The organism is Parapusillimonas sp. JC17 (assembly GCF_052180245.1).
In the GTDB taxonomy this organism is placed as follows: domain Bacteria; phylum Pseudomonadota; class Gammaproteobacteria; order Burkholderiales; family Burkholderiaceae_B; genus Parapusillimonas.
In genome coordinates, this window is record NZ_CP197474.1 from 4,359,174 (window position 1) to 4,416,844 (window position 57,671).

General features: G+C 62.9%; 45 protein-coding genes (2 of these 45 cut by a window edge). 17 read left to right on the plus strand and 28 right to left on the minus strand.

Going from position 1 to position 57,671, the window contains the following annotated elements:
• From secB to ACSBPU_RS20920, 3 genes are all read left to right on the plus strand, one after another.
• A protein-coding gene (gene secB / locus ACSBPU_RS20910; RefSeq protein ID WP_180069052.1) for a protein-export chaperone SecB crosses the window boundary here: on the plus strand, window positions 1–438 show its 3' portion. The gene continues 81 nt to the left of window position 1, outside the view; 438 of the gene's 519 nt are visible here — the last part of the coding sequence; the start codon falls outside the window, past its left edge; its stop codon occupies window positions 436–438.
• 17 nt (window positions 439–455) lie between these two features.
• The gene (locus ACSBPU_RS20915; protein WP_442593871.1) at window positions 456–1,514 is read left to right on the plus strand and encodes an NAD(P)H-dependent glycerol-3-phosphate dehydrogenase; all 1,059 of its coding nucleotides are present in this window, start codon (window positions 456–458) and stop codon (window positions 1,512–1,514) included.
• Window positions 1,515–1,644: 130 nt separating this feature from the next.
• Window positions 1,645–2,640: a Bug family tripartite tricarboxylate transporter substrate binding protein gene (locus ACSBPU_RS20920; RefSeq protein WP_442593873.1), complete on the plus strand. Its 996-nt coding sequence runs from the start codon at window positions 1,645–1,647 to the stop codon at window positions 2,638–2,640.
• An 88-nt stretch (window positions 2,641–2,728) separates the two neighbouring features.
• Here ACSBPU_RS20920 and ACSBPU_RS20925 read toward each other — a convergent pair whose 3' ends face one another.
• Window positions 2,729–3,199 (minus strand): tRNA (cytidine(34)-2'-O)-methyltransferase, encoded by a 471-nt coding sequence (locus tag ACSBPU_RS20925; RefSeq protein WP_442593875.1) that lies wholly within the window; start codon window positions 3,197–3,199, stop codon window positions 2,729–2,731.
• 18 nt (window positions 3,200–3,217) lie between these two features.
• Window positions 3,218–3,988, minus strand: a complete 771-nt coding sequence (locus ACSBPU_RS20930; RefSeq protein ID WP_442593877.1) for a ComF family protein — start codon at window positions 3,986–3,988, stop codon at window positions 3,218–3,220.
• 112 nt (window positions 3,989–4,100) lie between these two features.
• Here ACSBPU_RS20930 and ACSBPU_RS20935 point away from each other — a divergent pair, with 112 nt between their 5' ends.
• A complete protein-coding gene (locus ACSBPU_RS20935; protein WP_442593879.1) occupies window positions 4,101–5,054 on the plus strand; it encodes a methyltransferase domain-containing protein in 954 nt (317 codons plus the stop codon).
• 102 nt (window positions 5,055–5,156) lie between these two features.
• On the opposite strand, the gene ACSBPU_RS20940 is transcribed toward ACSBPU_RS20935, so the two are convergent.
• The 5 genes from ACSBPU_RS20940 to rsmB form a co-directional block, all read right to left on the minus strand.
• Window positions 5,157–6,275, minus strand: a complete 1,119-nt coding sequence (locus tag ACSBPU_RS20940) for an NADH:flavin oxidoreductase/NADH oxidase (RefSeq protein WP_442593881.1) — start codon at window positions 6,273–6,275, stop codon at window positions 5,157–5,159.
• A complete protein-coding gene (locus tag ACSBPU_RS20945) occupies window positions 6,275–6,970 on the minus strand; it encodes a response regulator (RefSeq protein WP_180069038.1) in 696 nt (231 codons plus the stop codon). Before ACSBPU_RS20945 ends, ACSBPU_RS20940 begins: the two co-directional genes overlap by 1 nt.
• 10 nt (window positions 6,971–6,980) lie before the next feature.
• Window positions 6,981–9,329, minus strand: a complete 2,349-nt coding sequence (locus ACSBPU_RS20950; RefSeq protein WP_442598461.1) for an ATP-binding protein — start codon at window positions 9,327–9,329, stop codon at window positions 6,981–6,983.
• Window positions 9,329–9,910, minus strand: coding sequence for a DUF4390 domain-containing protein (locus ACSBPU_RS20955; protein ID WP_442593883.1), 582 nt, complete (start codon window positions 9,908–9,910; stop codon window positions 9,329–9,331). The genes ACSBPU_RS20950 and ACSBPU_RS20955 overlap by 1 nt, the downstream gene beginning before the upstream one ends.
• Window positions 9,911–9,990: 80 nt before the next feature.
• The gene (rsmB, locus tag ACSBPU_RS20960; protein ID WP_442593885.1) at window positions 9,991–11,355 is read right to left on the minus strand and encodes a 16S rRNA (cytosine(967)-C(5))-methyltransferase RsmB; all 1,365 of its coding nucleotides are present in this window, start codon (window positions 11,353–11,355) and stop codon (window positions 9,991–9,993) included.
• A 132-nt stretch (window positions 11,356–11,487) separates the two neighbouring features.
• Here rsmB and rimO point away from each other — a divergent pair, with 132 nt between their 5' ends.
• On the plus strand, window positions 11,488–12,804 hold the full coding sequence (gene rimO, locus ACSBPU_RS20965) for a 30S ribosomal protein S12 methylthiotransferase RimO (RefSeq protein WP_442593887.1): 1,317 nt from the start codon (window positions 11,488–11,490) through the stop codon (window positions 12,802–12,804).
• 47 nt (window positions 12,805–12,851) lie between these two features.
• Here the strand turns inward: rimO and fmt are convergent, their stop codons facing one another.
• Both fmt and def read right to left on the minus strand, forming a co-directional pair.
• Window positions 12,852–13,814: a methionyl-tRNA formyltransferase gene (gene fmt / locus ACSBPU_RS20970; protein ID WP_442593889.1), complete on the minus strand. Its 963-nt coding sequence runs from the start codon at window positions 13,812–13,814 to the stop codon at window positions 12,852–12,854.
• 64 nt (window positions 13,815–13,878) lie between these two features.
• Window positions 13,879–14,391, minus strand: a complete 513-nt coding sequence (gene def, locus ACSBPU_RS20975) for a peptide deformylase (protein WP_442593891.1) — start codon at window positions 14,389–14,391, stop codon at window positions 13,879–13,881.
• 109 nt (window positions 14,392–14,500) lie between these two features.
• On the opposite strand from def, the gene dprA reads away from it, so the two are divergent.
• From dprA to ACSBPU_RS20990, 3 genes are read left to right on the plus strand one after another with little or no spacing between them, the layout of a single operon-like run.
• A complete protein-coding gene (gene dprA / locus ACSBPU_RS20980; protein ID WP_442593893.1) occupies window positions 14,501–15,700 on the plus strand; it encodes a DNA-processing protein DprA in 1,200 nt (399 codons plus the stop codon).
• 19 nt (window positions 15,701–15,719) lie between these two features.
• A complete protein-coding gene (locus ACSBPU_RS20985) occupies window positions 15,720–16,631 on the plus strand; it encodes a hydroxymethylglutaryl-CoA lyase (RefSeq protein WP_442598463.1) in 912 nt (303 codons plus the stop codon).
• A complete protein-coding gene (locus ACSBPU_RS20990) occupies window positions 16,628–17,107 on the plus strand; it encodes a hypothetical protein (RefSeq protein ID WP_442593895.1) in 480 nt (159 codons plus the stop codon). The genes ACSBPU_RS20985 and ACSBPU_RS20990 overlap by 4 nt, the downstream gene beginning before the upstream one ends.
• A 53-nt stretch (window positions 17,108–17,160) precedes the next feature.
• On the opposite strand, the gene ACSBPU_RS20995 is transcribed toward ACSBPU_RS20990, so the two are convergent.
• The 8 genes from ACSBPU_RS20995 to ACSBPU_RS21030 all read right to left on the minus strand — a co-directional run bounded on the left by ACSBPU_RS20995 (window position 17,161) and on the right by ACSBPU_RS21030 (window position 26,814).
• A complete protein-coding gene (locus ACSBPU_RS20995) occupies window positions 17,161–18,177 on the minus strand; it encodes an amino acid ABC transporter substrate-binding protein (RefSeq protein ID WP_442593897.1) in 1,017 nt (338 codons plus the stop codon).
• Window positions 18,178–18,262: 85 nt separating this feature from the next.
• The gene (locus tag ACSBPU_RS21000) at window positions 18,263–19,537 is read right to left on the minus strand and encodes a phenylacetate--CoA ligase family protein (protein WP_442593899.1); all 1,275 of its coding nucleotides are present in this window, start codon (window positions 19,535–19,537) and stop codon (window positions 18,263–18,265) included.
• Between the two features lie 8 nt (window positions 19,538–19,545).
• On the minus strand, window positions 19,546–20,382 hold the full coding sequence (locus tag ACSBPU_RS21005; protein WP_442593901.1) for an ABC transporter ATP-binding protein: 837 nt from the start codon (window positions 20,380–20,382) through the stop codon (window positions 19,546–19,548).
• A 58-nt stretch (window positions 20,383–20,440) separates the two neighbouring features.
• The gene (locus ACSBPU_RS21010) at window positions 20,441–21,763 is read right to left on the minus strand and encodes an ABC transporter substrate-binding protein (RefSeq protein ID WP_180069014.1); all 1,323 of its coding nucleotides are present in this window, start codon (window positions 21,761–21,763) and stop codon (window positions 20,441–20,443) included.
• A gap of 162 nt (window positions 21,764–21,925) precedes the next feature.
• Complete coding sequence (locus tag ACSBPU_RS21015) at window positions 21,926–22,990, minus strand: branched-chain amino acid ABC transporter permease (protein WP_180069012.1); 1,065 nt, start codon at window positions 22,988–22,990, stop codon at window positions 21,926–21,928.
• A gap of 29 nt (window positions 22,991–23,019) precedes the next feature.
• The gene (locus ACSBPU_RS21020; RefSeq protein WP_442593903.1) at window positions 23,020–23,949 is read right to left on the minus strand and encodes a branched-chain amino acid ABC transporter permease; all 930 of its coding nucleotides are present in this window, start codon (window positions 23,947–23,949) and stop codon (window positions 23,020–23,022) included.
• Between the two features lie 15 nt (window positions 23,950–23,964).
• Window positions 23,965–24,867 (minus strand): ABC transporter ATP-binding protein, encoded by a 903-nt coding sequence (locus ACSBPU_RS21025; RefSeq protein ID WP_442593905.1) that lies wholly within the window; start codon window positions 24,865–24,867, stop codon window positions 23,965–23,967.
• A gap of 12 nt (window positions 24,868–24,879) precedes the next feature.
• Entirely contained in the window at window positions 24,880–26,814 is a 1,935-nt protein-coding gene (locus ACSBPU_RS21030) for an AMP-dependent synthetase/ligase (RefSeq protein ID WP_442598465.1), read from the minus strand.
• A gap of 181 nt (window positions 26,815–26,995) precedes the next feature.
• Here ACSBPU_RS21030 and ACSBPU_RS21035 point away from each other — a divergent pair, with 181 nt between their 5' ends.
• A complete protein-coding gene (locus ACSBPU_RS21035) occupies window positions 26,996–27,670 on the plus strand; it encodes a cyclic nucleotide-binding domain-containing protein (RefSeq protein ID WP_180069005.1) in 675 nt (224 codons plus the stop codon).
• 63 nt (window positions 27,671–27,733) lie between these two features.
• Here ACSBPU_RS21035 and ACSBPU_RS21040 read toward each other — a convergent pair whose 3' ends face one another.
• Entirely contained in the window at window positions 27,734–28,699 is a 966-nt protein-coding gene (locus ACSBPU_RS21040; RefSeq protein ID WP_442593908.1) for a Bug family tripartite tricarboxylate transporter substrate binding protein, read from the minus strand.
• A gap of 294 nt (window positions 28,700–28,993) precedes the next feature.
• Between ACSBPU_RS21040 and ACSBPU_RS21045 the strand changes: the two genes are divergently transcribed.
• On the plus strand, window positions 28,994–30,283 hold the full coding sequence (locus ACSBPU_RS21045) for a Glu/Leu/Phe/Val dehydrogenase (RefSeq protein ID WP_180069001.1): 1,290 nt from the start codon (window positions 28,994–28,996) through the stop codon (window positions 30,281–30,283).
• A gap of 99 nt (window positions 30,284–30,382) precedes the next feature.
• Here ACSBPU_RS21045 and treY read toward each other — a convergent pair whose 3' ends face one another.
• From treY to glgA, 8 genes are read right to left on the minus strand one after another with little or no spacing between them, the layout of a single operon-like run.
• The gene (gene treY, locus ACSBPU_RS21050; RefSeq protein ID WP_442593910.1) at window positions 30,383–33,049 is read right to left on the minus strand and encodes a malto-oligosyltrehalose synthase; all 2,667 of its coding nucleotides are present in this window, start codon (window positions 33,047–33,049) and stop codon (window positions 30,383–30,385) included.
• A gap of 16 nt (window positions 33,050–33,065) precedes the next feature.
• A complete protein-coding gene (gene malQ / locus ACSBPU_RS21055; RefSeq protein ID WP_442593912.1) occupies window positions 33,066–35,189 on the minus strand; it encodes a 4-alpha-glucanotransferase in 2,124 nt (707 codons plus the stop codon).
• Entirely contained in the window at window positions 35,186–37,033 is a 1,848-nt protein-coding gene (gene treZ / locus ACSBPU_RS21060) for a malto-oligosyltrehalose trehalohydrolase (RefSeq protein ID WP_442593914.1), read from the minus strand. Before treZ ends, malQ begins: the two co-directional genes overlap by 4 nt.
• Entirely contained in the window at window positions 37,026–39,140 is a 2,115-nt protein-coding gene (gene glgX, locus ACSBPU_RS21065) for a glycogen debranching protein GlgX (RefSeq protein WP_442593916.1), read from the minus strand. Before glgX ends, treZ begins: the two co-directional genes overlap by 8 nt.
• The gene (gene glgB / locus ACSBPU_RS21070) at window positions 39,137–41,092 is read right to left on the minus strand and encodes a 1,4-alpha-glucan branching protein GlgB (protein ID WP_442593918.1); all 1,956 of its coding nucleotides are present in this window, start codon (window positions 41,090–41,092) and stop codon (window positions 39,137–39,139) included. Before glgB ends, glgX begins: the two co-directional genes overlap by 4 nt.
• Window positions 41,089–44,460 (minus strand): maltose alpha-D-glucosyltransferase, encoded by a 3,372-nt coding sequence (treS, locus tag ACSBPU_RS21075; RefSeq protein WP_442593920.1) that lies wholly within the window; start codon window positions 44,458–44,460, stop codon window positions 41,089–41,091. Before treS ends, glgB begins: the two co-directional genes overlap by 4 nt.
• Entirely contained in the window at window positions 44,457–47,483 is a 3,027-nt protein-coding gene (locus ACSBPU_RS21080; RefSeq protein WP_442593922.1) for a maltotransferase domain-containing protein, read from the minus strand. The genes treS and ACSBPU_RS21080 overlap by 4 nt, the downstream gene beginning before the upstream one ends.
• A gap of 2 nt (window positions 47,484–47,485) precedes the next feature.
• Complete coding sequence (gene glgA, locus ACSBPU_RS21085; protein WP_442593924.1) at window positions 47,486–49,138, minus strand: glycogen synthase GlgA; 1,653 nt, start codon at window positions 49,136–49,138, stop codon at window positions 47,486–47,488.
• 217 nt (window positions 49,139–49,355) lie between these two features.
• Between glgA and ACSBPU_RS21090 the strand changes: the two genes are divergently transcribed.
• Window positions 49,356–49,568, plus strand: a complete 213-nt coding sequence (locus tag ACSBPU_RS21090; RefSeq protein WP_442593926.1) for a hypothetical protein — start codon at window positions 49,356–49,358, stop codon at window positions 49,566–49,568.
• A gap of 5 nt (window positions 49,569–49,573) precedes the next feature.
• Here ACSBPU_RS21090 and ACSBPU_RS21095 read toward each other — a convergent pair whose 3' ends face one another.
• Both ACSBPU_RS21095 and ACSBPU_RS21100 read right to left on the minus strand, forming a co-directional pair.
• On the minus strand, window positions 49,574–50,422 hold the full coding sequence (locus ACSBPU_RS21095; protein ID WP_442593928.1) for a glycosyltransferase family 2 protein: 849 nt from the start codon (window positions 50,420–50,422) through the stop codon (window positions 49,574–49,576).
• A gap of 55 nt (window positions 50,423–50,477) precedes the next feature.
• Window positions 50,478–51,827 (minus strand): sigma-54-dependent transcriptional regulator, encoded by a 1,350-nt coding sequence (locus tag ACSBPU_RS21100; protein ID WP_442593930.1) that lies wholly within the window; start codon window positions 51,825–51,827, stop codon window positions 50,478–50,480.
• A 211-nt stretch (window positions 51,828–52,038) separates the two neighbouring features.
• On the opposite strand from ACSBPU_RS21100, the gene ACSBPU_RS21105 reads away from it, so the two are divergent.
• The 6 genes from ACSBPU_RS21105 to ACSBPU_RS21130 all read left to right on the plus strand — a co-directional run.
• A complete protein-coding gene (locus ACSBPU_RS21105; protein WP_442593932.1) occupies window positions 52,039–53,013 on the plus strand; it encodes a sigma-54 interaction domain-containing protein in 975 nt (324 codons plus the stop codon).
• 233 nt (window positions 53,014–53,246) lie between these two features.
• Window positions 53,247–54,728 (plus strand): RNA polymerase factor sigma-54, encoded by a 1,482-nt coding sequence (locus ACSBPU_RS21110; RefSeq protein ID WP_442593934.1) that lies wholly within the window; start codon window positions 53,247–53,249, stop codon window positions 54,726–54,728.
• A 150-nt stretch (window positions 54,729–54,878) separates the two neighbouring features.
• Window positions 54,879–55,667, plus strand: a complete 789-nt coding sequence (locus ACSBPU_RS21115) for an ABC transporter ATP-binding protein (protein WP_442593936.1) — start codon at window positions 54,879–54,881, stop codon at window positions 55,665–55,667.
• Between the two features lie 103 nt (window positions 55,668–55,770).
• The gene (locus ACSBPU_RS21120; protein ID WP_442593938.1) at window positions 55,771–56,586 is read left to right on the plus strand and encodes a transporter substrate-binding domain-containing protein; all 816 of its coding nucleotides are present in this window, start codon (window positions 55,771–55,773) and stop codon (window positions 56,584–56,586) included.
• Between the two features lie 6 nt (window positions 56,587–56,592).
• Window positions 56,593–57,306, plus strand: coding sequence for an ABC transporter permease (locus ACSBPU_RS21125; protein ID WP_442593940.1), 714 nt, complete (start codon window positions 56,593–56,595; stop codon window positions 57,304–57,306).
• Window positions 57,306–57,671 carry the 5' portion of an ABC transporter permease gene (locus ACSBPU_RS21130; RefSeq protein WP_442593942.1) on the plus strand. It continues 309 nt past the right edge of the window, so only the first 366 of its 675 coding nucleotides appear in the window; the start codon lies at window positions 57,306–57,308; the stop codon falls past the right edge of the window. The genes ACSBPU_RS21125 and ACSBPU_RS21130 overlap by 1 nt, the downstream gene beginning before the upstream one ends.

Genomic DNA, 57,671 nt, shown 5'->3' on the forward strand with positions numbered 1-57,671 from the left:
TTGTCGGTCGAAATGCCCAACGCTCCCGAGATCTTCCTGGAGCAGGAAGGTCCCACCGTCGAGGTGTCGATCAACGTCGGCGGACAGCGACTGGCCGAGACCATCTTCGAAGCCACCGTCACGGCTACCGTGACCACGCGCATCCAGGACAAGGTCCTGTATCTCGTCGAGGCCACGCAGGCAGGCATCTTCGAAGCGGCCAACATTCCCGCCGAACAGCTCGACCCGCTGATCGGCATCGTCTGCCCCACCATGCTCTACCCCTACCTGCGCGCGAACGTGGCCGACGCCATCAATCGCACCTCGCTGCCGGCCCTGCATCTGGCCGAGGTCAACTTCCAGGCTCTGTACGAGCAGCGCATCGCCCAGCTCGCCGAAGAGCAGAACCAGCAGCAGGACTCCGGCATCATCCTCCCCCCCGGCGCAACACGCCAGTAAACGCCAAGAGCCGCCTCATGAGCGCCGTACCGCCCCCCGTCCGCGTTTCCGTCATTGGCGCTGGAAGCTGGGGCACCGCGCTCGCGGCGCTGGCCTGCAAACAGGCCGGCGCGGTACTCTGGGCCCGTGACCCGGCACTGGCCCTGGAGATCCAGCGAACACGGTGCAACGGCCGCTACCTGCCTGAAATCCGGCTGCCCGACACGCTCGAAGCCACGTCCGACTTCAAGCATGCCTTGATGCATGCCTGCTCCGACCCGGCGCGCGGGCTCATCGTGCTGGGCGTTCCGGTGGCGGGCCTGCGGGATACCTGCATCCGGCTCGCCGACGCGTTGCGTCACCTTCCTCATGCCGGCCTGAGCATCGTCTGGACCTGCAAAGGCTTCCAGCCCGAAACAGGCGAACTGCCGCATGAGATCGCACGCGCCGCCTTCAAGGCGCTGCCGGCCGTCGGGCTGGGTGTGCTCTCGGGCCCATCATTCGCGCACGAGGTCGCCAGAGGCCTGCCCGTGGCCCTGACCATCGCCACGCTCGAGCCACGCACGGCGCAGGCGGTCACCGCCGCCATGCATGGCAATAGCGCACGCATCTACAACAGCGAGGACATCGTCGGCGTGGAAGTCGGCGGCGCCCTCAAGAACATCATCGCGATAGCCTGCGGCATTGCCGACGGCCTGGAGCTCGGCACCAATGCACGCGCCGCCCTCATCACGCGCGGGCTGGCCGAAATGCAGCGGCTGGGCGTCGCGCTTGGCGGCCAGGCGGAAACCTTTTCCGGGCTCACCGGTCTGGGCGACTTGGTCCTGACGGCCACCGGCCCTCTGTCGCGCAATCGGCAAGTCGGGCTGGCCATCGGGCAGGGCCGCAGGCTGGATGAGGTCCTGGCCGGCGGCATGACTGCCGAGGGGGTGCGCTGCGCGCAGGCCGCCAGGGACCTCGGCCGGCGCCATGGCGTCGATTTGCCCATCACCGAGACCGTGTGCCAGGTATTATTCGAGGGGCTCGCACCGCAGGAGGCGGTCACCGGCCTGCTGTCCCGCGTTGCCCGATCCGAATCACCGCTCGCTCCGCGCTAGGCCCGGGGTCAGACCCTGCAAGGGGTCTGACCCCTCATCACGTACGAATGACCTGGGGTCGGACCCCATGCGGGGTCCGACCCCTCCCTTTTCACAGCGTAGTCTTCTTTTTCTGAAACAAGGATATCCCATGTCACGCTCTCCCTCCACGCGCCGCTTGCGGGCGTCCATCCTGGGCCTGGCCGCGGCAGGACTGTTCGCCCTGTCCGCCGCCGCCCAGGCCGCCTGGCCAGACCGCCCGATCCAGATGATCGTTCCTTTCCCTGCCGGATCCTCGCCCGACATCCTGGCGCGAGCAATCGCCGAGCCCTTGTCGGCCGATCTCGGCCAGGCAATCGTCGTCGACAACAAGCCCGGCGCGGGCGGAAACATCGGCACCCGCTTTGCCAGCAAGGCAAAACCGGACGGCTACACCATTCTGCTCACCATCAACGGCCCCATGGTGACGGCCCCCACGCTGTACAAGAAGACACTGGGCTACGACCCCTTGAAGGACCTTGCGCCCATCACGCTGGTCGGCACCAGCCCGAACGTGCTGGTGGTGCCCGCCAACTCGCCCGCCGCCAACGCTCAGGAATTCGTCGCCCTGGCGAAAAGCAAACCCGGCGAACTGAACTACGGCACCGTGGGTCCGGGCAGCTCCTCGCACTTGGCGATGGCCATGCTGGAGCATCAGGCCGGCATCAAGCTGCAGCAAATTCCCTATACGGGTTTCCCGCAGATCATCACCTCCATCCTCGCCGGCGACATCCAGGCGGGTTTCATGGTGCCCGGCATCGCAATGAGCCAGGTCAAGGCGGGCAAGGCGAAAGTCCTGGGCATCACCAGCCTGCAAGCCAGCGACGTGCTGCCCGGCCTGCCGACCATGGCCGAGCAAGGCTTCAAGGATTTCGAATCGATTTCCTGGGACGCCATCTTCGTTCCGGCCGGCACGCCTGACGACATCGTCCAGAAGCTCAATTCCGCCATCCGCAAAGTCATCGACCGCGATGAGGTCAAGGCAAAGATGGCGGCACTGTATTTCACGCCCGCGGCCTCCACGCCCGAAGAACTGACCACGCTGGTGGTCAATGAAAAGAAACGCTGGGATGAAGTCATCAACCGGCTGGGCCTGTCGTTGGATTGACCTTGTCGGGGGTCAGACCCCGAATGGGGTCTGACCCCAACATCCGTCGCCTCAAGGGGTCAGACCCCGTACGGGGTCTGACCCCAACTCAAACGCTGCCCTGGTAGCCCGCCTGCCGCCAGGCCTCATAAACCGTGACGGCGACCGCATTGGACAGGTTGAGGCTGCGCTGCGCGGGCATCATGGGTAGCCGCAAGCGCTGCCCATCGGGAAACAGCGCCAGTTGTTCCGCCGACAGACCGGCCGTTTCCCGCCCGAACACGAACACATCGGCGGGTCGCAATGGCACTGAACCGATAAGGCGTGAACCTTTGGTCGTCATCGCGAAACAGCGCATGGGATCCCCGCCGATGCGGTTCAAGGCGGTCTGCAAGTCGTCATGCACCTGGACGCGCGCCCATTCGTGATAATCCAGGCCCGCCCGCTTGAGCTTCTTGTCCTCGAGCTCGAACCCCAAAGGGCGAACCAGATGCAGGTCCGCCCCCGTATTCGCGGCCAACCGGATCACATTGCCGGTGTTCGGCGGAATCTCGGGCGATACCAGAACGATATGAAACATGAACCATCCGTCAAAGAATCAATAAGGCGTGCGCGCCACGACCAGCCCGCACACCGAGGCCGCGCCCGCCTCCTTCAGGGCAAGCGCGATGCTGTGCAGCGTGCTGCCCGTGGTGAGCACGTCGTCCACGATCGCGACATGCAGCCCCGAGACATCGCCCACGCAGCGAAACAGCGAGCGCGCATGCAGGCGGCGCTCACGCCGGTTCAGGCGGGTCTGGCTTTCGCCGTCGCGTGTCCTGACCACCCATTCGGGACGGTAGGCAAGCCGCAATCGGCCGGAAAGGGATCGCGCGATCTCGGCGGCGGGGTTGAAGCCCCGCCGCAATACGGCGGCTCGGCTGGACGGCACGCAAACCAGGATTGTAGCCTCGGGAAGGCATGGCTCGGCATACGCCACCGCATCGGCCAGCAGCCCCGCCAGAACGCCGGCGCACATGAATCGTCCCCGACTCTTGAAGTAATGAATGAGCAGATCGCCCGGTGCCGCGTAATCGAAGGCGGCGATCACGCGGTCGAAAGCAAAGCCGCCGTTCAGGCAGTCGGGACAATGCATGCGGCCATCCAGCCGAAGGTGGCAGACCGCGCAACGTGGGCTGCCGTCCGTCATGGACGCAAGAAGCAGGGCTCGACAGTCGTCGCAGAGCTGGCCTGCCTTCGATGTGTCCTGGCATAGATCACATAAGCCGGACGCCATAGCGGGCAGTTGGCGCCACAGCATGCGGGGCATGCGCCGGAGAAGCGTGCCGCGCGCCGCAGCCGATTCGCGCAGGAAGTTCAGATACGCCATAATGATATCTACCGTTGCGGCCACCAGGCCTGTTCACGCCGACAGGCTCCATGCCTTTGGCCCCGCATCTGAGCACGAATCCCGTTTCAACGCCATTGTCCGCTAGCCATAAATGTCCCAGCCTCCCCGATTGCGCGTCAGCGCGTCTCATGTCAACCAGCAATTCGCCCGCCGCAGCCCCCTGGACGCGGCGCAGTTCCTGTACGGTGAAATCGCCCAACGCATGCTGCAGCGCCTGAGCTACATACGCATCAAGCCCATAAAGGTGCTGGATGCCGGTTGCGGCGCCGGGCACGCGCTCGAACCGCTGCGCGCGCAATACCCCGATATGGACTATTCCGGACAGGACGCCTGCAAGACTTTGCTCAACGTGGCGCGGGACCGCTATGTCGCCAAGCCCGGCTTCTGGCAAAAGCTGCGCAACAAGCCGACGCCGCCGGTCCAGTTCCTGGAATCCGACATGGCCGATTCGGGCCTGCCCGCGGAAAGCATGGATCTGGTCTGGTCGAATATGGCGCTGCACTGGCATCCGGAACCCCACAACGTTCTTGCCGAGTGGCGACGCATCCTGAAGCCAGGCGCGCTGGCCATGTTCTCATGCCTTGGGCCTGGTTCCCTGGCAGAACTGCGCGCCGCCGTGGAAGACGCGGGCCTGGGAACGCAGACACCACAGTTCGTCGATATGCACGACTTTGGCGACCTGCTGCTCGGACGCGGTTTCCTGGATCCCGTGATGGATCAGGAAATCATCACTCTGACCTATCGCACACCCGAAAAACTGCTGGACGACATGCGCATCCTGGGCGGCAACCCCAGCCTGGACCGCCGGGCAGGCCTGCCCGGCAGGCAATGGATGAAACGGCTGCTCGCGGCGCTCGAGTCGCAGCGCCATCAAGACGGCACCATACACCTGAGCCTGGAAGTCGCCTATGGCCACGCCTGGCGCTCGGCCGCACACCGCACGCCAGCCGGTGAAACCCGCATTTCCGCCTCGTCGATAGGCCGCGCAGGCGACGCGAACGGCCCACGCCCCACCGTCAGGCCGCGCAAACCCGACGAGCTTTAATGAGTGAGGGGTCGGAGGGGAGGGGTCAGACCCCGTACGGGGTCTGACCCCATGATTCCCTGCGCTTGTGGGGTCAGACCCATGGGTCTGACCCCTTACCTTTCAGCGCATGCCGAATGACGTGTTCAAAAAGATGGCGTTCCGGCCGGAAGGCAGCGAGCGCCAGTATTGCGGTGGCGCTTCCAGCTGCGCACCCAGCTCGGCGGCGGCATGCCATACCCAGCGGGGGTTGTACAGCATCGCCCGTCCCAGCGCGACCATGTCGGCCTGGCCCGCCGTCACGATATCCTGGGCCTGTCTTGGTTCGGTGATCAAGCCGACGGCCATGGTGGGAACACCCACCTGCTTCTTGACGGCTTCCGCCAAATGGACCTGGTAGCCGGGCCCGACGGGAATCTTCTGGCGCGGCGAGACGCCGCCGCTGGAAATGTCCAGCCAATCGACCCCGCTCTCCTTCAAGCGCAAGCCCAGCTCGACGGTCTGTTCTATGGTCCAGCCCGGCTCGTCCTCCAGCCAGTCCGTGCCCGACAGACGTACGCCGACCGGTATCGTGCCGGGCACCGCAGCCCGTACCGCATGGAAGACCTCAAGCGGAAACCGCATGCGGTTTTCGAGGCTGCCCCCGTATTCGTCGTTGCGCTGGTTGGAAACCGGCGAGAGAAACTGATGCAATAGGTAGCCGTGCGCCGCGTGCAGCTCGATGGCGTCGAAGCCCAGCCGTATGGCACGCTGAGCCGAAGCCACGAAAGCATCGCGGACGCGCGACAAGTCGCCGGCATCCATTGCCGTCGGCACAGCCTCGCCGGGCTTGTGCGGCACGGCGGACGGCCCCATGGGCTGCCAACCGCCATCGGACTCCGCCAGAAGCTGCCCCCCTTGCCATGGCGGCGCACTGGACGCCTTGCGGCCGGCATGGCCCAGCTGTATGGCGAGCTTCACCGGGCTCGCCGCCCTGACGATCTTCAGCAGCCCCGCCATGGCGGCTTCGTTCTCGTCGGACCAAAGCCCCAGGCAGCCCGGAGAGATCCTTCCTTCGGGCGTCACCGCGGTGGCCTCCAGGCACAACAGGCCCATGCCGCCCAGGGAAAGGCTGCTGAGATGGGCGACATGCCATTCATTGGCATTGCCGTCCTGCGCCGAGTACTGGCACATGGGAGAAACAATGACGCGATTCGGCAGAACCAGCCCGCGCAGGGCAATGGGGTCGAAAAGTTGAGCCATCAGTTGTTGGAGCTACTGTGCTTCTTGCGCGAGGAGTCGATGCCCAGCTGCTTGAGCTTGCGGTACAAGTGAGTGCGTTCCAGGCCTGTCCTTTCGGATACGCGCGTCATGCTGTGATTTTCGCGTCCCAGATGGTATTCGAAGTAGATCCGCTCGAATTCGTCGCGCGCATCACGCAGCGGCTGATCGAGCGAGATACCGCCCAGCAGGGAATTATTGAGTTCCGCCGCGGGCTCGGCGACAGGCGCCAAGGCTTCGGTGGTCAATGGCGGAAGATGGTCGGTGCGGCGTTCCGGCAACCGCGCGACGCCGGTTGGCGAGGGCGTGACGACCGGCTTGGCCAAAGCCGCCGCAATGGTCTTCAAGAGCTTCTGCAGCGTGATGGGTTTTTCAAGGAAGTCGACTGCGCCGATGCGCGTGGCCTCGACCGCCGTATCGACCGTGGCGTGCCCGCTCATCATGATGACGGGCATGTCGAGCAGGCCTTGCGAGCCCCATTCCTTGAGCAGGCTCACACCGTCCGTATCCGGCATCCAGATGTCGAGCAGCACCAGATCGGGCCGCGCCCGCAACCGCGCCGCACGCGCCTGCGCGGCGTTCTCTGCGAGTTCGACTGAATGTCCTTCGTCGTAAAGGATTTCGGACAAAAGCTCACGGATACCAATTTCGTCGTCAACAACCAGAATTCTGGCCATAAAGCGTCACCTACCTTTTTTCCGCATTATCGTTCCCTTGCCTTTCTTCGTCCAGCGAAGACGCTGGTTCGGCAAGGCGCGTCAAGAGGATGGATATGCGAGCCCCCCCTTCGCGACGGTTAGAAATATCGATGCGACCGCCGTGTTCTTCGATAATTTTTTTAACTATAGCAAGTCCCAGGCCTGTCCCGCTCGCCTTCGTCGTCACATAGGGCTCGAAAACCCGCGCCAGCACCTGCGAAGGGAACCCGCAGCCATTGTCCGTGATCGTGAGCCGCACGCCCGAACGCTGGCTTTCGCCCTCGGTGCCCGAATGCGTGAGCTTGGTCTGCACGTGGATGCGGGCATCGGCCAACGGCTGGTGCTGCGAGGCCGCGTCCCGCGCGTTGGCCATCAAATTATGGATCACCTGGCGCAGCTGGGTGGGATCCCCCTCGATGTCGGGTACGTCGCGATCGAAGTCGACATCGACATGCACGCTCTGGCCATCGTCGCGCACCATGCCGCCCGCGGGATCCCATCCGTACAGTGCCAGCACATCGGCAATCAACGCATTGATTTCGATGCGTTGCATCTGCGCGGGGGGCGTGCGCGCATACTCGCGGAAATCATCCACCATCTGCTTCAGCGAAGCCACTTGATTGACGATGGTGGTGGTCGACCGCATGAGCATCGCCGCGTCGTTATCGTTCAGCTTCCCCGCCAGCTTCATGGCAAGCCGTTCAGCCGACAGCTGTATGGGCGTCAACGGATTCTTGATCTCGTGCGCGAGCCTGCGCGCAACTTCGCCCCACGCGACCGTTCGATTGGCGGAAATCACCTCGCTGATGTCGTCGAACACGACCAGATAGCCGTTGCCCCGTCCATCGACCCGCAAGTGCGTTCCACGCGCCAACAGGGTGACAATGTGTTTTTTCTTTTCGTTGTCGTCCGCCGCCTCGAGCTCCAGCTCGAACTGCTGTTGCCAGTATTGGCGCTCGGAGCCGACGGCGGCATGGGCGGCGAAGGCCTGGCGGATGAGCTGGGACAGCGCGAAGGCGCCATCGGCGGTCTCCAGCGGCCTGCCCTTCACCGAACGCAGATCGGTGCGCAGAATGCTCTGCGCACCCTGGTTGAACATGCTCACCCTGAACATTTCATCGAACACCAGCACGCCCGAAGAGAGATTGCTCAGGACCGACTCGAGATAAACATTCGACCGCTCCAGCTGCTGCCGATTGTTCTCGACCATATGCCGGGCCTCGTCGAGCTGGCGCGTCATGGCGTTGAAAGAGCGGGTCAATTGCCCCACCTCGTCTTTCTCCGGCGGCTCGGGCAAGGGCCGATAATCGCCTACGCCGACCGCCTGGGTGCCGGCAGCCAGCGACAGCAGCGGCCGAACGAGCCTGCGCGACACCGACAGCGCAAAGACAATGGCCGCGAAAACCGCCAGGATAAGCGCCAGGGTCAGCGTGATGCCATACAGCTTGCGCAGCCCCAGGCGCGACAGGGCCAGTTCCTGGTAGTCCCTGAACCCTTGCTGGACCTGGTTGGCATTGCGTGCGATCTGCTCGGGCACGGGCTCGATCACCTGCAGCCAACGCGCATCGGGCGCCATGCCCAGCAAGGATGAAAACCGCTCCACCGTGTTGATGGGCAGGACCACGCGCAGGTGCAGCCCGGCCTGCGCCGCGCCCTCCCCATCCGGGCCTTTCGCCGCTTCGTCGACCTCGTCGGCCTCGGCCGCCGAATAGTAGCGCGCCACCCTCAGCTGATTGATGACCGACGCAGGCGGCAGATCGGGCAGCAATTGCCCGTAAGCCGAAGAACTGAAGGCGATCAGCCGCCCATTGCCGGTGAAGATAAGCGCTTCGGCCACGCCAGACGATTCGCGCAGCCGGGAAATGACCAGCGACATTTCGGCTTCATTGGCATTGCCCAGCTTCGCCGACATTTCCTTGGCGCGGGCATTCAGGTCGTCGAGCTGGGAATCGAGCGCCGCTCGCCCCAGGTTCAAGCCCGCCTCGAGCGCCGTATCGACACGCACGTTGAACCAGGACTCGATGGACCGCGACATGAACTCGACCGAGAGCACGTATATCAACGCCCCCGGCAGCACGCCGATCAGCGCGAAATACAAGGTGAACCGGGCGGTGAGCCTGGCGCCGAATTGCCTGCGCCGGATCTGGCGGAGCAGCCTTGCCGACAAGGCCAGCACCCAGAAGATCAGCGCAACGGCAAGTATCCCATTGAGCACCAGCAGCGTGTCGTACTGCTGCGCATAGCGCGACGCATTGCCCGTGGACCATACCAGCAAGGCAAGCAGCGCCAGCGCGCTGAGCGCCGCCACGACCAGCGCTGCCCGCAAGCCCCAGCGTATCAACGCTGAGGCTCGGCCACCGAGATTGAAAAATTGAAGTTTTTCCATGGAGTAGCAAGCGACCATGCGCTGCTGTTCAAGGCGTCGACCTGAAATGGCCGCGCCAGAAGCGAAGTATCGAGACGCACCCGGATGCGGCCCTCGTATGGCTCATCGTGCTCCAGGTCGCCTATGTCGGCGACCGCCCAGCCGCGAATGTTCCGCACCAGCGACAAGGCATTGTCCAGTGACGATTCGGGCAGTGAGAGCTCTCCGGTACCCACGCGCCATTGCCTGGTCAGCGCGTTATACACGATGCGCCATGTCAGTTGCTCGTCGACGACCACCTTGTCGAACCACCACCATCTTTTCGAAACGATCTTGAGATCGGCCGTGAAGTAAATGGGCACGCCTTTCTCGGCGGCATTGCGCAAGTCGCCCGCTACGTCCAGTTGGACATCGGCATCGATATAAAGCTTGCCCTCCCGAACCTGCGGTTCGACACGCAAAACGCGCTCGCCCGTCTCCTCCGTGCTGACCTCGGCGCACGCAGCCCCAGCCAACGCCAGGGAAAGGAAAACGGAAAACAGCAATCGCAGCATTCAGGGCCTATTAACGCTCAATAGGAAGATAAGGTCGATCATTACACATCGGCGGATGGGAAATCGTCATTTTTGACGAGTCACGCTCTCTTGGCAAACAAAGCATAAAAAAAGCCGTCGTGCGCCATTATGGGCCGTTCGGCCAGGGGCAGCATCTGGCCGGGTGCTTCCAGGCGCAGGGCATCGGCGTGGCGGTGCTGAAAATGCTGTGCCTGCTCTTCACACTCTTCCGGAAAAATAGAGCAGGTGGCATACAGAAGATGGCCGCCCGGCCGCAAGGCGCACCACAGTGCATCCACGATGCGGCGCTGCAGGGCCGAGGTCTTTGCGATGTCGGCCTCACGGCGAAGCCAGCGGATATCGGGATGGCGGCGCACCACGCCGGAGGCCGTGCAGGGAACATCGGCAAGAATCGCGTCGAAGGGTACGCCGTCCCACCATGACTCGAGCTCGGCGGCATCGGCCTGCTTCAGGGAAACGTCGCCGCGGTCCAGCCCGAGCCTGGCAAGGTTTTCCCGCACGCGCCCGAGCCGGGCGGCATCGGCATCGATCGCCAGCAAGCTGAGGTCGGCTCGTTCAAGCAAATGCGCGGTCTTGCCGCCGGGAGCGGCGCAGGCATCGAGCACGCGCATGCCCGGCGTCAAGGGCAAAAGGACACCCGCCTGCTGCGCGGCGTAATCCTGAACGGAGAACCAGCCCTGATCAAAGCCGGGAATGTCCTGCACCGGGCTGGGCGTGCGCAATGTGATGGCGTCGCCGCCCCGATGAAAAGCCGGCATGCCCGACGCATCGAGGGCGTCCAGCATTCCTTGAACGGTGGTCCGCCGCGCATTCACGCGCAGCGTCATCGGCCCCGGCTCATCGGATGCCTTCAGCAAGGCTTCCCATTGCTCAGGATAGGCCTTGCCCAGGCGCCTGACCCACCAGTCCGGAAAATTGAAGCGGGCTTCGAGAGAATCCTTCGCCTGCGTTAAAATAGCATTGCGTTCTCGAATATAGTTCCTGAGCGTTCCATTCAATAGCGCTTTGTAGGCACGCATTTTCGGTTGCGCCGACACCGCAGTCACGGCCTGGTCAACCACGGTATGCACGGCATACACGGGCAAGTGGCGCGCAGCGGGTTCGTCCTTCTGTGCCTGTTCGTCCTTCTGTGCCTCATGCTCTACAGCGGTTTCGAGCAGTGCCAGCGACACGAGCAGCAAGGCATCGAACAGCGGGTTGGGCGGCTTGCGGCTGACCAGAATCCGCCTGGCATGGCGGGCCTGCCCCAATTTGCGCATGGCATGAAATGACACCGCCTGCGCCGACGCCCGCAATTCGGCTGGCGTTGCGGCGAGGCTGTCCGACAACGACCTGCCGGCCAGCACGTCGCGCACATTGCGGGCGCTGGCCAGCAGGGTGTCGGATAAGCTGATGCTTCGATGCCTGGAAGAATTAAGATGCACGACGGCAAAAATCAGTATGAGTGGCTTTGAATCGGACTTTATCATCAAAAACGGGCGCGGCCGGACCATGGCGGACCCGGCAACCGTTAAAATTCTTTTCTTTTCCGGGGCACGGCCCCCACGAGGTTATCCATGAGTTCCCCAAAAGTCGGCTTCGTCAGTCTGGGCTGCCCGAAAGCGCTGGTCGACTCCGAGCGTATCCTGACGCAATTGCGCACGGAAGGCTATGCCATCACACCCGACTACGACAATGCGGACGTCGTCGTCGTCAATACCTGCGGCTTCATTGACAGCGCGAAGGCCGAATCCCTGGAAGCCATCGGCGAAGCCATTGCCGAGAACGGGAAAGTCATCGTGACAGGCTGCATGGGCGTGGAAGAGAACCTCATCCGCGAAGTGCATCCGGCCGTGCTGGCCGTCACCGGCCCACAGCAGTACGAGCAGGTCGTGCGTGCGGTGCACGAGGCGGCCCCGCCCAGCATCGAACATGATCCGTATGTCGATCTGGTGCCTCCCCAGGGCATCAAGCTGACCCCGCGCCATTACGCCTATCTGAAGATCTCGGAAGGCTGCAACCACCGCTGCAGCTTCTGTATCATCCCGTCCATGCGCGGCGACCTGGTCAGCCGCCCCATAGGCGACGTCATGGGCGAGGCGGAACGCCTCGTCAAGGCAGGCGTGAAGGAACTGCTGGTGATCTCGCAGGACACCAGCGCCTACGGCGTCGACGTCAAGTTCCGCAGCGGCTTCTGGAACGGGCGCCCCATCAAGACCCACATGACGCAGCTCAGCGAAGCGCTTTCGGGTTTTGGCGCGTGGGTGCGCCTGCATTATGTGTATCCTTACCCGCACGTCGATGAAGTGATCCCATTGATGGCGGACGGCAAGATCCTGCCTTATCTGGACATTCCTTTCCAGCATGCCAGCCCCCGTGTCCTGAAAGCCATGAAGCGGCCCGCCTTTGAAGACAAAACGCTGGCACGCATCAAAAGCTGGCGCGTAGCCTGTCCGGACTTGACCTTGCGCTCTACGTTCATCGTAGGGTTTCCCGGCGAAACCGAAGAAGACTTCCAGTATCTGCTGGACTGGATGACCGAAGCGCAACTCGACCGCGTCGGCTGCTTCCAGTATTCGCCGGTGCAAGGCGCCAAGGCCAACGAACTTTCCGATCACGTCCCCGACGAAGTCAAGCAAGACCGCTGGAACCGCTTCATGGAGCATCAGCAGCGGATTTCCTCAGAGCGTCTCGCGCAGAAGATCGGCCGTGAAATCGACGTGATCATCGACGAGATCGACGAGGACGGCCCTATCGGCCGGTCCAGCGCCGATGCGCCTGAAATGGACGGCAGCGTGTTCGTGGAAACCGACAAGACCCTCGCGCCGGGCGATATCGTCCGCGTACGCGTCACCGACTCGGACGAATACGACCTGTACGGTACGCAGGTTTAGGGGTCAGACCCCATGCGGGGTCCGACCCCGGCAAACCAAGGAAGGGGTCAGACCCCGGATGGGGTCTGACCCCCCGGCTGCCAGCCCTGCACGAAGGCCGACACGGGCTGGCGCTTACCGCCGGCCTTTTGCAGCTCCAGAAGACGCAACACGCCATCGCCGGTCGCAATGTCCACGCCTTCGGCCCCGACCGACAGAACATCGCCCGGCTGCTCCGCCGGCTTGCCGGGAAGCGCCGCCGCCCGCCAGACCTTGACCGGGTCGGCCAGGCCGGGCAGGCGCATGGTCGAACCCGGCACCGGATCGAAAGCGCGTATGCGCCGCGCCAGTTGCACTGCCGGCAGTGTGAAATCCAATGGCGACTCCGATTTTTCCAGCTTGGCGGCGTATGTCGCGCCCTCGGACGGCTGCGGCTCCGCGTGCAACGCATTTGCCCCGGCGGCTTCGATCGCCTCGACAATCGCCCTCGCGCCCACCTGCGCCAGATCATCGTGCAGGCTGGCGGCAGTGTGCTCCGGCGTGATCGGCACGACGCGGGTCAGCAGCATGTCGCCGGTGTCCAGGCCCTGGTCCATCTGCATGATCGTGACGCCGGTCTGTGCGTCGCCCGCTTCGATCGCGCGCTGTATGGGAGCGGCGCCACGCCAGCGCGGCAAGAGGCTGGCATGGATATTGAAGCAGCCGCGGGCCGGAAGATTCAGCACCCATTCGGGCAGGATGAGCCCGTATGCGGCCACGACCATCAATTCGGGCTGCGCATCGAGCAATGCCTGGCGCGCAGCGGCGGCATCTTCGGGATACTTGCCATCGAGCCGAAGACTGCGCGGCTGGCAAACGGGAATGCCCGCCGCCAGCGCACCCTGCTTCACGGCGCTGGGCATCAGCTTCAGGCCCCGTCCGGACGGGCGGTCGGGCTGGGTCAGGACCAGGGGCACCTGGTGCCCGGCCGCCAGGATGGCATCCAGCGCCAGGCGGGCGAATTCAGGGGTTCCGGCAAATACGATACGCATAATGAAAAAAGGCCGATGCGCTGAAACGAACCGGCCATCATGAAAAAGTGGATGGGGAGCGGGATCAAGCCCTGAGCGCTTCGCGCTCCTGCTTGCGCAGCCGCGTCTTGATGCGGTTTTGCTTGAGAACGGAAAGATATTCCACGAAGACCTTGCCCAGCAGATGGTCGAGCTCATGCTGCACGCAGACGGCGAGCAGGCCTTCGGCGTCGAACTCGTAGGTTTCGCCCTTTTCGTTCAAGGCCCGAACGCGTATGCGCGCAGCGCGCTCGACCTCGTCGTAGACGCCGGGCACCGACAGGCAGCCTTCTTCGTAGACTTGCTTTTCATCGCTCTTCCAGATGATTTCCGGGTTGATGAGCACGATGAGCTCGTTGCCTTCTTCGGAGACGTCGATGACCACCACGCGCTCATGCACGTCGACCTGGGTTGCGGCAAGGCCCACGCCCGGCGCGGCGTACATGGTTTCGGCCATGTCGCGCACCAGTTGGCGGATACGGTCGTCGACCACCTGGACCGGCTTTGCAACCTTGTGCAAGCGGGTGTCCGGATAGCGAAGAATGGAGAGCAAAGCCATGAAGAAAATCTCGAGATTCGTGTAAGCCTCTATGATAAAACAAAGTTTTGACTATGACCATTCAAGGCGCCGGCCTCCCGCTGAACCCGGCCTTGTGTCAAACTAGGATATGCCCCTGACCCTGCCCACAGACGAACTCTCCTCCTGGATACGGCTATCGCTCGAGCCCGGCCTCGGCCCGGCGCAAGCACGCGGCTTGTTGGCCGTCGCCGGGCTTCCCCAGGACATCTATGCCTCTTCAACCAGCCAGTTGACGAAGCTGCTGTCCCCGCCTCTCGCCCAGCAGCTCAAAGCCGCGCCCACGGACGAAGTCCGGGGCGCCATCGACGCCACCCTGAAATGGCTGGACCATCCGCAGCACCACATCCTGACGCTCGCCGACCCTGGGTATCCAAGGTCTTTGCTGGACATCCATGATCCGCCCCTGCTGCTGTACGTAAATGGCGCCGTGTCCCTGCTATCCCGCCCGGGCATCGCCATTGTGGGCGCGCGCAGCGCGACAGTGGCCGGCACGGACAATGCCCGGGCGTTTGCCCGCTATCTTGCTGAACAAGGCTGGAGCATCGCCAGCGGCCTCGCTCTCGGCATCGACGCCGCCGCACACGAAGGCGCGCTCGCCGCCGGCGCTCGTGGCGGAAGCACCATTGCGGTGCTTGGCACCGGCATCGATATCGTCTATCCGGCACGTAATCGGGAACTCGCCCATCGCATCGCGGGGGAAGGCGCGCTGGTCTCCGAATTTCCACTGGGCACCCGCGCCTTGCCTTATCAATTTCCCAAACGGAACCGGCTGGTCGCGGGGCTGTCTCGGGGCGTCCTCGTGGTCGAGGCCGCTCGCCAAAGCGGCTCGCTCATCACCGCAAGACTCGCCGCGGAAATGGGGCGTGAAGTCTTCGCCATTCCGGGCTCCATCCATTCACCGCTGTCGCGGGGCTGCCATGCCCTTATCCGGCAAGGCGCCAAGCTGGTCGAATCGGGGCAGGACATCCACGAAGAATTGGGCGCGCCGGGCCTTGCGTCCTCAACGCAGGCGTCGCCGGCATCGAACAATGCCTCTTCTTCCTGTACGGCATCCGCGTCGCCCGACGGCGACGCCGCGCGGCTGCTGGAGACGCTCGGCTACGATCCGGTCCACATCGATCAACTGGCGGCGCGCAGCGGCATGGACCTGCCCCGGCTCAATGCCTGCCTGCTGGAACTCGAACTGTCAGAACATGTTTTTCGGCATGACGATGGCCGCTTCCAGCGGCGCGGGACCGCAGTGGCGCCGGCGGGTCAAAGGCTTTATGATGACCGGCAATCCTCATGAATTCATCGCGAACGCCCACATGTCCCTGCCCAGCAAAGTAAAGATCGTGGAAGTCGGCCCGCGCGACGGGCTGCAGAATGAAAAGCAGTTCATCGACACGGCCGTCAAGATCGAACTGGTCGACCGGCTCAGCGCCGCCGGCTTTCCCAATATCGAATCCGCCTCGTTCGTATCGCCGAAATGGGTGCCACAAATGGCCGACGGCACAGAAGTCATGCAAGGCATACAGCGCAGGCCGTCCACCATCTACTCGGCGCTCACACCCAATATGCGCGGCTTCGAGGCGGCGCTTGCCGCCGGGGTCGACGAAGTGGTGATCTTCGGCGCGGCCAGCGAAGCCTTTTCCCAGCGCAACATCAATTGCAGCATCGACGAATCCCTGATCCGGTTCGAACCGGTCGCGCAGGCGGCGAAGTCTGCGGGCGTGCTCCTGCGAGGCGCCATCAGCTGCGCCTTGGGCTGCCCCTACCAGGGCGAGACCCCTGTAGCCTCCGTCGTCAACGTCGCCCAGCGCCTGATCGCCATGGGCTGCGACGAAATCGACGTGGCAGACACCATCGGCACGGGCACGGCACGGCGGGTGGGCGAGGTCATGCGCGCGGTCACCGAAGTCGTCGACCCGGCGCGCGTTTCCGGCCACTTTCATGACACCTACGGCCAGGCGCTGGCCAACATACTGGCCGCCATGCAGGCCGGCATCACGATTTTCCACAGCTCGGTCGCCGGCCTGGGAGGCTGTCCTTACGCCAAGGGCGCCACGGGCAACGTCGCGACCGAAGACGTGCTGTACATGCTTCATGGCATGGGCATCGAAACCGGGGTCGACCTCGACGCCGTCGCCGACATCGGCCAATGGATCTCCGGCCAATTGGGGCGCAAGTCGTCCAGCCGCGCCGGCTCGGCCCTGGCGGCCCGCAAGGCGGCCGCATGAATCTGCTGGGCCACCAACGTCCCAGCGCCGAAGAACATGCCCAACTGATGCAGGAACTGGGGCCTCTGCCCCTCAGCGGCGTGGCCTGGCCTAAATGGATCAAGGCGCTTGCCTGTGCCGTCCTGGTGTTCATCGGCGTGCAAATCGCCATCACCGCGGCAGGGCCCGTCGGGCAAAACATCAGCCCTATGGTGGCAGGCAGCATCATGCTGTGCTTCGTCGGTCTGGTGGTGCTTGCCCGCTACATGCTGGTGTCGGTGACCAGCATCACGCATGAAGGCATACGCCAAACCTGGCTCGGCCGTCGGGAAGTCGATTGGCAGGACATCACCTTCGCCAAATTCGTTCCGCTGCTTGCATCGAAGCGCCTGATCTGCTTCACCAGCCGGGGCCGGCCGGTGGTGTTCCAGGCGGGTACCCAGGAACTCCAGATCGCGTTTGCGCGGATTGCGCTGGTGTACAGGCGGCGCAGGTAGCTGCGGGTCTGCATAGGGGTCAGACCCCGTACGGGGTCTGACCCCTCCAACACTTACCTTATCGGCAACGCATACATCAGCCCGCCATCGGTCCATTGCGCATTCAGCCCGCGCTGGATCTTCAGCGGGCTGCCCTGGCCAACGTTGCGCTCGAAGCTTTCGCCGTAGTTGCCTACCTGCTTGATGATGTTGTAAGCCCATTTTTCGTCCAGGCCCATGTTCTTGCCCGAACCTTCCGTCACACCCAGCAAGCGCATGATGTTCGGATTGTCGCTCTTCAACTGCTCATCCACATTGCTGGAGCTGACCCCCAGTTCCTCCGCGCCCACCATCGCGTGCAGCGTCCATTTGACGACGTTCAGCCAGGCATCGTCCCCCTGGCGCACGAAGGGGCCGAGAGGCTCCTTGGAAATGATCTCGGGCAGCACCTGGTAGTCATCCGGATTGGACAGCTTCGAAATACGTATGGAGGCCAGGCCGGATGCATCCGTCGTGAAGACATCGCAGCGCCCCGCAGCAAAGGCATTGACGACCTCGTTGAACTGTTCGATGACCACAGGCTTGTAGGTAACCTTGTTGGCTCGCGCCCAGTCAGCCATCGTGTTCTCGTTGGAGGTGCCGGTTTGCATGCATACCGAAGCGCCGTCGAGCTCTTTCGCGCTCTTGACCCCTAGCGACTTGGACACCAGGAAGCCCTGACCGTCATAGAAGTTCACGCCCGCCGAGATCGCGCCCAAGGCCGTATCGCGCTGCTGCGTGACAGTGGTGTTGCGGGCCAGCAGGTCGATCTCGCCCGATTGCAGGGCCGTGAAGCGCTGCTGTGAATTGAGCGGAACGGCCTTGAATTTGGACGCATCACCGAGAACAGCCGCCGCCACCGCGCGGCAGACGTCGACATCCAGCCCCTGCCATTCGCCCTTCGAATCGGGTGCCGAGAAGCCGGCGAAGCCGGTCGTCACTCCGCACTGCACAACGCCGCGCTTTTTGACGATGTCCAGCGTATCGGCCTGCGCGGCTTGCGCCACGGCGAACACAGCCATTACACCGAAGGCGTACTTGAACTTGCGCATAACATTCCCCTGTAAGAAACAACGTGGATTTCCGCTGCATCTTACTGCAAAGCCGATGGGGGCCACACCTCATATGCTTATGGCATCATTCGTAACGGCGTATGTCGTCGATGACCTTTCCATCATTGGGCAGCGTGCCGGGTGCGACCGGCTCGATATCGGCGCGCAGCTTGGTAAGCTCCCGGACCGAAGCGGCCAGCTGATCGAGGACTTCCTGTCGGGGTTCCGGCAGTTCGACTTTCAGCACCATGACATCGCTGCCCGGCGAACCGCTGACCACCAACCTTAGCCGTCCGACCTCGGGATGCCGCTTGAGCACACCGGCCACCTGCCCGGGATGCACGAACATGCCTCGCACCTTGGTGGTCTGGTCGGCTCGGCCCATCCAGCCCTTGATGCGCAGATTGCTGCGGCCGCAAGGCGACTGCCCGGCCATCAAGGCGGACAGGTCGCCCGTGCCGAAGCGCACCAGAGGGTAGTCGGGATTCAGCGTCGTGACCACGACTTCGCCCACTTCCCCGGCAGGCACGGGCTGGCTCGTGCCCGGCCGGACGATTTCCAGGATGATGTCTTCGTTGACGACCAGGCCCTCACGCGCAGAGGTTTCGAAAGCGATCATGCCCAGGTCGGCGCTGCCATAGGCCTGGTAGCCGTCGATTCCGCGACCCGCGAACCAGTCGCGCAGCGATGGCGGAAAGGCCTCGCCGGAAAACAGCGCGCGCTTGAGGGAGGGCAGCTCGACGCCTTGCTCATCGGCTTTCTCCAGGATGATCTTGAGAAAGCTCGGCGTGCCCGTATACCCGGAAGGGGCCAGATCGGCGATGGCCTGGACCTGTTGCTCCGTCTGCCCCACGCCACCCGGAAACACCGTGCATCCCAAGGCATGGGCCGCCGTCTCCATCATCGAGCCGGCCGGCGTGAAATGATAGGAGAAGCAGTTGTAGACCAGGTCGCCCTTGCGAAAACCCGCCGCATAGAGCGAGCGGGCGAACCCCCAATAGTCCGGACGGGCGCTTTCGGGCTCGTAGATGGGGCCGGGCGATGCGAAGACTCGCAAGGCGTCGCCCCATCCTATGGCGGAAAACCCACCGAAGACTCGGCTTGAAGAAGGCTGCCCCGACGGCCCGCCCTGCTGCCTCATGGCCAGCTGCGCCTGCAGCAGCTCGCTCTTGCGTATGACAGGAATGCGTTCCAGGCCGGAGCGGCTGCCGGCCGCCTGCGGATCCACGCCCTGCAGCTGCTGCGCGATGGCCGGCGCCCGGGAACGGGCACGTGCCAGGAGAGCCGGCAGTCGGGAGAAAAGCTCGCGCTCGCGTTCCTCGGGGGAGATCGCCTCGCGATCCTGATAGTATGGATTCATGACAGGCCCTAAGCCAGCCAGCGCTTGCGCCGCCGGTAGAATTTGGTGTCTCGGAAGCTCTTGCGTTCGCCGCTGGACACGCCCAGGTAAAACTCCTTGACGTCTTCGTTCTGGGCCAGTTCGGATGCCCGGCCGTCCATCATTACACGGCCGTTCTCCAGAATGTAGCCATAGTCGGCATAGCGAAGGGCGATATTGGTGTTCTGCTCGGCCAATAGAAAACTGACGCGCTCCCGCACATTGAGGTCGCGGACGATCTCGAAGATTTCCTCGACGATCTGCGGGGCCAGCCCCATGGAAGGCTCATCGAGCAATATCATGGTGGGATTGGCCATCAGCGCGCGGCCGATGGCCGTCATTTGCTGCTCGCCGCCCGATGTATAACCCGCCTGGCTCCCGCGCCGCTGCTTGAGCCGGGGAAAGTACTGGTAGACTTTTTCCAGTTCGGCATTGAGATCGCCGCGGCTCAACGAGCGCGTGTAGGCGCCCGTCAGCAGGTTTTCTTCTATCGTCAGGTGTGCGAAGCAGTGGCGGCCTTCCATGACCTGCACCACGCCCCGCTTGACCAGATCGGCCGGCGTGAGTTTTTCGATGCGTTCTCCGCGATAGTCGATGCTGCCCTTGGTCACGTCCCCGCGCTCGGCCTTCAACAAATTGGACACCGCACGCAGCGTCGTCGTCTTGCCTGCGCCGTTCGCGCCCAGCAAGGCCACGATGCGGCCTTGGGGCACGCATAGCGATACGCCCTTCAGGACCAGGATCACGTGGTTGTAGATGACCTCGATGCCGTTGACGTTCAGGAGAATGTCCGGCACCTGGGCCGTAGCCGCTTCGTTCGTACTCATGATGACCGCCATGGTTGGGGCCGGGCCGGCGCGGACGCCTTGCCGGCCCGATGCACAATCAGCCCGCGCAGTTGCGAACTTCCAGCTTCTTCTCGGCGGCGTACTTGGCGCCTAGCTCTTTCACCAGCGGCTGGACATAATCCTTGTTGGATTGATACCAGTCGGAGACGATGTTGAACTTCGCGCCGTCCCACTGGATGATGCGCGCCCAGTCGTCGCCCATGTGATTGCTGCAGCTGGTCTTGACCGGACGCATCAGCTTGGCGAAGCCCAGTTCCTCCAGGCGTTCCTGCGTGATGTTCAGGTTCTCGAAGCCCCATTGCACCTGTTCGGGCGTCATGTGCTTGCCCTTGCCGAATTTTTCCTGTGCGGTACGGATGGCTTCGACCTGCAGCATCGAGATCATCATGCCGCGGGTATGCGCGATACTGCCCACGTACTTGCCCTGGGTGTCGGAGCCCTGGCCTTTGTCGTACACATGCTTCTTCAGGTCTTCGTGCACGCGGCCATGGTCGGCGCTGTTGTGTATGGTGATTCCGTTATACCCTTTCGCGACCTGCCCCAGGTCATTGAGGTCGGTTTCAGAGCTGGCCCACCAGATGCCGTACATCTTGTCGCGCGGATACCCCACGGCCTGTGCCTCGCGCACGGCGGTGGGCGTCATGATGCCGGCGCTCCAGAGCAGCAGGTAGTCCGGACGGCTCTGGCGTATCTGCAGCCAGGTGGACTTCTGTTCGACTCCGGGCGCGGTCACCGGATACAGCAGCAGCTCGAATCCATTGGCCTTGGCGCGCGACTGGAGCAGGACGATGGGCTCCTTGCCGTAGGGCGAATCGTGATAGACCAGCGCGATCTTCTTGCCCTTGAGCTTGTCCTCGCCGCCGACTTTCTTTGCGATATCCTGGATCATGACGTCGGCCGCCGTCCAGTAGGTGCCCAGCAAGGGGAAGTTCCACTTGAACACGGATCCGTCGGCGGACTGCGACAGGCCATAGCCGACGGTTTCAATGGAGACGCCATCGACGATCGCCTTATCGGTCAGGGCGAAAGTGATGCCGGTGGACTGCGTATCGAAGCCCGATGCGCCGCCATGCTTGGCCTTCAGGCGTTCATAGCATTCCACGCCCTTGTCCGTCGCATAAGCGGTTTCGCATTCCTCGTAGACGATTTTCACGCCATTGATGCCGCCGTCGCGCTCATTGACCAGCTTGAGGTAGTCCATTTTCCCGTCGGCCCACGGAATGCCCAGGGGCGCGAATGAACCTGTGCGATAGGCCAGCAACGGTATGAATTGCTCCGCCGCCGCAGCGGGAAGCGAAGCGGCGGCCAGCGAACCGGCGACCGCTGCCATGGCAACTGCGTATTTAAGGGAAACCTTCATCTCCAACTCCTCCGTGGTGTCTGAATGCACCGTTGTGTTTCAGCGTAGCCAAAACAGGCCAGCCGCCTCGTTATTCCGCTTCCCGCCCTTTGCCCGCATTGCCGCCTTGACGGCGCAGGCTGGACGGATGGTGAAACGGAATCAGCCGATTTCCCGTTCTGATCAATGCGGAAACGGCCAGATCCTGAGTTTTTCCTTGCCTATGCTCCAAAGCCGTGCCAAGCCATGTGGCTCGACAATGAGAAAAAATACGATCAGGGCGCCGAAGACCATGTGTTCGATGTGCGAAGCCGTGTCCACCGCCAGGGAAAGGCCGAAGAAATGCGGCACATTGGTGAGGAACACCGGCAACAGCACCATGAAAGCCGCGCCGAAGAAGCTGCCGATGATGGAACCCAGGCCGCCGATGATGACGATGAACAGCAGCTGCAGCGAACGGTTCAGGTCGAAGGCCAGGGGTTCCCAGGAACCCAGGTGGATATAGGCCCACAGGGCGCCCGCCACGCCGATGATGAACGAGCTGACCGCGAAGGCCGTGAGTTTGGCGTAGACGGGCCTTATGCCGATGACGGAGGCCGCGACGTCCATGTCGCGTATGGCCATCCATTGCCGGCCGATGGCGCCGCGCACCAGATTCTTGGCCAGAAGCGCGAAGACCACCACGAAAGCCAGGACGAAGAGATAGCGCTGCACCGGCGTCTGGACCGGCAGGCCGAAAGCGGACAGCGCCGGCACCGACACGTTGCCGGACGACGAATAATTGGTGAAATAGGGAATGCGCAGGAAGGCCCAGTCGACGAAGAACTGCGCCGCCAGCGTGGTCACCGCCAGGTACAGGCCCCGTATACGCAAGCTGGGCACGCCGAACACCACACCCACCAGGGTTGCGAAGACGCCGCCCAGAAGAATCTGCACCACCAGTGGCGTCGCGGGCAACCGCACGCCGAAATTCCAGGCAGCGTAGGCGCCCACCGCCATGAAGGCGCCCGACCCGATGGAGATCTGCCCGCAATACCCCACGAGGATATTCAGGCCGATGGCCGCCAGCGAAAGAATCAGGAAGGGCGTGAGTATGGCCTGAAGGAAATACGGCGTGGCGAGCAGGGGCACCGCCACGACGGCGATGGCAAGCATCCCCAGGACGAACACCCGGTCCTGACGTATGGGGAAAATCTGTTGATCCGCCCGGTACGTGCTTTTGAACTGGCCGTTTTCACGATAGAACATAGTCTTTCCGCCTCATCCTCTATGGCCTGTTAAACACGGTCTATGATTTTTTCGCCGAACAGGCCCTGCGGCCTGAACAGCAGGAACACCAGAGCCAGCATGTAGGCGAACCAGATTTCGATGCCTCCGCCCACGAAGGGGCCCAGGTAGACCTCGGAGAGTTTTTCGCCCACCCCGATGATCAGCCCGCCGATGATCGCCCCCGGCACCGAGGTCAGCCCGCCCAGGATCACGACCGGCAAGGCCCGCAGCGCAGCGGTGGACAATGTGAACTGAACGCCGAACTTCGAGCCCCAGATGATGCCGGCCACCAGTGCGACCAGCCCGGCGACGGTCCAGACCACCACCCATATCCGGTTCAGGGGTATGCCGATGGACTGCGCCGCCTGGTGGTCGTCGGCCACAGCCCGCAAGGCGCGGCCCACGCTGGTGTACTGGAAGAAAAAAGCCAGGGTGGCCACCAGCAAGGCTGCGATGACCGCCGCGGTAAGGTCTTCCAGGCTGATCAGCAAGCCGCCTTCGAAGATGCCGTCCAGGATGAAGGCCGGATCCTTGGGCATGCCGACGTTGATGGAATACACGCTGCTGCCGAACATAATCTGGCCCATGCCGTCGAGGAAATAGCTGATGCCTATGGTGGCCATCAGCAGTGTCGTGCCTTCCTGGTTGACCAGGTAGCGCAGCACCCAGCGCTCGATGATCACCGCAATCAGCCACATGAACAGCGCGCTGACGACGAAGGCCAGGAGATTGCCGAGAATCATGCTTTCGATGCCCAGCCATCGCGGTATCCATTCCGAGAACCGGGCCATGGACAAGGCGGCGATCAGCACCATGGCGCCCTGCGCGAAATTGAAGACGCCCGAGGCCTTGAAGATCAGTACGAAGCCCAGCGCCACGAGGGAATACAGCATTCCCGTCATCAAGCCGCCAAACAATGTTTCCAGGAAAAATGCCATGTTTGCGGTCCTTTCCTAGGCCCTGGGGCCTGTCGATGCCGAAGGCGGGGTCAGACCCCGTACGGGGTCTGACCCCTGGCTCGAAGCCGGAGTTGGGGTCGGACCCCGTACCGGGTCTGACCCCTGGCTTGCCGTTTCACCCGCCCCGAGATAAGCCTGGATCACCTCGGGACTTTGGCGGACGTCGTCCGGCGTTCCGTCGCCGATTTTCCGCCCATAGTCGAGGACCACCACGCGATCGGAGATATCCATGACCACGCCCATGTCGTGCTCGATCAGGACGATGGTGGTTCCGTATTCGTCGTTCACATCGAGGATGAAGCGGCTCATGTCCTGTTTTTCTTCGATGTTCATGCCCGCCATGGGTTCATCGAGCAGCAGGATGCGTGGTTCCATGGCCAGGGCGCGGCCCAGGTCCACCCGCTTCTGCAACCCATAAGGCAGCCGGCCGACCGGCGTTTTCCTGTGCGCCTGGATTTCGAGGAAATCGATGATGTTCTCGACGAACTCCCGATGCTCGATTTCTTCGCGCTCCGCCGACCCCAGACGCAGGGCCTGGGCAAGGATGCCGCTTTTCATGCGCAGGTTGCGGCCCGTCATGATATTGTCCAGCACGCTCATGCCCTTGAACAGCGCCAGGTTCTGGAAGGTGCGTGCAATGCCCATTTCCGCCGCGCGGCGCGAGTTCATCCTGGAAAACCGGGTGCCGTCGAGCAGGATCTCGCCCTTCTGCGGGGTATAGACGCCATTGATGACGTTCAGCATGGAGCTCTTGCCCGCGCCGTTGGGCCCGATGATGGCGCGGATCTCGTGTTCGCGGATATCGAAGGAAATATCGGTCAGTGCCTTGACGCCTCCGAAGGACAGGGAAATGTTCCTGAGGTCGAGGACGACTTCGCCTATCTGACGGTTCTGCATGCCCTGGGTCATCTATGCGGCCTTCCTGGAATTGACGGGGTAGGTCTTTGCCGGAATGATTTGCAGGTCGGCTGAAATCCTGCCGCTGCGGCCGTCCTCGAATTTGACTTCGGTCTCGATGAACTGGCTGGCCTTGCCGTCGAACATCGCGTCGACCAGTATCCGGTATTTCTCGGCGATGAACGCCCGCCTGACTTTGCGCGTACGGGTGAGCTCGTCGTCGTCGGGATCGAGCTCTTTATGCAGGATCAGGAAACGCGCGACCTGCGATCCGGCAAGCTGAGGGTCGGTGGCCAGGTCCGCGTTGACCTGGTCCACGCATTCGCGGATCAGTTCCGCGACCTGAGGCTTGCCGGCCAGGTCTGTGTAGCCCGCATAAGGAAGACCGCGGCGCTCGGCCCAGTTGCCCACCGCTTCCAGATCGATATTGACGAAGGCGCAGACTTCGGAGCGCCCCGCGCCGAACGCCACTGCTTCTTTGATGTACTGAAAGAACTTGAGCTTGTTCTCGATATATTTCGGAGCGAACAAGCTGCCGTCCGCCAGCTTGCCGACATCTTTGGCGCGGTCGATGATCTTGAGCTGCCCATCGGTGTCCAGATAGCCCGCGTCGCCCGTGTGATACCAGCCGTCTTCTGTATAGGACTCGGCCGTGGCGGCCGGATTCCGGTAGTAGCCCTTGAACAGGCCGGGGCTCTTGACCTGGATCTCGCCGCTGTCGGCCACCCGGATTTCCACGCCCTTTACCGGCGGCCCGACGGTATCGGAACGCACTTGCCCGTTTGCCTGCACGCATACGAACACCGAAGTTTCGGTGGAGCCGTACAGCTGCTTGAGATTGATACCGATGGAGCGATAGAAGATGAACAGGTCGGGCCCGATGGCTTCGCCCGCCGTATATGCGACACGCACGCGGCTCATGCCCAGGGCGTTGCGCAAGGGTCCGTAAACCAGCAGGTTTCCCAGGGCATATTTGAAGCGGTCCCAATTGCCCACTGTGGTGTCCCGGTCCAGGATGCGGACTCCGACGCGGCGCGCAAGCTTCATGCATGCGTGAAACAGCTTGCGCTTGATGGCGCTGGCGTCTTCCATGCGGATCATGACGTGCGTCAGCAAGCCTTCGAGGACGCGCGGCGGGGCGAAATAATAGGTGGGACCGACGTCGCGCATATCGATCGCCACGGTGTCAGGGGATTCGGGATGATTGACGGTGAAGCCCGTGACCAGGAACTGCGTGTACGAGAACATGTTCTGGCCTATCCATGCGGGCGGCAGGTAGGCCAGCACGTCTTCGCGATCGGTCAGTTGCTCGAATTCCTGTATGGCCAGCGCCCGGTCGATCAGGGCGTGATGGCTCAGCATGACCCCTTTGGGCTTGCCGGTGGTGCCCGAGGTATAGAACATGGCGGCCGCATCGTGAGGATCGATGGCGGCGATGGCGTGGTCGACATAGTCGGGATGCGCGGCGGCGTGCTCGCGCCCAAGCTCGAGAACGCGGCCGAACTCCATCAGCCTGTCGTCTTTATAGTTGCGCAGGCCGCGCGGGTCGTCGTACACGATGCGCGTAAGCCCGGGATACTGGTCGCTGGCTTCCAGCAGCTTGTCGACCTGCTCCTGGTCTTCGACGACGGCCACGCTGATTTCCGCATCCTGCAGCACGTACAGCATTTCCTGCGCCACCGCATCCTGGTACAAGGGAACCGGGATAGCGCCTACGCACTGCGCAGCCATCATCGCCAGATATAGGCGGGGACGGTTCTCGCCTACAATGGCCACGTGCTGCCCGGCGCGCAGTCCCAGCGCGGCCAGCCCATGGGCAAGCTCACGCGCCTGTTGCGCAACTTCGGCCCAGGTAATGGTTTGCCAGATGCCAAGGTCCTTCTCGCGCATGGCGGGGCGCGCGCCACGCACTCTGGCATGGTGCGACACCAGCGCAGGGAATGTCATCCCTGCTTCGGCGTTCGGCGAAGCGAGATTTTTCGCCACGTTGTCTCCTCCGGTCGGTAGATTTCCTAGTGCTTGCGCACCTTCCGAACGTTTTATTATTGAGCTGTGTATAAGTTATAGGCTCGTCATCGCGTCAACTGTCACGAACGTGACATTCCTGCTTATTCTAGGGTTAATCCTCATGCTCATGAAAGACTCCCTGCAAGACGCAGCCGCCTGGTTCAAGCTGCTGGACGGCGAACAACAGGAGCGCGTACAGCGAGACGTTTCCATCACGCACTATCCGGCCGGCGCCATGATAGAACGCAAGGGCGAGCATGCCCATGCGTGGCTGGGCGTCGTAAGCGGCCTGATCAAGGTCTCGGTGGGAAACTCCGACGGCAAGGTTGCGTCTTTGATGGGCGTGCCCGCGGGCGGCTGGCTGGGCGAAGGCTCGCTTCTGAAAAATGAAGCGCGCAAGTACGACGTCGTCGCCTTGCGCAACACCAGCATCGCCCGGCTCCCGGACCAGACATTCAACTGGCTGCTCGATCGCAGCATTCCGTTCAATCGCTATCTGCTGCATCAACTGAACGAGCGCGTGGGGCAGTTCGTGGGCAAGGCGGAATCCGACCGTCTGCTGGCACCCGACGCGCGGGTCGCCCGGTGCCTGGCGGAGCTTTTCAATCCCCTGCTGTACCCCAGTCGCAACATGCGCCTGGACATCACGCAGGAAGAAGTCGGATACTTGGCGCGCATATCGCGCCAGCGTGCCAACCAGGCCTTGAGCAAACTGGAATCCGCCCAGTTATTGAAGGTCGAGTACGGCGCTTTGCAGGTCCTGGACCTGGAAGGCCTGAAGCGCTACGGCCAGTGATGAACGCGCCATGGCTTTGTGAGTGGTCGGACCCCGTACGGGGTCCGACCCCTCCCCTACCTACTAATCCAGCTTGATGCCGGCGTTCTTGATGACCTCGGCCCATTCAGCCCGCTGCGCATCCGAATAGCTCTTGAACTCGGCGGCCGGCATGGGCAGGGGTTCGACGCCCATGCTCCGGATCTTGGAATCGACCTCTTCGGACTTCAACGATGCCTGGAGCTCGGTGCTGAGCTTGTCCACGACTTCGCCGGGGAGGTCGGCGGGGCCGACAAGCCCTTGCCATGCATACGCGGTGAAGTTCTGGACACCCGCCTCCGCCATGGTGGGCACCTGCGGCAGCAAGGCGATGCGCTCGGGCGTGGCGACGGCCAGCACCCGCAGCTTGCCCGCCTTGATATTGGCCAGCGCAGATGCGGAATCGACAAATCCCAGGCTCACCTGGCCGCCCAGAATATCCTGCAAGGCGGGAGCTGCGCCCTTATAGGGCACGTGCTGGATCTGCACCTTGGCGCGCTGCTTGAACATCTCCAGGGCCATGTGGTGGGGCGAGCCCGCCCCGGCCGACGCGGAAGTAAGCTGCCCGGGTTCCTTGCGCGCCGCTTCCAGAACATCGCCAACCGACTTGAACGGGGAGTCTTCCTTGACCGCCAGCATCAGCGGAAAACGCGCCAGGCCGCCGATATAGGTGAACTTGGCCGGATCGTACTGCAAAGAGGAATACAAGGAAGGGTTGAAGGCCAGCGTTCCGGAATCGGCCGTGCCCACCACGTAGCCGTCGGCTTTGGCGCCCTGTATGTATGTGGCGCCCACGATCGTGGCCGCACCGGGCTTGTTTTCCACCACGATGGTCTGCCCCAGCCTTTTTTCAAGGCTGGACGCCACCACACGTCCGATGACGTCGGAACCGCCGCCTGCGGGATAAGGAATGACCCACTGCACGGCCCGCTCGGGCCACGCGGCGGCTTGACTAAGGCCCGCAACACCCAGGAGCGACGCAGCCACTATGGATTTCAAAAGTTTAGACATGGAACTTTGCCTCATTGAATTTATAAATTTGAATATTTCCCGCGCTTGATTATGCATCCAAATATCCGATAATGAAATCCGGGCCGGCCCTCGTCGTCAGGGCATGCGCAGCCCCGGTCGGGCGAGGCCGCATCCGCCCTGTTGCCCCGGCATGCCCTCGCGTTCCGTCCCCTTTTTAGTATCCGCCGACGAAAAAAAGGGACGCTACCCTGGCAAGGCACTAAAATATCCGCATTCCCAATACACCGCCCGCGCCGGCGGGCGCTACACCCTCACGTTTAAGGCCTCTTTCACATGTCAGAAAATCCGACGCACCCGCTCCCTTCGTACCTGCACGCAGACGACCTTGGCCCCTGGGGCATATACCTTGAGCAGGTAGAGCGCGTTACGCCATACTTGGGCAAGCTGTCCAAATGGGTAGAAACCTTGAAGCGTCCCAAGCGCACCCTGATCGTGGACATCCCCGTCGAGCTCGACAACGGCACCATTGCCCACTTCGAAGGGTATCGCGTGCAGCACAACACCAGCCGCGGCCCGGGCAAAGGCGGCGTGCGCTTCCACCAAGACGTCACGCTGTCGGAAGTCATGGCGCTGGCGGCCTGGATGTCGGTCAAATCGGCGGCCGTCAATCTGCCGTTCGGCGGCGCCAAAGGCGGTGTGCGCATCGATCCGCGCAATTATTCCCGCGCCGAACTCGAACGCATCACCCGGCGCTATACCAGTGAAATCGGCTCCATCATCGGGCCCAACAAAGACATCCCCGCGCCCGACGTCAACACCAACGCCCAGACCATGGCCTGGATGATGGACACCTATTCCATGAATGAAGGCGCCACCACCACCGGCGTGGTCACCGGCAAGCCGGTCGCCCTGGGGGGCAGCCTGGGCCGAGTCGAAGCCACCGGCCGAGGCGTCTTCGTGGTGGGCACCGAGGCCGCCCACGATGCCGGCATTCCCATCGAAGGCGCGCGCGTCGTCATACAAGGCTTCGGCAACGTGGGCGGCACGGCCGCCCGCCTCTTCTACGAGGCAGGCGCGAAGGTCATTGCCGTCCAGGACCATACCGGCTGTGTGCACCATGCCGGCGGACTCGATGTGCTCGGCCTGACCAAGCACGCCGAAGAGCACGGCGGCATCGCGGGCTGCCCGGGCACCGAGCCGCTTTCCCCCGCCGAATTCTGGTCGCTTGAAACCGAACTCCTGATTCCCGCGGCCCTGGAAGGCCAGATCAACGAGAAAAACGCGGACAGCATCCGCGCGAAAATCGTGATCGAAGGCGCCAACGGCCCCACCACGCCCGAGGCGGACGACATCCTCACTTCCAAGGGTACCTTGATCGTTCCCGACGTGCTGGCCAATGCGGGCGGCGTAACGGTCAGCTATTTCGAGTGGGTCCAGGACTTCTCCAGCTTCTACTGGACCGAACCCGAAATCAACCATCGCCTCGAAGCCATGATGCGCAGCGCCTACAGCTCCGTATCCGCCGTGGCCAAAGAGCACCGGGTCAGCCAGCGTACCGCGGCCTTCATCACCGCGTGCACGCGCATTCTGGAAGCACGCGAACTGCGCGGCCTTTATCCCTGACCGGGGTCGTGGGGTCAGACCCCGTACGGAGTCTGACCCCCAACAGACCAGAGGGGTCAGACCCATGGGTCTGACCCCGCCCGGGTCTGACCCCGGCCCTCAAGCCTCGACCAGCAGCGCCACGGGCAAGCCGGCCAGGAGGCCGGCGACATCGAGTACGCCGCCCGCCCCGCCGCCGAATCGTTCGCCGGTCAGCGCATCGCTCAAGGCAGCGCCCGCATACCGCGACGGCAGCACCAGCCTGGTGCCCCGCCAGTAGGCGGCGGGCAGCATGGGGGTGGAAGCGCCCAGGCCTATCGCCTGCGCGCACAAGCGCGGAACCACGACGATTGCATGCTGCTCGCCCAGCACACGCATGAAGGCCAGCACGTGTCCGGACCGCGGCCCGTCGATCCTTAACGGCACATACTCGCCCTTGCGGAACAGCTCCGGCATGCTGCGCCGCAGCGCCAGCGATCGAGTCAGCACCGACTGCTTGACCGCCCCCGACCTCCAGTCCCGCAGCAGCGCGGACGAGTCCTTTCCATCGAGCTCTTCCAGCAGGCGAGAACGCGGCTCGTAAGCCACTGCGCGCCGGTTATCGGGATCCACCAGGCTGAAGTCCCACAACTCCGTGCCTTGGTACAGATCGGGGATGCCGGGCGACATCAGCCTCAGCATCAGTTGCGCGAGGCTGTTGACGACGCCGGCGGGCGCCACATCGTGAGCGAATTCACCGATCTCCGTCAGCAGCGCGTGGTTGGGTCCGCCGACACGCAGGCTGTCGATGAACTCGGCGGCCCGCGCTTCGTAGGCCTGGTCCGGCGCCATCCAGCTGCTGCCCTGCTTGGCCTCGCGCAGCGCCTTGAGCTGCCATGTGGCTATCCTGTCCAGATAGGCCTGCCGGCCGGATGCCGCATCCGGCGCCAAGTCCAGCGGCCATGCGCCAACCAGCATCTGGAACAGCATATAGCGCTCTCCCGCCCGGCGGGCGCTGCCCACTGGATATTCATGCTCGGCATCACGCAGCCATCCACCGGCCTTGCGCCCCCACTGCAGCGGTATCTCGCTGAGCACCGCCAGACGGGCCCGGACGTCCTCTCCGCGCTTGTGGTCATGAGTGGCCGTCGCGAGCATCGACATATTGCCGTAACGGGCCCGCCAGGCATTTTGCTGGTGGAAATCATCCACCGATAAAGAAAACACCGCCGGGTCGGACCCCACCTCATTGCGCGACAGCAGGCGCCCGTATCGATAGAATACGGTGTCCTCCAGAGATTTTGCCGCAAGCGGGGGCGTCAACTGCTGGAAGCGGTTCAGCACGGCTTTCCGTGCATCGCCGCTGCCCGGCGCATCCGGAATGGCGACGCTTCCGCAAGGCTTGCCGCCCAGCCAGCCGTCCAGGCAGGCCAGCAATTGCCCGCCCTCGTAGCGCTCCAGCTCCAAACGCTCGGCCACTACCGGCAGCAAGCGCTTGAACAAGTCCGCATCAGCCTGCCGGCGCCCGCTTCCGTCTGCATAGGTGCGATACACCGAAAAATCGATCAACAGCTCGTCCATGACGCGGCCGATGGCTTCAATGCTCCAGTCCCGGCCTTCCAGCCCACGCTGCGCCACGTCGTGCAATGCTTCCAGCAATGCCTTCCGTTCTGCCACGAAATAGCGCTGCAACATCAGCGCCCGCGCCTGGCGCACATGCTCGCGGACATCGCGACCATCCTGCGCCACGGCGCTCCATGCGGATGTCAGTGCGGCCTTGCCTCCCGGATCGTGCAGCACGGCGCCCACTTGGTCCATGAAGTCATATCCCGTCGTCCCATCCGCCTGCCAATCGCCATCCAGCGTTTCACTGGGCGCGAGGATCTTCTCGACGACGATCCAGGCGCGGTCAGAGCCTGGGCCCGCCGGGCGGCGCGAAGCGCGCTCGTCAAGTGCGGTGCGCAATCGGCGGCAGTATCCCAACGGATCGGCAAGCCCGTCCACATGATCGATCCGAAGACCATCGATCCAGCCGTCCTCATACAGGCTCAAAGGCAAAGCGTGCACCGCCTCGAAGGTTTCTTCCAGCTCAACGCGCACGCCGATCAGTTCGGTGATGTCGAAGAACCGGCGCCAGTTGATGCCGTCGGCCGCGCTGCGCCACCAGGAAAGCCGGTAATGCTGGCGCTCGAGCAGATCGTGCAGGCGCTGGCGGCCGTCTGCATGATCACCGCTGAAGAGGCTCTGGGACTGGGCCGGATCCAGTCCCAGGCCCGGCATCGTGCCTTCGGCAATGGGATAGGGATTGCCGCAGGCTTCTATGCGCCAGGCTGCGGCCCGGCCATCGTACGCGAGCCGGATGTCGCCGTTTGCAAGGCTTTCCGCGTAAGGGCGCGCAAGAAAGGGAGCCATGACCTTGCCGCGCAGTTGCGGATCCGCCGCCTGCCAGTTGATATCGAACCATGCCGCGTAAGGACTTTTCACGCCGAGCTCAAGCACGCTCCACCACCAGGCATTGTCGGCATGGACCGCCATGTGGTTGGGCACGATGTCCAGGATCAGGCCCATGTCGTGCTCGTGCAAGCGCTCCGCCAGCCTGATCAGGCCTTCTTCCCCGCCCAGCTCCCCGCTAACGCGTGTAGGATCGACCACGTCATAGCCATGGCGGGAGCCGGGGCGCGCCCGGGTGACGGGCGACAGATAGAAATGCGAGACGCCCAGGCGGGAGTAATAAGGCACCTGCTCGCGCGCCGCATCGAAACCGAACTCGGAATGCAATTGCAGGCGGACGGTGGACAACGGTGTCATGGAAAGACTCTCCTGATCATGGTTGGCGCGCCCTGGCTTTATTGACGGCTTCGATTGTTTTCCGGACGCGTTCGCTCGACCACATGGCCTCGATATCTTCGCCCAATGCCTGCATCCAGCTGGGGTAGCGCCCGGCCTCCAGCCCAGCCCGGCTTCCGGGAATATTGGGCTGCTCCTCGACGCCCAGCAGATCCTCCAGAGGCAACATGAAAAGCGGCGACGGCGCCTTCGCCACAAAGGCCAGTATTTCCGCCAGCGGCGGCTCCGAAGGGGGCGGCTTCCCGCTCAGCGGCGAGACTTGCCGCCACAGCTGGTCGCGCTCCAGTGTCCTGGTATTCGTCTCGCTTTCACTAGCGCCGGCGGCGTCGGCATGGACGCCTTCCACGCCTTCCGGCGGGAACAGAAGGCGGCGCCAATGAAGATCTCTGCCCTTCCACCAGCCCGCCACAGTGGGAAGATCGTGCGTGGTGCTGGTGGCCATGGTCCAGTCGGGCCATTGATCGGCGGGGGTGAAACCGGGCGCCTCATCCTCGGAATGTTCACCGTTCGACCGCTCGAACCAAAGAACGCTGGTGCCCATGATGCCCCGGCGTTCCAGCTTGTCGTTGAAGTCTTCCGGAACCGTGCCCAGATTCTCGCCGATGACGACGGCTCCGCTACGCCACGCTTCCAGCGTGAGCAGGCGCAGCATGTCATCCAGCGGATAGCGCAGGTAAACCCCGTCCCTTGGATCGGCGCCCTCTTCGATCAGCCACATCCTGCCGTAACCGAGTATGTGGTCGATGCGCAGCCCCCCCGCATGAGCGAAACCGGCACGCAAGGTTTCCAGGAAGCCCGCATAGGACTCATCGGCAAGCGACCAGGGCGAAAACGTCGAAAGCCCCCAATTCTGCCCCAATGGCTGATAGATATCTGGCGGAGCTCCAACCGAGGCGCCAACGAGCATTTCGGACTGCCGGCTCCAGACCTGGCTGCCGCGCGCGTCGACGCCGATTGCCAGGTCGGCGATCAGGCCGATATCCATTCCGGCATCCTTCGCAGCGCGCTGCGCGCCTGCCAGGCCGCGGGAAGCCTGCCACTGCAGGAACATATGGAAATCCACGTCGAGCGCATTTTCACGGGTGAAATCCTGTGCCGCCCGCCCCTCTGGATCATGAAGCTCGGCCGGCCAATCCCGCCATCCGCAGCCCGCACCCAATGACGCCGAATAGTGCGCGTGCAACGCCTCATAGCAGGCATGATGCCTGAGCGCATGCCCGCCCTGACGGCAAAACTCCGCCAGCGCCCGCCTTTGTTCTTCAGTCGCCCGGTTCCGGAATAGACCGAACAGCCGCCTCAAGATGCCCAGCCGCGAGGGCAGGACACGCTCCCAATGCACATACCGGGAATCCGCCGCCATGGCACCGCGCTCATCGGCCGCCGGCGCATCACGTGCTTCGGCTGCGGCATCCGGCCCCAGTACACGGGAAGGCTCGATATGCGCCACATTCAAGAACAGGCGGCTGGAGGGCGAATAAGGGCTGAAGCGCGACGGATCGGCACTGAACATGGCATGTGCGGGACTGATCGCCAACGCGCTGGCGCCGTTCTTCGCAGCCTGTCCGGCCAGGCCTGCCAGTTGCGCATAAGCGCCCTGGCCGGACAAGCTGTAAAGCTGCGCGCCGATGCCCCATGGCCGTATGCCGTGTCCCGCCTTCCTGTCTTCGACCGTCGGGCAGCGCAAGGGACAGACCGCGAGCGTCAGCCGCCGCTCTCCGATCAGCAGGCGGTGGTATCCGGGCCTGCGGATGGCGGGGATGGCGACCGACCCGTCCGCGCCGGGGTTCGCCGTGCCGAACAGCATCTCGCCGGACTCCAGCTCCACCTTGTACTTCAGCGCCGTCACGCCGCGCAGTTCGATGGGCCTTCCGGCATCCGCGACCACCAGCGGCCGGCGCGCCGTGTCCGCCTTGGATTCGAGCTTGTGCAAGCTTCCCCGCAGATCGTCCGTGGTGCCACAAGGAAAACCCATGCGCTCCAGCATGCCTGCCAGGACCTCCGGCGCAACCGTACGCGGCGCGCCGAAGGCATCCCGCCATTCAGGCAGCAAGCCCGCAGCCTGCGCAAGGCCATGCAGCGCCTCCGCCTCCGGGCGGCTCATCGCCTTCTCCGGGTCCGGACGGGCATGGAAGACATCGACTCGATCGTGGCGACGGTGCTCTCCGCCGGCAGCCACCCTTTGCGCAGCGCAGCGTCCGATTGCTTGGCGCTGGCAAACACGATGACTTCGTTGGCGGAAACATCGTCAGGCGTCGGCGCGTCCTCTCGGGATAAATTGCAATACAGTCTCAATACGCTGCCGTTGCCCAGCCTCCAGGCCGCCACCACGGCAAACTTGCCCAATTCCCGCACACCAATGGATCGAACGCCTTCCAGGTGCGGCTTCAAGAACTGCTTGCGGACTTGCAGCAAGCCGCGGTAGTAGGCGCGCCAGCCCTTGGCAACCGAATCCGCGCAATGCAGCGAGCCGGGACGCGACATCTCCCAGGTCTGCACATCGTTCGGATCCGGAATGCGCGCCCGTTCCTCCTCATCGGAGAACGCGGAGAAGCCCGCGAACTCGGCGCGCCGCCCCTCCCGCACCGCGGTCGCCAGCGCCCGGTCGAGGAAGCTCGTGAAATACAGAAAGGGCTCCCGCGAACCGCATTCCTCTCCCATGAAAAGCAGCGGAATATGCGGCGTCAGCAATTGCAGCGCAATGGCGGCGCGCAGCGCCTCCGGCCTGTCGGCGCACAGGCTGGTCAAACGCTCTCCCATGGCCCGGTTGCCGGTCTGATCATGGTTCTGAAGGAAGAACACGAAGGACAGGGGCGAAAGACCAGCGCTGGGCTGGCCGCGCCTGGCGCCCTTGCGCCACCGACTGGCCTGTCCCTGATAGACAAAGCCCTCGGCCAGCAGCTTGACGAGATCCGCCGTGGGATCTTCCGCATAATCCGAGTAATACCCTTCCGCCTCTGCGGTCAGGATATGGTGCAGCACATGGTGGGCGTCGTCGTTCCATTGGGCGTCGAATCCCTGCCCCAGCAAAGCGGCGCTGTTATCGTCATTCTCCAGAATCAGGTGCACATGCCGGTCAGGTCCGATCCGGTCCCGCAGGAAGCGCGCCATTTCCGGCAGCCAGCCCTCCGCCTGGATGGCATGCACGGCGTCGAAACGCAGACCGTCCATGCGGTACTCCTCCAGCCAGTACAAAGCGTTTTCGGAAAAGAAGCGCCTGACCTGAGTCTTGCGAAAATCGATGGCCGATCCCCAGGGCGTCTTCACATCGCTCCGGAAAAAATCGGAAGCATATTCGCCAAGATAATTGCCGTCCGGCCCGAAATGGTTGTAGACCACATCCAGAAAGACCTGCATGCCCATCCCGTGCGCGGTGTCGACCAGCGACCTGAGGTCATCGGGCGTACCGTAGGCGCTGTCGGGCGCGTACGGCAGCACACCGTCGTAGCCCCAATTGCGGGGCCCCGGAAAATCGGCCACAGGCATGAGTTCGATGGCCGTGACGCCCAGGTCCTTCAGTTCCGCCAGCTTCTCCAGCACCCCGCGGAAGCCGCCGGCCAAGCCGGCATGAATCTCGTAGATCACGCTTTCTGACCATGGCAGGCCGCGCCAATCCCGGGTCTGCCATTCATAGGCGGATGGATCCACCACGATGCTCTGGTCGTGAACGTCGCCATCCTGGCGGCGCGACGCCGGATCCGGCACGCACAGGTTCTCGTCGATGCGGAAACAATACCGCGTACCCGCAGCGCAGGGACACGTCAGCTCATGGAAACCATCGGCCGCCGTGCCCATCAGCATGGACACCTGCCCCTCCAGCTCCAGTCGCACCTGGCGGGCATCCGGCGCCCACAAGCGGAAACGGGTATGGCTCTCGTTGACCGGCACCGCGCCAAATCCGTAGGCGTATGCGCTGTCTTCGGCGATAAACCCACGCTGCTCAGCCATGGCCGGCCCTCGGTTCATGGGTGGCGGTCAGCACCATGAGGGAATGAGCGCGCAATTCCAGGGCCTCGCCGCCAGGAGGTTCGGCGGCGGATCCAGGGTTCGCGGTGTCCAGCCGCAGCGTCCAGTCGAATGCGGGTTCGGGCAGCTGGAAGCGCACGTCGTCGCCGCCACCGTTCAGAAGCAGCAGGCTCAGGTCGACGAGCCCTTCCGCCGTTTCGGCGGCACGGCGCAGGCCCAGCACCCTGCCGGGCGCGTAGTCCCAAGCTTCGGGGCTCATGGGACCGCCGTCCAGATCGAACCAGCTCACCCGCGCCAGGCCGGGAAGCAGCTCATGGTTGCCATCCACGTATCGCGCAAAGCGCAGCGACGGATGCGCGCGGCGCAAGGCGGCAAGCTTCGCCACGAACGCCGTCAGCTCGCGTCCCTCGGCCGTAGCGGCGCGGGACCAGTCCAGCCAGGAAATTTCGTTGTCCTGGCAATAGGCGTTGTTGTTGCCCTGCTGGCTGTTGCCGAACTCGTCTCCGGCAAGCAGCATCGGCGTGCCATGCGACACGAATACTGTCGCAAGCATCGAACGCAGCACACGTTGGCGCAAGGCCTGGATGGCGGGATCGTCGACGGGGCCTTCGTGGCCCCAGTTGCCGCTGAAGTTGTCGCCATGCCCGTCCTGGTTATCGTCGCCGTTCGCTTCGTTATGCTTTTCCGCATACGTGACGAGATCATTCGCGGTAAAGCCGTCGTGCGAAGCCAGGAAGTTGACGGACGCCCACGGACGGCGATGCCGGCTGTCGAAGAGCTGCGGCGATCCCATCAACAGGCCCGCGGCCTCGCCCCGCATGCCTTCCTCGCCCGCCCAGAAGCGCCTGACGCCATCGCGGAAATGGCCGTTCCATTCGGCGAAGCCGGGAGGATGGTTTCCCAATTGATAGCCGTCGGGGCCAATGTCCCAGGGTTCGGAAATGAGCTTGACCCGGGACAGCACCGGGTCCTGCAGGATGGCGTCGAAGAATCCGGATCCGGGATCGAAGCCCGTTCCTTCGCGCCCCAAGGTGACGCCCAGGTCGAAGCGGAAGCCGTCGACCCCATAGCTTTCGACCCAATAGCGCAAGGAATCCATCACCATCTGCAGCACGCGGGGATGCGAAAGGTTCACCGTGTTGCCGCAGCCCGTATCGTTGATGTAGTAGCGCTCGTCTCCCGGCACAAGGCGATAATAGCTGGCATTGTCCAGCCCCTTCCAGGACAGCGTCGGGCCCAGCTCGTTGCCTTCGCAGGTATGGTTGTACACCACATCGAGCAGGACTTCGATGCCTGCGCTGCGCAATCGGCGGATCGCCATGCGCAGGTCGTTGTTCATTCCGCTCTGAAGATATGTCGCCTGCGGCGCAAAGAAGGAAAGACTGTTGTAGCCCCAGTAGTTGCGCAGCCCCCGTTCGAACAGGAAGTGGTCCTGCAGGTGGGCATGCACGGGAAGCAGCTCTATCGCCGTCACGCCGATTTTCAGCAAGTGGTCGATCAGCCTGGGGTCGGCGAGCGCGCCGCTCGTTCCCCGCAGCTCTTTGCGGATGTCGTCGCGCATCATCGAAATTCCGCGCACGTGGGCTTCATAGATGACCGTCTCCGCCCAAGGAACAACCGGTTTGTTCAGTTCCCCAGGCTTGAAGCGCGTGTCCGTGACAATGCACTTCGGCACCAAGGGTGCCGAATCCCTCCGGTCCAGACTGAGATCGGCCCGGGGATGCTGCACCCGGTATCCGAACAGCGCGTCCGACCAACGCAATTCGCCCTGCAGCTTGCGCGCGTAAGGATCGATCAGCAACTTCTGAGGGTTGAAGCGGTGGCCCCGCTTGGGATCATAGGGCCCGTAAGCGCGGTATCCATAGACCAGCCCGGGCCCCGCGTCGGGAAGATATCCGTGCCAGATTTCATCCGTGCATTCGGGCATGGGCAGCCTTTTCAACTCCCTGCGTCCCCGCTCGTCGAAAATACATAGCTCGATTTTCGTGGCATTGGCCGAGAACACCGCGAAGTTGACGCCAAGGCCGTCATTGGTCGGCCCCAACGGATAAGGAAGGCCGGCGTCCAGCCGGTCGGGCAAAGTCATCATGTGAGACACTCCTGCGGTACAAGCATCAGCGTTGCCAAAGGCGGAATCCGAAGGGAAAGAGAATGCTCGTGCCCGTGCGCCGGAACGGGGGAAGTCCATGCCTCGCCGCCATTGCCCACATTGGACCCGCCATAAGCCGCAGCGTCCGTATTCAATAGCTCGCACCAGCGGCCCGGGACGGGCACGCCCAGCCGATAGTCCTCTCGCGGCACCGGCGTCATGTTCGACACCACGAGCACGCACTGCCCGGCATACCACCGGGTATAGGCATAGACGCTGTTCCGGGCATCGTCGCCGACCGCCCATGCAAAGCCGGTGGGATCCGAGTCTCCGCCATGCAGCGCGGGCAGGCGCCGGTACAAGGCATTCAGCTCGCGCACCAGCTTCTGCATGCCCACGCGCATGCCGGCGTCGGGATGGTCCGGTTCGAGGCCGGACCAGTCCAGCGGCGCCTCATGGTTCCATTCGGCGGGCTGCGCCAGCTCTCCCCCCATGAACAGCAGCTTTTTCCCGGGATGACCCCACATGAAGCCCAGGTAGGCCCTGAGATTGGCATGGCGCTGCCACGCGTCCCCCGGCATCTTGCCGTACAACGACCCTTTTCCGTGCACCACCTCGTCGTGCGAGAGCGGCAGGATGAAGTTTTCGGAATAGGCATAGACCATGCCGAACGTCATTTCGTGATGGTGATAGGTTCGATGTATGGGATCACGCGCCATGTAGCTCAGCGTATCGTGCATCCAGCCCATGTTCCACTTGTAATGGAAGCCCAATCCGCCGCTGCTGACGGGCGCCGTGACGCCGGGCCATGCCGTCGATTCTTCCGCGATCATGATCGCGCCCGGGCAGCGCTCGGCCACGAGCCCATTCAATTGCTGCAAGAATGAAACCGCCTCGAGGTTCTCCCGGCCGCCATAGCGATTCGGCGTCCATTGTCCGGGCTCCCGGCTGTAGTCCAGGTACAGCATCGATGCAACCGCGTCCACTCTCAAGCCGTCGACGTGAAAGCGCTGCAGCCATTCCAGGGCGCTCGCCATCAGGAAGTTGCGGACTTCGGTGCGCCCGAAGTTATAGATCAGGGTATTCCAGTCCGGGTGGAATCCTTGTCGCGGATCGGCATGCTCATAGAGCGCTGTGCCGTCGAACCAGGCGAGCCCATGCGGATCGGACGGGAAATGCGCCGGCACCCAATCCAGGATCAGTCCCAGCCCCGCCGCATGGCAGTCGTTGACGAATGCGGCGAACTCCGCCGGGGAGCCATATCGTGCCGATGGCGCGAACATGCCCAACGGCTGATAGCCCCACGAGCCGCCGAAAGGGTGTTCCATGATGGGGAGCAGTTCCAGGTGGGTGAAGCCCATTTCGCGGGCATAGGCGATCAGCCGCGGCCCCGTTTCTTTCCAGACGCGCCCCGGCGCCGCATCGCGTGCCCAGGAATCCAGATGCGCCTCGTAGATCGCTATTGGGGCATCGATACGATGGTGCCGCGCGCGTTCCGCCATCCATGCTTCGTCCGTCCAGTGAAAGGCCTCGGGCTCCGCCACCACCGACGCCGTCGCGGGAGGCAGTTCGGTTTGCCGCGCCATCGGGTCCGCCTTCAAGGCCAGCATGTCGCCATTGGGCGCTTGCAGCTCGTACTTGTAAAGCGCGCCGGCCCCTACGCCCGGCACGAAACATTCCCAGACACCGCACTCGCGTCTCAGGAACATGGGATCGCGCCGCCCATCCCAGTCATTGAAATCGCCGACGACGGACACTTTCCTGGCATTGGGCGCCCATACCGCGAAACGCACTCCTTCAACGCCGTCTACCATCATGGCCTGCGCGCCCAGGCAGTCGGCCAGCTGCCAGTGCCGCCCCTCGGCCATCAGGTGGACGTCCAGTTCGCCGAGCAGAAGGCGGTGTCCTCCCTCCTGGTCAGGTGTCCTCGCCTTAGCGTCCGTGGGCTTCATGATGCTCCTTCTTCCAGATCGTCGTTCTGCAACAAGCGCCGTGCAACCCTGTAGAGTCCGCCCAGGGGTATGGGTACCCAATCCGGCCTGTGCGCGGCCTCGTAGCGGATTTCGTAAGCCGCCTTTTCCAGCAACGCGAGTTCCAGCAAGGGTTCGTTCCCGCTCTCTTCCGCGGCGGGCTCTTCCACCGCGTCGGGACTCTCCCGGTCTGCGCGCATTGCACTTTCATAAGTCGAGCGATAGGCTCGGAGAAATGCATGCGAAGCGCTTTCACAAAATTGATCGAGCAGTGCCTGCCGCTGCTGTGCCATCACCGCCGCCGCCGAAGCGCCGGACGCGTCCACATCGCCCGCCTCGGGCCGCGCAACAGGCGTGGAAGATGAAGCGAATACCGCGCAGGCATAATCGAAAGAGCGCAGCAATCCCGCAACGTCGCGCCAGCGCGTGCTCTTGGCTCGGCGCTCCTCCAGCGAACGCACCGGTTCGCCCTCAAAGTCGATGATGTATACGTCGTTCTGCGCGATCAGGATCTGGCCCAGGTGGAAGTCGCCATGAATGCGCGTGCGCTCGGTCCCGCGCATGTCGGCGGCCAGCGCGTCGATGCGCTTGCGCAAGGCCTTCCGGGCATTCCGGAGGGCCTTCAACTGCTGGGCGGACGAGTCGGGCAGCGCGCATCCATCCGCGGCCGCCAGGGCGTCATCGAACATGCCGCCGACCTGGGCGGCCCAGGATTGCGCATCGCGCGCGCTTGCGGGATCCGGCTGGAAGGCAGGATCGTCCGTGGGCAGCGACAGCGCCGCATGCAACTGCGCCAGCCTTTCGCCCATGATGCCTGCCACCGTGGTGTAGCCGCGCAGATCCTCTTCGAAGTCCGCCCGGCTTTCGCCCGTCAATGCGGCATTCTCCAACGTACGCTGCAAATAATCCCTGGTCCATGCCCAGGCGTCTCCCTGGTTCGGTATCCGCGCATGGAGCAAGGCCAGCGTATGCGGCCGCCCGGCCTCGTCAACCCGCTGCAGCTCGCCCAGGAGCGCGGCGGAATTCGCATAGCCGATCGAAGTAAGGCGGCGTGTCATCTCGGCTTCGGGATGCTCTCCCGCCACCACCCGGCGCAACAGCTTGAGAACGGCCTTGTCCGAGATGGACACCGAGCTGTTGGACTGCTCGCCGGGAAACCAGTCCAGGTCCAGCTCTTCGCCCCAGTCATAATCGGCGAATCCCGGTTCGGTCCTGAAAATCAGGCGTGAGCGGCCCGATGCGGTTTCAACATCGATTTCCCGACCTGCTTCCCAGCTTGCCAGCAGCGCCCGCGTGAACTCCGGCAAGGTCAGTGCATCGGTTGCCCAACCCACCTCGGCAGCGCGCCGGACGCGGGCCAGCGCGTACTGCGCCGCCATGCCGGACAGATCTTCCTCCCAACGCAGCCCCACGGGCAAGAAATAGTTTGCCGGCTCGGCGTCCTTGCCGGCGCCAACCTCGAATTCCGCGAGGAAGAACTCCACGCCCTGGGCATCGTCTGCCGCCGCAAGCGGAACGACGTATGCGACACCCACGCCCTCCTGTGGCCGGGCACCGGCAAACCAGCGCTGTCTTTCCAGGTATAGCGGCAGCACCTCCCGGCTCAGTGCCCTGCGGGAGCCTTCCATCAGAAGCAAGGCCCCTCTTCGCCTCAGTACCAGCGTCAAGTATTCGGGCATCTGCTGCGGGCCGCTCGCATGCCAGGCCGGCGGTGCGGCGTCTTCGCTCAGTTCGAACCAGTAGAACCCGTAGGGAGGCAACGTCAGCAGGTAAGGAAGCGTGCCTATGGTGGGGAACGGCGTTCCGCCCAGCATTTCGATCGGCACGCGCCCTGCCATGGCCGATAGATCGAGCTCGACGGGTTGAGATGCATTCGACAGATTGACGACACACAGCAGCACCGTCCCTTCGTACTCGCGGACATAGGCCAGGATCTTGCGATTGCCGGGATACAGGAAACGCAGGCTGCCCCGTCCGAAGACATGGGTCTGCTGGCGCTTGGCAAGCATGCGCCGCGTCCAGTTCAACAGCGAATGCGGGTCGCGCAACTGGGATTCGACGTTGACCGCCTCATAGCCATACAACGATCCCATGAGCACCGGCAACGACAATTGCTCCGCATCCGCCCTGGAAAACCCGCCGTTCCTGTCTGGACTCCATTGCATGGGTGTCCGGACGCCGTCGCGGTCCCCCAGGTGGATATTGTCCCCCATCCCGATTTCGTCGCCGTAGTAGAGCACCGGCGTTCCCGGCATGGAAAGCAACAGGCTGTTCATCAATTCGATGCGCCGGCGATCCCGCTCCAGCAAGGGAGCGAGACGCCTGCGTATGCCCAGGTTGATACGCGCACGACGATCGGCCGCATAGACGTCCCATAGATAATCCCGCTCGCTGCTCGACACCATTTCGAGCGTCAGCTCATCGTGATTGCGCAGAAAGATGGCCCATTGGCACGGCTCGGGGATCTCGGGCGTCTGCTGCATGATGTCCACGATCGGCAGACGGTCCTCGCGCGCAATGGCCATGTACATGCGAGGCATCAACGGAAAGTGGAAGGACATGTGGCATTCGTCTCCTTCCCCGAAATACTCCTGAGCGTCCTCCGGCCACTGGTTCGCCTCGGCCAACAGCATGCGGTCCGGATAGTCGCGGTCCAGCGCGGCACGTATCTGCTTGAGAACGGCATGCGTCTCCGGCAGATTCTCGTTGTTCGTTCCTTCGCGCTCCACCAGGTATGGCACGGCATCCAGCCGCAGCCCGTCCACCCCCATGTCCAGCCAGAAGCGCATGATGCCGATGACCGCCTTCAGGACCCGCGGGTTGTCGTAGTTGAGATCCGGCTGGTGCGAATAGAAGCGGTGCCAGAAATAGGCGCCCGCCACGGGGTCCCAAGTCCAGTTGGACTTCTCCGTATCGCAAAAAATGATTCGCGTCCCGCTGTAAGCCTGATCGTTATCCGACCAGACATAAAAATTGCGGGCGGCCGACCCCGGTCTTGCCCGGCGGGCGCGCTGGAACCAGGCGTGCTGGTCGGACGTATGGTTGACCACGAGCTCGGTGATCACACGCAGGCCGCGCTCGTGCGCCGCGCGAATGAATTTGCGTACGTCCGACAGAGACCCGTAATCTTCGTGCACGCCGCGATACTCGGCGATGTCGTAGCCATCGTCCAGACGGGGCGAAGGGTAGAACGGCAAGAGCCAGATCGTATTGACGCCGAGGCCCGCGATGTAGTCCAGCTTTTCGACCAGGCCCGCGAAGTCTCCCTGGCCGTCATTGTTCGCGTCGAAAAACGACTTGACATGCAATTGGTAAATGACCGCATCCTTGTACCACTGGGTCTCCATCATGCCTCCGCGGAAGAGAGCCGCCAGATAAGGAAGGGCTGCTCAGGCGACAATTCGACGTGACGCCAAGGATCGTAAGCGGTGAAATACTGGTCGCTCATTTGATCGTGCAGCGGCACCGGGCGCCCGTTCAAGCCCCATGCATCCAAAGGCAGCTCCAGCCGTCCCGCTTGCCGAGCATGCGGGTCCAGGCTGATTGCGACCAGCACGACGTTATCCAGGTCGGGCGTGCTTCGCGTGAAAAACAGCATTTTTTCGTTATCGACGGAATGGAACGTCAGGCCTTGCTGCATCTGCAAGGCGGGATTGATCCGCCGGATGTGATTGAGTCGCGCAATGGCCTGCACGATGTTGCCGGGCCGGTCCCAATCCCAATGGCGCAATTGGTATTTCTCGGAGTCCAGATACTCCTCTTTACCGGGAATCGGCCTGGCCTCGCAGAGCTCGAAACCGCTGTACATGCCCCACAAGCCCGACGTCGTGGCCGCCAGCGCGGCCCGGATCAGGAAACCGGCTCGGCCCGACTCCTGCAGGAAGTAGGGATTGATGTCCGGGGTATTGACGAAGAAATGCGGCCGGAAATAATCCGACACGGGCGGCCGGGATACCTCGAGCAGATAATCGGTCAGCTCCTGCTTCCCGTGACGCCATGTGAAGTAAGTATAGGACTGCGAGAAGCCCAGCTTGCCCAGGCGATACATCAGTTTCGGATGCGTGAACGCCTCGGAAAGAAAGACGACGTCGGGGTGCGCGCCCTGCACTTCCGCAATGAGCCATTGCCAGAACGGCAGCGGCTTGGTGTGCGGATTGTCGACGCGGAAGATGCGTACGCCCTGGCTTGCCCAGAACAGAATGACATCGCGCAAGGCCTTCCACAACCCGGCCTTGCCCGGTGCCACGTCGGAGCTTGCATAGAACTCGGGGTTGACGATGTCCTCGTATCGCTTGGGCGGGTTCTCCGCATAGCGCAATGTGCCGTCCGGGCGCCAATCGAACCATTCGGGATGCGCCTTCAGCCAAGGGTGATCCGGCGAGCACTGGATCGCGAAGTCCAGCGCCACTTCCAGGTGCTGGGCTTGCGCGGCGCTCACCAGTTCCTGGAAGTCTTCGATGGTGCCGAGCTCGGGATGCACGGCATCGTGCCCGCCCTCTTCGGAGCCGATGGCATACGGGCTACCCGGGTCGCCGGGCTCGGCGCGCAGGGAGTTGTTCCTGCCCTTCCGGTTCGCCAGCCCGATCGGATGTATGGGGGGCATGTACAGCACATCGAATCCCATCATCCGGATATACGGCAGGCGCGCAATGACATCCTGGAAGGTCCCGTGCCGATCGGGCTCCGGCGCCTGCGAGCGGGGAAACAATTCATACCAGGACGCGTACCCCGCCTCGCGCCTTTCCACCATCAATGGATAATTGGGCGTCGTCGTCTCGAAGGGACGAACCGGCACCTCATGCATGATGCTCGACCACAATTCCGACAACAGCAAGTCGATGTGCTCATCCTGCGCAGCGGGCAGGTCCCGCGCACCCGTTTCCGGCGCAGCACCCGTAAGTAGGGACTTTTTCTTGGGGACGGGCGCCGTAGTGGAGCGCGGATTTCCGATCTTGCGCACCATGGACGCCAGCGTGTTGGCCATTTCGGGCAGCTCATCCTGAATGCGGTCGCGATAGCGTCCGATCAGCATGCGCCCCTCTTCCACATCAAGCGCCACGTCCTGCCCGGCGGCCACACGCTTGGCCAGGCCGTCCCGGTAGCTCAGCCAATCGTCGCGCCAGGCCTGGATCGCGTAGCAATGCATGCCCAGCCGGCGCGGATGAAAGGTGGCGCTCCATCGGTGATTATCCAGCAGCTTCATAGGAACGCGGCGCCAGTTCGGCTCGTCGGCTGCGCGCCAGAGCAGGGTGGCCGAAAGCTTGGCATGGCCGTCCATGAAGACGTCCGCCTGCACTTCGACGGGTTCGCCCACGGTGCGCTTGACGGCAAACATGCCGTCGTCCACCAGGGGCGTGATCCGCTCGATTGCAATACGGGGCGATGCCATTGCCTCCGTGACGCCTTTGCGACGCCAGGCTTTCACGCCGGTCGGCATCAGCACCGGCTTGGCTTCTTCCAACGGCAGCAGCATCCAGCCGCCGGGAGCCAATCCGCCCGGCACAGAACCAACCGCTTCTTCGGTCAATGCGTAGCTTCCCGGCAAGCGGGCGCTCAATTGCAGCACATCTATGGGCGCGTCGACATCGTCCCGGGGATTGACCAGCAGAACGGACGGCTTGGCGTCCAGCCGCGCCAGCGCCGTCGTTAGCGACAATGGGCCTGTCAGCCCCCGGATGCGCGCGGTTCCGGCATCGTCCCGGGATGCCCAGCGGTTCACCTCTTGCATGACTTCGCCGCCCGCCAGATCTTCCAGCCCTTCCTGCACCAGAAAACCGTCTCCCAGGAAGGCCGCTGTCCATAGCCAGCGCCGTGCGCGTTGCCGATCCTCCTGCTGCGCCTGCCCGTCCGGCATGTAGACGGGCGCAATGACGGGAGCCACTTCCCGCAGGCGAGCGCGTTCCTCGACCAGCCAGTCCGAGCGGAAATCCCACCATGGCAAGGACGAAAAGACGTAGTCGAACCCTGACTCCGGCAGATCCCTCAATTGATGCCGAGTCAGGCCCGGTGTCCATGCCAGGAACATCGCGTCCGGATGATGCTCGCGCACCCGGGCAATCATGGCGGCCCAGGCGTCCCCCCCAAACCGCGAGGGCTGCAGGACACGGAATCCGGCCACACCTGCGCGCAGCGACGCCATCAAAGGCTCGGCCCAGGCGTCCGGCCCTTCGGCCACGCCATCGGGGAGATCGAGGTCGGTCAGCAGAATCAAGCCAGCCCGTTCGCATTCCTGTGCCAACGGGCTGCATGCCTGCTCCCACTCCTCGACGGGCAGCGAAACCAGAAGATGGTCGAAACCCAAGCCTTTCGCATGATTGCATACCGCCCCCCATCCGGAAGGGGCGGTCGCACGGCGCAAGTGATAAATACGCATGATCAGGCCGCAGATGGTTCACGCGCCGAGATTGCGCTTCCCACCTCCAGTCCTTTGCGCTTGGCGCGCCCCATGACCGCGCCCGTGGACGGTCCCGCGACCGGCGCTGCACGCAGCGAAGCCGGCAGCACGGGTTTCCAGCCACGCGCCCCCGCCATGGCGTTGCGGCGCTCTGGAATGCGGCCCAGCATGACATCCGGGCGCAATGCTTGATAAGCACTGAGATAGGCCGGCGCGGACCTTTCCCAGCTGTAGTCCGTTTTCATGCCGTTCACCTGCACCGCACGCCAAAGGTCCGGTGTGCGACGCAGTGCCATGACTCTGTGTATCGCGCCCAGCATGTCTTCCGCCCGCTCGCCATCAAACAGGATTCCGTTGGCGCCACGCATCGCAGCGCCCGATGCTCCGCTGCCCGGATCGATGATGGTGTCGGCCATTCCACCTACCCGTGACCCTATCGGCACCGACCCGTAGCGCATGGCATAAAGCGGCGTAAGGCCGAAAGGTTCGAAGCGGCTGCCATGCAAGAGCACGTCGGCGCCGGCATGGAGAAGGTGCGCTTGCGGCTCATCGAAGCCAACATGTACGCTGCACCGCCCGGGGTAGCGTTCGGCGACTTGCAGCAGACCTTGCTCCAAGTCTTTCTCGCCTTGCCCCATGACGCATACTTGCAGATCCGCGTGTGCATCCAGGGCGCGCGGAATCGCTGCCATGGCCACATCGGCCATTTTCTGCGTCGTCAGGCGGCTGCCCATGGCCATCAGCGTCGAGCCGGGCATGACGTCCAGGCCGAAGGACTTTTGCAAAGCCGCTTTGTATCGGCGTTTCTTCTCAAGGCATTCGACGCTGAAGCCCTCTCCGCTCAGGAATTCGTCCGCCTGCGGATTCCAAAGAACGGTGTCGATACCGTTCGGTATCGAAATAAGGTCGGCGCGCCTTTGCGCCAATAATTGTTCCAGGCCGCAGCCGAAACGCGGCGTCAGTATCTCGCGCGCATAATTGCTGCTGACCACGGTAATCAAGTCGGCATAGCGAATGCCGCCTTTCAGGAAGTTCAACTGTCCCCAGTACTCGAGGCCGTCGGAAGAGCAATAGGCTTCCTCGATGCCTAGCTGGGAAGCGAGCGACATTGGGAAAATGCCTTGGAAGGCAATGTTGTGAAGCGTCAGCACCGACTTCACGTCTTCGACATGTCTCTGCCGCAGATAGATCGGCACCAGCGCCGCATGCCAATCGTGCGCGTGCACCACATGAGGGCGCTGCAAGCCCAGAATTCCCTCGCATATCCTGGCCGCCGCCTGGGACAAGGCCGCAAACCGTATGGCGTTGTCTTCGTACTCTGCACCGTCCGGCTTCTGATAAAGGCCGCTGCGCTCGTATAGCGCGTCGTTCTTTAATAAAAGCACCGGCAGATCCAGTTCCGGGCAATGAGCGGACCATAGCTCTGCATCGCCTCCCGGCAATCCCGTCAAGGTAGCGATCCGCCGCATCCGATCGACATGGCGGGTTACACCTTGATAAGCGGGAAGCAGGACCGTGATCCGCGCCGCCCCTGACGATAAAGCAGCGGCCAAGCCGCTCACCGCATCCCCCAAGCCCCCGGTCTTCGCCAACGGGTATACTTCCGATGAAACAGCAAGTATGTTCAAAGCCACAGTCTTCTCCCTTTAAGGCCTTAGATGCCCGGCACCTGACGCAACGCGATTGCTGGCTGTCCGTGTCGTGATCTGCCAGCTCAAGGGCAAATATCGTGCCCAGGAAACTCCGGCATCAAAGCAAACGAAAACAGGCTTGTCGGCGCCGGCATGGGCACGGGGTTTGCAGCGTGTCCTGCAGCGCCGGCGAACTCGCCGGTCAACGCAGGAGACCTACATGCACACTTCGCAGAATTTTCAAAATTTCGCCGTCCCAATGTCGCACCGGGCGCACGTGCCCACGCCACCCGACCCACCCAACGACATTCCGGAAACACCGCCAGAAGCCCCGCCCATAGAAGAGCCGGAACAGGATATCGAGCTGCCGCCCCGTGAAACGCCCGATGAAATACGGATGCCGGACCCGCCGCCCGGCAAGCGCGTCGACTGAGCGGATCAAACCTCCGGCATCAGGTCCGTTTGCTGCACTGCGGATGACACGACTTGGCGCCGGGACAACGCACGGGGCAGCCCCGCCACGACGCCCAGCGCGGTGCGCCATAGGCAACCGCGCTCATACGCGCGGCGGAATTGTCGAACGGTGACGCGCCACGCCGCCTGCCTGGGCAGGCGCATCCAGGCCACCCAGATGGTGTTGCGCAACAGCAGGCGATTGCGTGCGTCCGCTTCGCCATAGCATGGCGAGAAGCTTCGGGCGATCACGTTGCCGGCGTAGACGATACGCCAGCCGCGCTCGGCCAAGTCCAGAGCCATCAGCACTTCCTCGCCGCCATTGAAAAGAGGGGGCCAGTAGCCGCCCACCTCGCAAAACGCACGGGTCCGGACGATGCAGGCGCCTGCAAGGAAACCTTGGAACTTCAAGTTCCGCGCGGTGTCGCGCTCCTCATCGCAATTGGTATCGACGCCGTTCCGTATGCAAGAACTGAGCACGGCAATGTCGGCATCCGCATCGAGCAGGCAGACGCCGCGCCTCAGGGCGTCTGCTTCCCATTGCATATGGTCATCGCAGAAGGCGATGTAAGGCGTATGGACGTAGGCCGCGCCGATATTGCGCGCGGCGGCACCCAGGTTGCGCTTCGCCCGGATCAACAGCACCGAGGGAAAGGCAGCCGCCACGGCGGCGGCGGTGCCGTCCGTCGAACCGTTGTCCACCACGATGACGGGCCAGTCGCCGGAATGGAATTTAAGCCGGTGCAGCAGGCCCAGGACTCGCGCACGGCGGTTGCAGGTCAGCACCACGATGCTGACGCGTGCTTCCGCCTTTTCATTTTCATAGTTACTCATGCCGGCACTCGAATCGATTACAAAGCTGGCCGGCCTCCAGCAATCGCCGTACCTGTCAGCGCAAGGTGCTCGACGACTCGTCCAGGTCGGTGTCGGCGCCGTACTCTTCGAGGCGGTTGTACAGGGTCTTGAGGCTGATGCCCAACATCTCGGCAGCCGTCTTCTTCACGCCGCCGCATTGCTTGAGCGTGGCCAGAATGAGCTGGCGATTCGCTTCGGCCAGCGGGACACCCACCGGAACCAGGATTTCCGAACCCCAGCCCGCCGAATGCGCCTCGAGCTCGAAGGAATTGAAGTCGCCCTTGATAACGCCGTCCGCCAGGATGTAGCTGCGGTACACATAGTTGCGCAATTCCCGGATGTTGCCCGGCCAGGAGTAATCGCGCATGGCCTGGATCGCTTCCGGCGCAAAAGTCTTCCGTGTATTGTTTTCATCGTTCAGCTTCTGCAGGAAATGCTCGGCCAGCAGGATCACGTCGTCTTCCCGTTCGCGCAGCGGGGGCAGTTCAAGCGGAAAGACGCTCAGTCGATGATAAAGATCTTCGCGCAGTGCGCCGGTGCTGACCGCCTGTTCCGGATTCCGGTTGGTCGCCGCGACGACACGCACATCGGCTTCAATTTCCTCGTGAGCGCCGACGCGCATGAACCGTCCCGACTCGAGCACGCGCAGCAGGCGTACCTGCAGCTCCATGGACATCTCGGTGATTTCATCCAGGAAGATGGTCCCGCCACGGGCTCGTTCGAAATAGCCCTTGTGTTGCCGGTCCGCGCCCGTGAAGCTGCCTTTCTCGTGGCCGAAAAGTTCGCTTTCGATGAGATTGGGGGAAATGGCCCCGCAATTGATGGGCATGAAGGGCTGTTGATATCGCGGGCTGGCCAAATGTATGGCTTCGGCAGCCAGCTCTTTGCCGGTGCCGCTTTCGCCGACCAGAAGTACCGTGGCCTGGGTCGGCGCGACCTTTTCGATATGGGCGCAAAGCAGTTGCATGGCCCGCGACTTGCCTATCATTTTGGCGAAACAATCCGACGCGCCCGGTAAAGGCTGCTGATTTGCCATCGCCTTGAGTTCGACGAGGATGCCTCGAAGACGCCGCAGGCTAAGCGGCTTGAGAAGATAATCCACCGCTCCGCAGCGCAAGGCCTCGATGGCGCTATCGACGCTGGAAGATCCGGTCATGAACACGACCTGCGTTTCGGTCAGGCCCGTGTCCCTCCAGAAATCCACGCCGTCGCCGTCCGGCAGCTGCACGTCCACCAGCGCAACATCGGGTTTCTGTCTTTCGATCTGGATGCGCGCCTGCCGGATGTCGCCGGCCTGAGCAACGGTGTATCCGTCCTCTACCGCGATGTCCGCAATCAGCTCGCGAATGTCTGATTCATCGTCAATGATCAATAGATGCGGCATATATACGCTTCATTTTAAAATTGCTGCCTTCCCCATCCCGTCGACTGTCATGTGCGAGAAATCGGCAGGCCCCCAGTTGATGTACGTATTTTTTCCCTCTTATGCGCCCATCGTACGCGGAAACCGATCGCCCAAATGTAAATAAAAATTGCTTTTGAAACCAAGGACTATTATTGCCGTACGCTGTGCATTTCATATTAGACTCCGGAAAATGATTAATTCATCCAAAACCGTTGGGCGCTCTTCTGCAGCGTTCGAGCTGGCGCGCGCTATCGTCAAGGCCGCGCCCACCGAGGCCAGCGTGCTGATCGTCGGGGAAAGCGGAACCGGGAAAGAAGTCGTTGCACGCGCCATCCATAAACGCAGCACTCGCTGCGAAGCGCCGTTCGTGGCCATCAATTGCGGGGCCATTTCAGCATCTCTGGCAGAAACAGCATTCTTTGGACACGAAAAAGGCAGTTTCACGGGGGCGGCGGCCACCACCAAGGGCTGTTTTGAAACCGCCGACGGCGGCACTCTGTTCCTGGATGAAGTCACCGAAATGCCCCTGCCCATGCAGGTGCAATTGCTGCGTGTCCTGGAAAGCGGCCAATACCACCGCGTCGGCGGCACAGAGCTGCGGCAGGCCCACGTCCGCATCATTGCCGCCACCAACCGCGACCCCAAGGAAGCAGTCAAGTCGGGACGCTTTCGCTCCGATCTGCTGTATCGGCTCGCAGTCTTTCCGATACGCGTTCCCAGTCTGCGCGAAAGACAATCCGACATCGCTTATCTGGCCCAGCGATTTCTCGATGAATTGAATGCGGAAGAAAAGACCCGGAAGCAATTTTCAGAGGCTACCATCACGCATCTTGAAGCCTACAATTGGCCCGGCAATATCCGGGAGCTCAAGAATACGGTCACGCGGGCCTACATCCTGGCCAATGACACCATAGAAATCGGCCCGATGATGCCGGTGTTTCGCGTCAAGACGCCCGATCTGGCCAATGGTTTTCTGAAAATCCCCATTGGCACGGACCTTGCCAATGCGCAACATGCGCTCATACAGGCGACACTGGAGTATTACTCCGGCGATAAGCGCCGCACCGCGGCGGCGCTGGGTATCAGCCCCAAGACGCTGTACAACCGCCTGGAACAAATCAAGGGCGAAGCGCCTGCCAACGGCACTTCTTACCGTCGCCGGTAATTAGCACTCACTCGCGGCGCGGATGTGATCGCGGCCGCCGCCTCACATCTGACAAGTCACATCTTTTTTCAATCCTCTGAAACGCTGTCGTGGCGTAGCTGTCCGGTCTTCTTCATTGCGTGCCTGGCCCGTTGAAGCTGAGGGCTGACTAATTCTGGCACGGTTATTGCGTCATCTTCCAATGTGCAGTCGCCAACTGGCATCAAGCAGAACCCACACAGGAGACCAGACAAATGACGCAGATGTCTTATGAGTTGCTGGCCAAGCAGCAAACCAGTCTGACGCCCCGCCTGCAGCAATCCGTGAAGCTGTTGCAAATGTCGACCCTGGATTTCACCAAGGAAGTCGCCCAAGCCATCGCCAACAATCCTTTCCTTGAGGATGGGGAAGACACCTCGTCGGAAGAGCACGCGCATGCCGGCGCCCCGGCACCCAAAGACGCCGGACATGCCGACGGCACGGATTTCGACCCTCCTGAGCAGTCCGCCGTCGGCAACGCGGATGCCGACCGGGATACGCAAGCCGTCGAGCCGGCCTTCGATGAAAACGTGTCGACGTATTCAGGGGATTATCCCGTTCGGCGCGATCCCGATCTTCCAGACACCGATGTAGGCCAGTGGGCACAGCATCAGACCAGCATGCAGGAGTCGCTGCTCTCCGATCTCTGCGCCTATCCGCTGTCCGAGCGCGACCGCTATCTGGCGGAATACATTATTGAAGCCATAGACGACGATGGCTACCTGCGCCTTCCTTTCTCCGAGCTGGCCCCCGCTTCGGCGTTTTCGCCGCCGGTGGATGAAAAGGAATGGGAAGCCGCGCTGCGCCTGGTGCAACAGATCGCAACGCCCGGCCTGGCGGCGCGCAACCTGCAGGAATGCCTCTGCCTCCAATTGCAGGCGCTGGATGAAAAAACGCCTGGCAAACTGCTGGCTACGCGCATCGTCTCGGAACACATCGACAAGCTTGGACGCTGCGACTATGCCGGACTGGCGCGCGCCCTGGAATGCAGCGCCGAGGACATACAGCAGGCCACCCTGCTGATCCGCAGTCTCGAGCCGCATCCCGGCCGTCGCTACGGCGCCATAGACCCGTCGTGCTATGTCGTTCCCGACGTCATCGTGCGCAAGGTCGGCAAACTCTGGGTCGCCGTCGGCAACGAAAGCGCGACCCCGCACGCGCGGCTGAATACCGTCTATGCGAAGCTTTTCCGCGAGTCCCGCTACGAGGACAGATCATTGATGGCCCAGGCGCTCCAGGAAGCACGCTGGCTGCTGCGCAGCCTGGAGCAGCGGAGCAGCACCATCCAGCGCGTGGCACAGGCCATCGTCGCGCGCCAGCAGACTTTCTTCGACTACGGCGAAATCGCTCTGCGGCCGCTGATGCTCAGCGAAATCGCGGAGGAGCTGGGAATGCATGAATCCACGGTTTCGCGCGCGACCAGCCATAAATACCTGTCCTCCCCGCGCGGCCTCTTCGAGTTCAAGCACTTCTTCTCGCGCGAACTCGCCACCAGTTCGGGCGGCACCTGCTCGGCCGTCGCCGTGCGCGCACTCATCCAGGAGATGATCGACGAGGAGAATCCCAAGGAACCGCTGTCCGACGTCACGCTGGCACGCAAGCTGGCGCGCGAGGGGGTGGTGGTCGCCAGGCGGACCGTTTCCAAGTACCGCGCACAGATCAAGTATCCGCCAGCGGAATTGCGGCGCGCTCCTTAGCCTGCATGGGCGCTGCGGGCCACCGGGCGGGCGCGCGGGGCAAAGCAGTTAAAATGTCGGGTCCAACGCTCATTTGAGCGCCGGACCCGACCTCATCGCTTACATTTCTGCCATGCCCGCCCTGCCGCTTGGCCACGGAGCCTTTTTTCCATGACCGCGCCCGATTACGCCGTCAAAGTCGAAGACATTCACAAGTCCTACGGAGCGAATGAAGTCCTTCGAGGCATTTCATTCGAGGCCCGGCAAGGACACGTGCTCTCCATCATCGGCGCGTCCGGATCCGGCAAAAGTACCCTGCTTCGATGCATCAACCATCTGGTGGTCCCGGACCAGGGCACCGTCCGTATCGGAAATGAAATTCTGCGCAGCCACAAGAATCGCGCCGGCATCGCCGTCAGCAGCGACCCCCGGCAGCTCGAGCGCGTGCGTGCCCGTCTCGGCATGGTCTTTCAGAACTTCAATCTCTGGTCGCACCGCAACGTGCTGCAGAACCTCATCGAAGGCCCGGTGCATGTGCAGGGGCGCTCGCGGCAGGAAGCCGTCGAACATGCCGTGGGCCTGCTAGACAAGGTCGGGCTTTCCGACAAGAGGGACGCCTATCCGTCCGAGCTGTCCGGGGGACAGCAACAGCGCGTGGCGATCGCGCGCGCGCTGGCCATGCAGCCCGACGTCCTTTTGTTTGACGAGCCCACCTCTGCGCTGGATCCCGAGATGGTAGGAGAGGTGCTGCGCGTCATCCGCCAGCTTGCCGACGAAGGCCGCAGCATGATCCTGGTCACGCATGAAATGAATTTCGCGCGCGAAGTCTCCGACCACGGCATCTTCATGCACAACGGCCGAATCGAAGAAGAGGGTGTCCCCGACGCGCTATTCGGCGCGCCCAGTTCACCGCGGCTGCGCCAGTTCCTGCAGCCGATGCAGAGCGCCGCCTATGGATGAAGAGCCTGTTTGGTAAGATCTCGCCTGCGGGCAACGCAGCCTCGGCGTCCCACGCAGAACCACAATCCGGCTGATCCACACAGCCGCAGCAAGGAAGACTCAAGTGATTAAACCTATCGTGCATAAAGCCGCGCTGTGCGCCGGCATGCTGCTGCTGGGGCTGGGCACAGCCTCCGCAGCCACCCTCAAGATCGGTACAGAAGGCGGATATCCGCCCTGGAGCATGGTCGATGCCGCCGGCAAAGTCAGCGGTTTCGACGCCGACGTTGGCAATGCGCTCTGCCGGGAGCTGCAGGCCGACTGTCGTTTCGTGGTCCAGGCGTTCGACAGCCTGATCCCATCCCTGGATGCAAATCGCTTCGACCTGATCATCTCGGGCATGTCGTTCACTCCTGAACGCAACAAGCGCATTGCATTCAGCATTCCCTACGCGGTGGAAGACGCCATTTTCGTGCTTCCCCGACAGAGTGCGCTGGTCGGCGCCACAGACACCGGGACCGTGCTCAAGGGGCTGGCCGGCAAGACCGTCGGCGTACAAGGCGGCACCACGCATGGCGACTACCTGCGCAAGAATGCGCCTGGCCTGACGGTAAAGAACTACGATACGCTGGACCAGATGCAGATCGACCTGGACGCCGGGCGCCTGGACGCCACCTTCGCCGACCTGACGTCCCAATCCAAATTCCTGAAAAAGGTCGGTGACAAGAATTTCGCCTTGTCCGAACTGATCATCAAAGGCTCTTCGGCGCCCGAGACCCTGGGCTTCGGCATCGCGGTCGGCATCAATAAACAGAACGCCGAACTCAAGCAGCGCGTCGATGCCGCCCTGTGCAAGCTCATCAACGACGGCACCATCAAGTCCTCCAGCGAGAAATGGTTCGACATCGACATTTCGAACTACGAGGTCTGCAAGAAGTAAACGGGGATGCTCGACACCATCTTGGCCGTGCTGCGCGAGGGCTGGGGCTGGACGCTGCTGCGCGGCACGGCCATGACCTTGCTGATCGCGTCCCTGGGCATGTGCCTGGGCGTCGCGATCGGCATCGCCGGCGCGGCCGTCAAGACATCGGGGCCCAGGCTTGCCGGCCTGCTCGTCAGCACGTACACGACCGTATTTCGCAGCATTCCGGAACTCCTGATCATCTATCTGCTGTTCTTCGGCTCGGTACAGCCCGTATCCGATCTCGCAGACTACCTCGAATGGGAAGACGCCATGACCGGCTGGTTCCCCGCGCTGGTCGGCATCATCGCCATTGGGTTGATTTCGGGCTCCTACGGCGTCGAGGTGTTCCGCGGAGCGCTCAAGGCCATTCCCCCGGGCCAGATCGAGGCAGCGCGCGCGATCGGAATGACTGGACGACAACGCCTGACGCGCATCGTGATTCCGCAGATGTTCTGGTATGCGCTGCCCGGCACCAACAATGTGTGGCAGACGGCCCTCAAGGACACCGCGCTCATCTCGCTGGTCGGACTCGTGGAAATCATGCGCGCCGCGGTATTGGGGGCGGCTGCCACGCGCGAGCCCCTGGCGCTGTATGTCATGGCGGGCGCCTTGTATTTTCTGATCGGGGCCGCCAGCCAGGGCGCATTCGTTCTGGCCGAGCGCCGCTATGGCCGCGGCATGAAGGGGCACGCGTGATGGACGCCGAGCTCCTGCGCCATACCATCGTGAATCTCTTCGAGGGATTCGGCCTGACGGTCTACATCGGCCTGATCGCCATCGGGCTCGCGTCCATCGTCGGTCTCGTGCTGGCTTTGATGCGCGTATCGCGCAGCCGGCTCGCAGCCCGTTTCGCCTTCGTCTACAGCACCTGTTTTCGCGGAACGCCGCTGCTGGTGCAATTGTTCATTCTCTACTATGGCATAGGCACGCTGCCGGTCGTGCGCGAGACACCCGTTCTGTGGTGGCTGTTCAGCGACGGCGGCCGCTGCGCGATACTCGCGATTGCGCTGAACAGCGGCGCCTATGTCAGCGAAGTGCTGCGCGGAGGCTTCCAGTCTGTT

Bases quoted from the DNA above. Each gene is read 5' to 3' on its own strand.
- treZ (WP_442593914.1), bottom strand. From the start codon at position 37,033: ATGGCTGAGCAGCGTGGGTTTATCGCCGAAGACAGCGCATACGCCTAC.
- ACSBPU_RS21090 (WP_442593926.1), top strand. From the start codon at position 49,356: ATGCACACTTCGCAGAATTTTCAAAATTTCGCCGTCCCAATGTCGCAC.
- ACSBPU_RS20930 (WP_442593877.1), bottom strand. From the start codon at position 3,988: ATGGCGTATCTGAACTTCCTGCGCGAATCGGCTGCGGCGCGCGGCACG.
- ACSBPU_RS21000 (WP_442593899.1), bottom strand. From the start codon at position 19,537: ATGAATCCATACTATCAGGATCGCGAGGCGATCTCCCCCGAGGAACGC.
- fmt (WP_442593889.1), bottom strand. From the start codon at position 13,814: ATGCGTATCGTATTTGCCGGAACCCCTGAATTCGCCCGCCTGGCGCTG.
- rimO (WP_442593887.1), top strand. From the start codon at position 11,488: ATGAGTTCCCCAAAAGTCGGCTTCGTCAGTCTGGGCTGCCCGAAAGCG.
- ACSBPU_RS21020 (WP_442593903.1), bottom strand. From the start codon at position 23,949: ATGGCATTTTTCCTGGAAACATTGTTTGGCGGCTTGATGACGGGAATG.
- ACSBPU_RS20985 (WP_442598463.1), top strand. From the start codon at position 15,720: ATGTCCCTGCCCAGCAAAGTAAAGATCGTGGAAGTCGGCCCGCGCGAC.
- ACSBPU_RS20925 (WP_442593875.1), bottom strand. From the start codon at position 3,199: ATGTTTCATATCGTTCTGGTATCGCCCGAGATTCCGCCGAACACCGGC.
- ACSBPU_RS20915 (WP_442593871.1), top strand. From the start codon at position 456: ATGAGCGCCGTACCGCCCCCCGTCCGCGTTTCCGTCATTGGCGCTGGA.
- ACSBPU_RS20945 (WP_180069038.1), bottom strand. From the start codon at position 6,970: ATGGCCAGAATTCTGGTTGTTGACGACGAAATTGGTATCCGTGAGCTT.
- ACSBPU_RS21095 (WP_442593928.1), bottom strand. From the start codon at position 50,422: ATGAGTAACTATGAAAATGAAAAGGCGGAAGCACGCGTCAGCATCGTG.
- ACSBPU_RS21005 (WP_442593901.1), bottom strand. From the start codon at position 20,382: ATGAGTACGAACGAAGCGGCTACGGCCCAGGTGCCGGACATTCTCCTG.
- ACSBPU_RS20940 (WP_442593881.1), bottom strand. From the start codon at position 6,275: ATGGCTCAACTTTTCGACCCCATTGCCCTGCGCGGGCTGGTTCTGCCG.
- ACSBPU_RS20955 (WP_442593883.1), bottom strand. From the start codon at position 9,910: ATGCTGCGATTGCTGTTTTCCGTTTTCCTTTCCCTGGCGTTGGCTGGG.
- ACSBPU_RS20920 (WP_442593873.1), top strand. From the start codon at position 1,645: ATGTCACGCTCTCCCTCCACGCGCCGCTTGCGGGCGTCCATCCTGGGC.
- glgX (WP_442593916.1), bottom strand. From the start codon at position 39,140: ATGATGACTTTGCCCGACCGGCTGGACGCCGGCCTTCCTTATCCGTTG.
- ACSBPU_RS20990 (WP_442593895.1), top strand. From the start codon at position 16,628: ATGAATCTGCTGGGCCACCAACGTCCCAGCGCCGAAGAACATGCCCAA.
- treS (WP_442593920.1), bottom strand. From the start codon at position 44,460: ATGATGGAGACCCAGTGGTACAAGGATGCGGTCATTTACCAATTGCAT.
- treY (WP_442593910.1), bottom strand. From the start codon at position 33,049: ATGACACCGTTGTCCACCGTCCGCCTGCAATTGCATTCCGAGTTCGGT.
- ACSBPU_RS21025 (WP_442593905.1), bottom strand. From the start codon at position 24,867: ATGCAGAACCGTCAGATAGGCGAAGTCGTCCTCGACCTCAGGAACATT.
- ACSBPU_RS21010 (WP_180069014.1), bottom strand. From the start codon at position 21,763: ATGAAGGTTTCCCTTAAATACGCAGTTGCCATGGCAGCGGTCGCCGGT.
- ACSBPU_RS21045 (WP_180069001.1), top strand. From the start codon at position 28,994: ATGTCAGAAAATCCGACGCACCCGCTCCCTTCGTACCTGCACGCAGAC.
- ACSBPU_RS21125 (WP_442593940.1), top strand. From the start codon at position 56,593: ATGCTCGACACCATCTTGGCCGTGCTGCGCGAGGGCTGGGGCTGGACG.
- glgB (WP_442593918.1), bottom strand. From the start codon at position 41,092: ATGAAGCCCACGGACGCTAAGGCGAGGACACCTGACCAGGAGGGAGGA.
- ACSBPU_RS21015 (WP_180069012.1), bottom strand. From the start codon at position 22,990: ATGTTCTATCGTGAAAACGGCCAGTTCAAAAGCACGTACCGGGCGGAT.
- ACSBPU_RS21100 (WP_442593930.1), bottom strand. From the start codon at position 51,827: ATGCCGCATCTATTGATCATTGACGATGAATCAGACATTCGCGAGCTG.
- ACSBPU_RS21080 (WP_442593922.1), bottom strand. From the start codon at position 47,483: ATGCGTATTTATCACTTGCGCCGTGCGACCGCCCCTTCCGGATGGGGG.
- malQ (WP_442593912.1), bottom strand. From the start codon at position 35,189: ATGAGCCGCCCGGAGGCGGAGGCGCTGCATGGCCTTGCGCAGGCTGCG.
- def (WP_442593891.1), bottom strand. From the start codon at position 14,391: ATGGCTTTGCTCTCCATTCTTCGCTATCCGGACACCCGCTTGCACAAG.
- ACSBPU_RS21110 (WP_442593934.1), top strand. From the start codon at position 53,247: ATGACGCAGATGTCTTATGAGTTGCTGGCCAAGCAGCAAACCAGTCTG.
- ACSBPU_RS21105 (WP_442593932.1), top strand. From the start codon at position 52,039: ATGATTAATTCATCCAAAACCGTTGGGCGCTCTTCTGCAGCGTTCGAG.
- ACSBPU_RS20995 (WP_442593897.1), bottom strand. From the start codon at position 18,177: ATGCGCAAGTTCAAGTACGCCTTCGGTGTAATGGCTGTGTTCGCCGTG.
- ACSBPU_RS21035 (WP_180069005.1), top strand. From the start codon at position 26,996: ATGCTCATGAAAGACTCCCTGCAAGACGCAGCCGCCTGGTTCAAGCTG.
- dprA (WP_442593893.1), top strand. From the start codon at position 14,501: ATGCCCCTGACCCTGCCCACAGACGAACTCTCCTCCTGGATACGGCTA.
- ACSBPU_RS21040 (WP_442593908.1), bottom strand. From the start codon at position 28,699: ATGTCTAAACTTTTGAAATCCATAGTGGCTGCGTCGCTCCTGGGTGTT.
- ACSBPU_RS21030 (WP_442598465.1), bottom strand. From the start codon at position 26,814: ATGACATTCCCTGCGCTGGTGTCGCACCATGCCAGAGTGCGTGGCGCG.
- ACSBPU_RS20935 (WP_442593879.1), top strand. From the start codon at position 4,101: ATGTCCCAGCCTCCCCGATTGCGCGTCAGCGCGTCTCATGTCAACCAG.
- ACSBPU_RS21115 (WP_442593936.1), top strand. From the start codon at position 54,879: ATGACCGCGCCCGATTACGCCGTCAAAGTCGAAGACATTCACAAGTCC.